We start from the raw sequence: 57,671 nt of genomic DNA, 5'->3' as shown, positions 1-57,671 counted from the left end.
TCGTGGCTCCTTTAAGCGTGATCACTGATTATCCCTAGTTTGGGGATTTTTGCTCCTAGCCCTATATATGGGGGCTAAGTAGGGTTATTCAAGGGCCAAGGAAGCTTAGAGAGCTTCGCCGATTTGCTCGATCTTTCCACCTGATGAAATCAAGTAAGCCCTGTTTTCTTTATCAGGACGAATCCGTTTGAGCTCTTTTTGGTAGTTTTGTAGTTGCTTAAGGTATTTGCCATACATCTCGCTATCTTGCTTTGGAATGCTTAGCTTGTAATCGATGATGGCCAGGTGATCGCCCATCTCTACCAAGCGATCAAGACGAAAGCTTTTACCGTCTTCGCTAGCGATATCCAATTCATTCCACGCCTGTAGCCATTCTCCGGGACTGAGATACAACTGTAGCTCCGGCGTATTGAGTACGACTTGGATATGGGTGAGAAGTTTTTTGGCTGCCGCTGGATTCACGCCAAGCCAATTCATCACTTCTTGCTCACTTGGTATAGCGGGAGACTTTTCTGACTTGCTGGATTGCGGAACCAAAAACTCCAACAGCTTATGAAAATGCACACCCTCTTCGAGGATTTCTGGATCGGGGGCTTTGTCTGCTTCGGCCTGTATGGCTTTTACGGTAGCGCCACTGACAATATCTTGTAGTTGTTGCTGATGGCTGAGTTTTGCCTCTTCCCAAGAAATCTGAAAATCTTCAATGCTGAAGTTCTCTGGAGTTTGAATATTTTTTTGTGGGGCATTTTTTTCTGTAGCTCCAGCACTGGGCATTGCCACTATAGGCTCTACAGTAGGAAGCTGTCCAAACAAAGCTCTTGCATACCAAGACTTTTGATCTAAACCTGTTGGGTTGTTGGTGCTGGACTCTTTGGCTACACCGCTAATCCAGAGACCCTGTTTGGCGCGTGTCATCGCGACATAGAGCAAGTTCCAGTTTTCATTCTGACTAATGAGCTCTTCGTCTTCCCGAATCTGGCTTCGCGGCGAAGTTAAGCTGGCCTTGGTATACATCGATAGGTGTGATGGACTACTCTCACTAGGCGACCACTCTAGAAGCACGCCAGAATGATCAGAATTACCTACCGTATGGTTGGCATCCAAAATAATCACAAAGGGTGACTCCAGTCCCTTAGCTCCATGAATGGTCATCAAGCGGACACGCTTATGCTTATCCTCTTCTGACATCTCACTGTCTTCATCGACTTCAGCTAGTTCTGTCTCGGCCTCTAGCTCTACGTCACCTTCATCAGGGGTTTCGTCATCATCACCCCGGCGCATGGCATTGATCTCATCAATAAAGCGACTCAAGCTTGGGTAACGACCGCCATCTTGATTCAGAGACAGCTCTAAGAAGGCATCTAAATTAGCAATCACCTGTGCACGTGCCAACGGTTGTGCAGTAATTGCATACTCAAAACGCAAATTACTTTCTTGATAGATCTGATCGAGTAGGTCATGCACTGGCAAGCGTTCACCTAAGACACGCCAATGCTCTAAGAAACGCGTCACCTTCTGAACCGCTGCATCTGGGCTATCTTGTAAGACATCCCACCAAGATTGATATTGGTTATTCGCCTTAGTAATGCTTAGGCTTTGCATTTGCTGATCTGTAAAACCAAAGATTGGACTTCTCAACACCTGCGCCAATGGCAAATCATGGCGCGGTGATAGCAATACTGTCAGTAATGCAATCAGATCATCAATCTCTAGAGTATTGAGTAAGCCTCCCAGCCTAGAGCTGTCATAAGCAAGCTCGGCTTCACGCAAGGCCCTCTCAAACTGCGGTAAGTATTTGCGACGCTTCACAAGCAATAAGAAATCACTTTCTCTGGCGGCGCGCCAAATTTTGCGGCCGTCTTCCTCATCCATTACTTGGCGTGTTGCCATCACTTGATGAATGAGTTTGCAGATTTCTTGACCCTCAACATAGCGCTGTGTAGCTGCCACTGTTTGATTGACATCGGTAATGGGCGCATCAAAAGCATTGCCAACACGAGGCTCTAACTCCTCTTTGACATAGGGAACTAGCGGCAATAGCGCAGCTTCACCCTCTTTTGAATACAGTTCGTTTGGTAGGCCCGCTTCTAAGGGCTTCCACAAGGTGTCCTGCTCGTTGAATTTGTAAGTAGGTGGCAACTGTGAAGGAGCAAAGGTAGCGTTCACTGCTGAGTTAATTTTGGGCGCATTGCGACGCGTTGTATCTTGATCCAGCGCGACTGCTTGCAGATGGGTTTCTAAGAACTCTCTTGCACTAGTAAATAAGCGTGGATCTGCTCTGCGGAAGCGATAAATTGATTGCTTGGGGTCACCCACAATAAAGACGCTGGGTTTACTTTCATCTTGACCATAACCCTCGAGCCACGAGCGCAAAATTTGCCACTGCAATGGATTGGTATCCTGAAACTCATCAATCAAGATGTGTTTATATTTAGCATCAAGACGTGCTTGTAAATACGCTGCATTGGCTGAATCGGCCATCAACTGACTGACGCCAATTTCTAAATCATCAAAATCGCGCACCCGCATTGCTTCTTTAGTGGCAGCAGCATGATCCATCATGCGTTCGCTCATCGCAAACCAGGCTTGATTTAATGCATAAACCTCTTTTTCAGCTTCGCAATCTAAGTACTCAATAAATGCTTGCGCCCAAGCTTGCTTATAAGCAATGTGGTCTGGCTCAAGATGAGTTTGCCCTTCACTTGTTAGATATTCTTGAACAGCAGCAAGGGCTCTGTTGGTGTTATCGCGAGGCTCACCATTGCCAGTTAAAAAGACAGCTTGTAGAGCTGGGGCGACTTCCGTCACATCACCATGACGCTGCAAACACTCAAGCGCACTGACAAGTTGGGGTAAAAATGCCGACTCTTGCTTACTACTATGTGCAAAGCAACGAATCAGGAACTCTAAATCAGCCCTTACATTGGGCGCATTCCACATCCTTAGCAGTGGATTATCGATATTGAGTCTAGGTAAAAATTGCTTGAGGTGTTCGATAGGGGTAATGCCTTTTGCCTTGCAAGCTTGCGCAAAGAAAGTCCAGGCACCACGTTGTTTCATTAGGCCGTTGTTACCCATTAAGAACTTTTGCGTATTACTTGCGCCCAACTGATTTAATAGGACGTCATAGTGCGCCTTCAGATCTGCAGGAAGATCGCCCCACCAGTCATCCAGGCACTCTTCTAGTAATCGTTTGCTGTCCTCGCGCAAACTAAAGCCTGGTTGTACCTCAGCTGAGATGGGTGCGGCGTTCAATAATCTGCCAAACCAACCATGGAAAGTATCAATCACAATCGACTGCGGGCTAGAGAGCACCTTGTTATATAAGTCCTTGGCTTGTGGCAATAATGCTGTTGCCTCATCCTTTTCCAAGCCTCGCTCCTGTAATGCATGAACAAGCTCGGCATCACTCATTTTTGAAAATTGCTCTAGCAAGCCATAGAGTCGGTCGCGCATCTCTTGTGCGGCTTTGCGGGTAAATGTCAGCGCCAGAATTTCTTGTGGTTTTGCTCCAGCAAGCAAGAGCCGAATCATGCGGGCAACCAATAGCCAAGTCTTACCGCTACCAGCACAAGCAGAAACAATGACCGATCTGCGAGGATCACAAGCGATGGCGTTATCAAACTTCTTTTTCACCACATCCCCTTTCTGCAAATACCTCTTGCCTCACAGTATTTGCATACGCCATCAGGCGCAAATGCCGCCATCTCTTTTCTGGACCATAGGTTTTGCATGTCTTGAATCAGTTGCTCAGAAAAAGCAGGCATTAAGTCTGGGACGTCTTCTACTTCCAATGATCTAGTGAGTTTCTTATCTCGTTTGATATCCACCTTGAGTGAAACCCACTGGGCTTGATTAACTTCACGACCCTGCAGATGGGCGCTTTCTGGGTCTTCATTCGCAGCACGTGCATAAATCAGCAACTGCGGATCATCTAAGAGATGTTCGGCACGTTTTTTAATCTTGGTCATTGACTGATTCTTATAATCAATCACCTCTGCTGCTTGCTTACTGTCTACATTGATATCAAAACGATCGGCGCGCCCTGCAATCCGCATGAGTCTATCTACCCCATCAGCATCGACAAAGTGCAGATCAAATCCAACTTGATGTTCTGCATTGTGATAACGCCAGCCCTCGACCTCTCTTTGCAGTTGCCAATCTACAAAGCTTGGAATTTGTTTTTGCCAATCTCGTAAAGTGCCTAGCACTCGGCCATCACCTTCAATGAGACGTTTGAACTCTTTTTCAGAGATGGCGAATAACTGCTGTTCCATCCACTGACGGCGAACTAGGGTGTTGTCTTTGATTTTTGAATCAGCTTTTTGCTCTTCAGTTTTCAGTGCCTGATAAAAATTACGTAGTAGAGCATGTAAAGACTGGCCCGCTAAAGATGCATCAAAGCCGTCTTCAAATGCTTTTGCTTCACGCAGTCCCAATAAACTGCGGACATAGTACTTATAGGGGCAGTCTCTTAACGCTTTATAAGCACTAGGGCTCATGGACAGCGGCAAAGGTAAATCGGGATCTAAGGTCGTTACCGCTCTCTCTATCGGCCTAGCCTTTCCTCCATGTAATTCTGGCTGAGAAACCACTGCCGTCCATTTTGGCAATTGTGTTTGTAAGCGCTGTATCCATGCCGATGGTCTGAGTGGCTCACCACTCTTGCTTTTACTTTGCCAAAGCAGATCAACATTCGCACAAGAGCCCAATAGTTGGGAGAAATCCCGTGCTTGCTGAATATATTGCGCAGTAATCGTCGATGCTTTGAGTAAGCGATTGAGCGTGTCCGAAAAAAACAAGGGTGGCTCTGAGAATGCCGGCAATTGCTGCTCGTCACAACCTACGACTACGACTGCATCGAATGTTCTCAGGCGTGTAGAACTCAAAGGCAAGATACTTAAAGTGGCTTGCGCATCTTTACCAGCCTCTTCATACGACGCTTCTTCCATCACGGTCTTGATCAGACTAATCCATTCAGCAAGACGCATGGCAACACGTTGGTAATCGCTAGAACTTAAATCAAAGGTATGAATCACTTCTAATAATTGCTTACCTGCAGAATCTTTTTCTAAGGCTTTAGCAATGCCGGTGTCTAGTAAGTTCTGCTGCAGGAGTGCATAAGCATTGGAGCAATTGAGACTCATCTCTTGCCAAGCGTAGTGGCGCTCTCTCACAAATTGCAGCAGTTTTAATAAAGCCTCGTTCGGTGCAGTGTCGTGGTTTACAGCGTACGCATTAGCCCGCTCGATCGCCATGTAAAAGGTTTCCCATCCAGATTTGGCTTGACTAGCAATCAAGATATCTTCTAACTGCGCGACTAGGCCAATACATACCTCTGGGGTCTTTTGGATACAAGCCGGAATATCCAAATACGGATTTTGTAAGAACTCTAATAAGACGCTCGCCGTTGGTCCTTCCTTAGGAGCGCGGATCAGCTCTAACCAGCTATTGAGCGCTGCTGCTGCCCTGGTGGTATCTAACTTCCAACCAGTTTCATCACGAATATTTAAGGCTGGGCCTAAACGCGCTAACAAGGCCCGCGCCCTTCTTGCGGCCAAACGATCTTGCGCTACTAAAGCGATATTTGTCTTGCCAGCAATCAGATGTGACTCAATCGATTTAGCTGCTGCCCAGGCCAACTCTTCAAAACGCCTTGCCGAAATCAAGTTCCAAGCTTGGTAATGCGCTGCTTCAATATTATTTTTGAGTTGTTGTACTTGTTCTGCGCTTAACTCAATGAGTTCGCCTGAAGCATTTTCTCCAGCGAGCGCTTCAGACCACAAGGCAACGGCTTGCCAATCTAATGTGACCTCTACGACTGGAGCATATTGAGCGTAATCATTTAAATACTTCCCAATCACCTCTTGATCAATCGGCTTAGGGTCGGCCGTCTGCACCCAGATAAAGGGTCTTGGTGCTGGTTGGTGTGTTTGTTGATGCGTTTGTTCCTGCGCTGCACTCAGATGGGCTGCCATCGCAAATCGCTTCCGAAATACGGCATCGCCCACGCCACTCAAATAACGCCAGAAGGTCAATAAGACTTCGGATTCTTGATCAACGACTTTGCGCGCAAGTTCTGGATAGGCTTGTGCAATGGTTTTATCCAGTAGCGCTTGCAATTGTTTAGTCCATGCTTCTGAATCAAGTGCATTAGTTTCAATTAAACGATTTAATTGATCATGCAATAGCGGAATGATGGCTTCAGACAAAATATCGCAAGCATCAATCACAGACTGCGCAAGACCCCACGCGCCCGCATCACTTTCTGCTTTGAACCACGTTTTGAGTTTGGGATGTTTACGTAGATTTACATAGACTGAGATCCAACGCTCTAAGTCGGATTGTTTTTTTGGAAACTTCCATGCGCCAGGCGCTGCTTCTAACCAGTCATTAAAACTAATCACTTGCGGTAAGAACGCGATCTTTGGATCTAGGCCTTTTGGTCTATAAAGTTCTAATGCCGCCCTTACTCCGATGAGTGGACCTGCTGTACTAAGCACCACTAAGGGGCGTTCGTTTGTTTGCACTGCACAATCCCAAATCCCTTTAGCTAACTGCTCAAGCGCGCTGGCATCAGGCGTAATCGACCATGCGTGCGGTTGCTCTTGCTTAGAAATAGTAGGGAAAGGCTGAGACATTCAGTTTGGTTTTAGGGCTTATGTTTTAAATTTGGGCAGAAAGTTTGGCTTATTGCTAATATAAGCGTTGTAGCGATATAACTAAATAAGCCTAAATAAGGAATTTTCATGAGTGCCGGCATCAAACATGTAACAGACGCCTCTTTTGAGCAGGACGTCCTCAAATCTGACAAACCTGTATTGCTCGACTTCTGGGCTGAATGGTGTGGTCCTTGCAAAATGATCGGCCCTATTCTGGAAGACCTGTCTACCGAGTACGGTGACAAGCTCCAAATCGCGAAGATGAACGTGGATGAGAACCAAGGCGTTCCCGCCCAGTTCAATATTCGCGGCATCCCTACCCTGATTTTGTTCAAGAACGGCACTGTTGCCGCTCAAAAGGTAGGCGCCCTGGCCAAGTCCCAGTTGACTGCTTTTATTGATAGTCATCTGTAAATAGTTGCAGACCACAGGCTCACAGGGTGGGCCTGTGGTTTTTCTGGGTTTTTAGCTGTTTCTAGCGCAAATTTAGTGTAGTATGGCTTTATTCAGTATTTCAACGCACTTACCAGTGCTCCGATTTCCCGCAATTTACTCCCCCTTCTTTTAGCAAATACCCAAAATTCTGTTTTTCTATCTAGTCTTGATCAAGACTAGCGATCTCCCAAAACCATATCCACAAATTCATCTTTATCTATACCCGAGAACCACATGCAATTAACTGAACTCAAAGTCCTCCACGTTTCCGCTCTGCTTGAAATGGCAGCTAGCTTGGAGATTGAAAACACGCAGCGGATGCGCAAACAAGAATTGATGTTTGCCATTTTGAAAAAGCGCGCTAAAGCCGGTGAAATGGTTTTTGGTGACGGTACTTTAGAAGTGTTGCCAGATGGCTTTGGCTTCTTACGCTCTCCTGAAGCCTCTTACATGGCTTCTCCAGACGATATCTATATCTCTCCTGCTCAGATCCGCCGCTTTAACCTGCACACTGGTGACAGCGTTGAAGGTGAAGTGCGTACACCTAAAGATGGTGAGCGTTACTTTGCATTAGTCAAAGTTGACAAGATCAACGGCTTGCCTCCTGAGGCCCTTAAGAACCGCATCATGTTTGAGAACTTGACGCCGCTTCACCCAAATCGCACGATTTTGTTAGAGCGCGATATCAAGGCAGAAGAAAACCTCACAGGTCGCATCATCGACATGATCTCCCCGATCGGCTTTGGCCAACGGGGCTTGATTGTGTCTTCACCGAAGTCCGGTAAGACAGTGATGATGCAGCACATCGCTCACGCGATTGCTGCTAATAACCCAGACGCGATCTTGATCGTTCTGCTCGTTGACGAACGTCCTGAAGAAGTGACCGAGATGCAGCGCTCCGTTCGCGGTGAAGTCGTTGCCTCTACTTTTGATGAGCCAGCAGTACGTCACGTTCAAGTAGCCGAAATGGTGATTGAAAAAGCCAAGCGCTTAGTGGAGATGGGTAAAGATGTGATCATCTTGCTTGACTCCATTACCCGCCTTGCTCGCGCATACAACACGGTTATTCCTTCATCAGGCAAGGTGTTGTCTGGTGGCGTGGATGCCAACGCATTACAACGCCCTAAACGCTTCTTTGGTGCTGCTCGTAACATCGAAGAAGGTGGCTCACTCACCATCATCGCTACTGCCTTGATTGAAACGGGTAGCCGTATGGATGACCTCATCTACGAAGAGTTCAAAGGTACCGGCAACATGGAAGTCCACCTTGAGCGTCGTTTGGCTGAGCGTCGTGTTTACCCATCAATTAACCTTAACAAGTCCGGCACACGTCGTGAAGAGTTGCTGGTTAAAGCTGAAAACCTGCAAAAAATCTGGGTTTTACGCAAGCTTTTGGCCGATATGGACGATATCGAGGCAATGAACTTCATCGTTGATAAGCTCAAATCCACCAAAAATAACGGTGAATTCTTCGACTTAATGCGTAAAGGTGGCTAAAAAGGGGCAGTTTTAGCCCTTTTTAGACTACAAAACCGCGCTTTGTTGTTGATTTCATGGCATAATTTCGCTTTTACTGATTTACCAACCTGGGAAAGTATTTAAGCCAATTTGGCTCAAACGGCTACCCGCTCATAGGACTCAAAATGAAACCTGGCATTCACCCCGAATATCGTGAAATCGTCTTTGTAGACGTTTCAAACAACTTCAGCTTCAAGACTCGCTCCACAATGAACACTAGAGAGAAAATCAAGTGGGAAGATGGCAATGAGTATCCATTGGCCAAGATCGAGACTTCATCAGAATCACACCCTTTTTACACTGGTACCCAGAAGATTATGGATACCGCTGGTCGTGTTGAGAAATTCCGTCAGAAATTCGGTACTAAAGCAGTTGCTAAGGCTGCCGGTGATGGCGTTGCTAAAACAGCTGAGAAAAAAGCTGCAGCAGCAGAAGCTAAAGCAGCAGAAAAGACTTCTAAAAAGAAGGCTTAATCTAGGCTTAGGCACAGACTTACTCATAGCAGGGATTTTGGGGTGTTAACTCCTTCCCTGCGAGATAATGAAGGCAGCGTTTGCTGCCTTTTTTATTGCCTCAGAATTTACTTGCTCCCCCTACTTAGCTAATGGTCAAACTTACCGCCGCCGCCACCAACTCAATTCCGCGCATTATTATTTTTGTGCTGACTTTAGTCTATGGTTTTGCTGGTCTCTTTTTCCGTGATCCCTGGAAGAACGAGGATGCAATTGGTTTTGGCGGTATGTGGACACTCTTTCGCGGTAACTCGCTCGATTGGATTGTTCCGCATCTAGCAGGACGCGATCTTTCTCTGGGTGCACCACTACCGTATTGGATGGGCGCGATTCTCATTGATCTATTTGGTTCTTGGATTGGCGCAGCCAATGCTGCTCGCCTCTACTCTGCGATTTGTTTCTTTGCTGCGGCCTTAGCCATTTGGTATGCGACGTATCTTTTAGGTCGCAGAAATGAAGTGCAACCGATGGCACTCGCTGTGGGTGGTCAACCCAATCGCAAAAACTATGGCATGACCTTGGCCGATGGCGCATTGCTTATCTTCTTAGCCTGCGTTGGTCTTGCGCAGCGTGCTCATGAGACTACGCCAATGATGGCGCAGTTGATGGGTATCAGCATTGTTCTCTACGGCACTGTACGGGGCTTAGATAAGCCATGGCAAGGTGGTCTTTGGACTGGTCTGGGCATTATCATCGTCGCCCTATCGAGCAACCTCACACTCAGCCTGATCGTGGTCACCTCAACCATCATTGCGGTGATTGCTAGTAATGCCAAGTTACGTTTTCGTTGGACGCTTACCAGTACAGTTTTAGGTTTAATGGGTTTTGCGATCTGGCCCATCTTGTGGCAACTAGGTCACATCACTCCTGAGTGGCGTCATATCGCTGAACAAGGCTGGCGCAATATGCCTGAGATGCGCTCAGCACCTTCTCTTGAATCGCTCTCCTTCTTGAGTGTGAACTTCTGGGCTTATGCCTGGCCTGTCTGGCCACTAGCGTTCATTTCTTTGGCTCACTGGGGTCGCGCTAAAGCTGCAGGTGCTTGGCGTGCCCCGCACCTTGCTATACCGCTGAGTTTGTTTATTGGCTGTTTCATTTATGTTCTGTTTCGCGAAGAAGCAAATGAACATGACTTGATGATTTTGATTCCGAGTTTGTCGATCATTGCCGCCTTTAGTTTGCCGATTCTCAAACGCAGTCTCATTAGTTTCATTGACTGGTTTGCGATGTTTAGCTTCACGCTGATTGCACTGGCCATCTGGATTATTTGGCTGGCCAAGGTTACCGGCTATCCCGAAGCAACCGCCGCCAATATTGCTCGGCTACTTCCTGGTTTTCAAGGTCAATTTAATTGGCTCGCTTTTATTGTGGCGATTGTGATTACGGGTTTGTGGGTGTCAGTAGTGCGCTGGAGAACCTCACGTGCTCCAAAAGAAATCTGGCGTTGCTTGATTATTTCTGCATCAGGCACTACTTTGATGTGGGTCTTGCTGATGACTTTATGGCTTCCTACAATCAACTATGCCAAGACCTATCGCCAAGTATCGGCTCGTCTCTCGCAAGTGCTCACTAAAGAATCTGGTTGCATTGACACTACCAATATTGGTCCCGCGCAATTAGCCTCCTTCTCTTACTTTACCAAGCTGACTTTGCGCGATGATTCCAGCTGCCATTGGATGTTGACTCATAATCAATCTGAGGCAAGAGCTTATGCCAGTCTCAACAATAAGAAATTAACCCTTCTCTGGGAAGATCGCCGCGCGTCTGATCGCGATGAACGACTCAGACTCTATCAAGTCAGCGCGGAGTAATGGGTGTTGCACTTTAAGTTATCGCGCCTGCGCGAAGATATTCCTGCTTTACTAAAACTCGCTGGCCCCCTTCTGGTTGGTCAATTGGCAGTCATCGCATTTGGTGTTTTAGATACAGCAATGACCGCGCGCTACTCTGCAGATGACCTTGCTGCACTGGCTATGGCTTCAGCGATTTTCATTAGCATCTATGTTGGCCTAACTGGCGTTATCTCAGCACTCGCGCCAATTGCGGGACAACTTTTTGGTGCCAAACGTTTTGATGAAATCGGTGAAGAAGTTCGCCAAGCCACTTGGCTAGCAGTAGGTCTCACAGTCTTAGGCTGTTTTGTTCTCATGAATGCCGACTACCTCCTAGCCATCTCCAGAATCAAACCGGAGATCGAGGATAAGGCCAGGTTGTATCTCAACATTTTGGCGCTTGGCTTACCAGCTAGCATGGGCATGCGCGTTCTAATGGCGCTGCACAATGCCGTCTCTCGTCCTGCAGTCATTACCGTGGTGCAATTAGTCGGCCTTGGTCTGAAATTGCCTCTCAACCTACTCTTCATTTATGGTGGCTTGGGGATTGAAGGTATGGGCGGTCCGGGGTGCGCAGTTGCTACTGTCATCATCAATTGGTTCTGGCTCATCATTACACTCGGCTTTGTGTTGATTGATCGCTTCTATAGGCCCTTCAAAATCTTTAGTCATTTCAGCAAGCCGGATTGGCATCGCATCTGGGCATTGCTCAAGCTTGGTACTCCCATTGGCTTTAGCTATCTGATTGAGGTGACTTCCTTTACGTTTATGTCTTTGTTTATTGCGCGCTTAGGCACTACTGCACTAGCAGGGCATCAGATTGTCGCCAATATGGGCACGGTCATTTACATGGTGCCACTTTCACTGTCGATCGCAACCATGACTTTGGTATCGCAATCTATTGGCGCGGACAAACAAGAGCGTGCCGAAGAAATTGGTTGGTCTTCTGTGTTCTTTACAACAGTGCTGTGCATCCTCATTGGCATTGGGGTTTGGGTCTTTAAGTTTGAACTCTTAGACTTGTACGACCCCCCCGCAGAAGTGAAAGTATTCTCCGTTCCGCTATTTTTGTTTATTGCTTTTTACCAAGTCTTCGATGCACTACAAGTGACAGCAGCATTTATTCTGCGCGCTTATCGCATCGCTTTTTGGCCAATGCTGATTTATGCTGGCTCACTCTGGGGTGTAGGCCTAGGTGGCGGTTACCTCATGGGATTTAATGTATTTGGTAATACCCCAACATTTTTGCAAGGCGCCAATGGCTTTTGGGCTGGCAATAGTTTGAGCCTTGGGTTGGCTGCTTGCTTTTTACTCTATCTGTTTAGAAGAACGGCGGCACGCTTTGAAAGAACGCATCCGCCAGTTCAAGTCTAAGAACTGATTTCAGCTTTTCTTTGCTTTACTTTACTAAGTTGTAGCTGCCATTCGGGCTTGGTGGGCGATTGCCTGAACTGGGTGCACCGTAACTAGGAACTTGATTACCTTTTGCATACATGCACTGTTGATATGCAATGTTGTATTGGGCCTGCGCTTGGTTTTCTTTTCCGGAAGCATTCATAGCACCCATTGCAGCACCACCTAATAAACCAACGCCCGCACCAGTACCGACGTTAGTATGACTGCCACCGCCAATCACTGCACCAGCAGCTGCGCCCAATGCAGCGCCAAGAGCTGCGCTAGTTGCACCTTCTTTAAGGGCGGCATTGCTAGTGTCCTTTACAGCATCAGCAGCAAACACACGACACTGTTGATCTTCTTGTTGGAATACTTCAAACGGCTTACCTTCACGTGGCATGATCGCGATGGTTGGACCAGTTGGTGCAGATACGCAAGCAACTAAAGAAGTAATTAGCGCCGCAGACAGAATTAAACGTTTCATTAGAAATCCTTTTTTACTCAATTTTTTACTTGTTATAGGCGATTAATTATTGGGTCTTTGTGGTTTTACGCCGCTCGATGGTGGAATCGCCGGTTGAGCCTGCCAGCCTGAGGAACACTCTTGTACGTATGGGAAAAATTGCCCACTTGCTTGGCAAAAATACCAAACTGCTGGTTGGGGTTGTGAAGCCAAAACCATGGGCTGTGGTGGCGCATAAGCCACTGGTGGTGCATAGACAACTGGAGGTGAATAATAGCCAGCATAGGGATAGCCGTAAGGGCCGCCGTAATAACCGCCACCATAAGCCCAATTACCGCGCCAACCTGGACCATAGTGACCACCCCAGCCCGGTCCGTATGCCGCTGGACGCCAACCACCGCCGCCATAGCCGCCACCGACAGAAACATTCCAGCCAACATGACCCGCTTGGGCAGCCGCCGGAAAAACAGCAGTTAGCCCTGTAAGCGCCAAGCCCAGCACGATGTACTTTTTAAACTGTTTCATATTTGACCCCTCTAATTGGTCAGTTCTCACTTTTCAGTCTACGCTGAGTCAGCCCTTTTGGTAAGACTGCTTGCAAGGCTTTATTAGTGAATATTCTTATCTATTTAACGCCTCAGAAAATACTAAGCTGACAAGAAAAGTACTTATTTCTTACTCGACTTTAGCTCCGGACTGATGGACGACCCTAGACCATTTACTAGTCTCAGATTGAATCAATTTAGTCAGCTCTTTGGGGCTGCCAGGGGCCGGCTCTAAGCCACCCTCTAGAAGTCTATTGCGGACTTGAGGGTTATTGAGGGTTTGACGCGTTAAGGCATTTAGCCGCTTTTGGACTGCAACGGGCAAATTAGCAGGCGCCATTAAAGAGAACCAGGAGGTCGCCTCAAAACCATGCAGACCCTGCTCTGCTAGCGTCGGAATATCTGGAGCAGCCGGAGAGCGTTTTAAGGTGGTCACACCCAAAGCCTGCACTTCACCGGCTTTAATTAGCGGCAAAGAAGAAGAAAGGTTATCAAACAGCATGGAGATTCGGCCACTGATTAAATCAGGCAAAGATTGCGCCCTCCCTTTGTATGGAATATGCCTAATCTCAACACCAGCCATCTCTTTAAATAACTCGCCAGACATGTGCAAAGAAGTACCAACCCCAGAAGAACCAAAGGTGAGTTGATTGGGTTTTGTTTTGGCCATTTCAATCAACTCATGCAAATTATTAACGCCGAGGCGTTTATTCACAATCAGCACATTGGGCGTGCTTGCCAAGAAACTAATGGGTGTGAAATCCTTAATCGGATCGTAAGACATCTTTTCATAAAGAGCCCCATTAATCGCATGAATACCCACCGTACCAATGAGTAAGGTGTAGCCATCAGGATCGCTTTTGGCTACCATCTCTGCGCCGATGTTGCCGCCAAATCCAGGGCGATTCTCGACTAAGACGGGTACACCTAAGCTCTCTTGCCAACTTTGCGCTAGGACGCGCGCCAAGACATCAGGAGCGCCACCAGGGGTGAAGGTAACAATGATGCGAATGGGCTGTGTAGGCCAAGTCAACGAATTGGGTTTTGATTGGGCATTCGCTGTGACGCTAACTAGCAAACCGATCGTCAGTAAGCTAGCGAAGAGCTTCTTCACCGCTGTGGATAAATGCAATGTTGGCAAACTTAAAATCCGAAACGCGTGCGTAACCAAATCCATCCATCGTATTTGACAGGATCATCAGCACAGGGGCCAATGCCGCACTCTAATAAAGTCGAAACTAGATTACCCAAGACCAATAGCAGGAACAGGATGACTAAGGTATTGGCAAACCAAGAGCGTGAGCGAATCTCACGATTGGGCAGCATTAACAAAATGGCTAGGCCTGCCAATAGGCCGACATAACCAACAAAAGCCCATGTATAAAAATGTAGCTCTAAGAATGTTGCGCCGTACCCCTTATCACCGGGCAATACATGCAGGAGGACTTGACGTAATGACACCATCATGCCGACCAAGCCGCCCATGATGCCCCAACCGTAATGCGCTGAGTGCGCACCAAAACGAATATTGAGAACTAGCGCAAAACCAATGATCACAAAACCCATGCGCTGCATTAAACACAGCGGGCAAGGTAATTCACCAAAGTAGAGTTGATCAACAAAAGCGTAGGATAGGACGCCAACCACTGCCAATAAGGCGAGTTGATTACCGAGTCCGGCAAGCGAAGGGAAGGATTGCTTGCTCACAGGCTGATATTGAGGTGATTGGTAGCGTGGAAATGAAACCAGTAAACCAAAATGAGCGTGGTTAGCGCCAAGAGCGCTAAGCCTGCAAAACGCCGATCAAACCAGACCAAAACGAGTCCGATAAAAGCTGTCAGAAAAGGCAGGTACATATACATACAGGAATTCTATCCTAGGATGATTAACCCTAGGCAGATACAAGAATAGACTTACTGCAGGGTATTTTTGAAGGCAGGCAACATTGGCATAGCCAAAACCTCAATGCCCTCTTCACGCAGGGCCTCTGCCTCGTCTATGGTGGTCTGACCACGAATACTGCGCTCAGGAGATTCTTTGTAATGAATCTTGCGAGCTTCCTCGGCAAAAGAATTGCCGACATCTTCAGACCGACCCATAAGGTCGCGCATGCCCTTTAAAAAGGCAGCCTGAACCTGCGCCTCCAATTGACCATGATCGCTGCCTGTAAGCGCTACAACATCACCACTTAGGCTACCAGTATTGATGTTCCCATTACTCACCGCCAATTCTGTAGAGATGGATGGCTTGATAGATTCCTTCGCAGTACCTGACTTGGCGATGTGAGGCGCTGAAGGCATCCGCGTGATTTCAGTATTGTCACAAACCGGGCAAGCGAGCATGCCCTTGTCTTGCTGAGCAAGGCAATCCTCTTCAGAGGCAAACCATCCTTCAAAGCGATGATCTAAGGGGCAAGAGAGGTTATAAACTTTCATAAGACCTATATAGGGGCAAAAACAGCAAATTCAATACCTTGATTTTAATAGGTTTATTTGGATGCCTCCGGAATCGGCTTTGCTTGCACCAAGCCACGGCGATGGCGATCCAGCCAGTAAGTCGAAATCGTCGTTTTAACGTCGGTAATTTCACCGTCCTCTACCCAAGCTAGCAACTGCTCTAAAGGGGCTGCAAAGACGTCTAAAAACTCTTCATCATCAAGATGACTTTTGCCTGGCATCAAGCCCTCTGCCAAATAGATGTCGATAAATTCTGTTGAATACGAGATCACTGGATGAATGCGGCGAATATAGCTCCATTTTGTTGCCGTGTAACCAGTCTCTTCTTCTAGCTCTCTTTTGGCGCACAGTAATGGATCTTCGCCAATCTCCAATTTACCTGCTGGTATTTCTATACAGGCCTTAGCAATGGGATAGCGATACTGACGCTCTAACAGCACCCTGCCATCATCCAAAATCGCCAATACCGCCACAGCGCCCGGATGGGTTAAATACTCGCGTACAGCTTCTCCGCCATCGGGAAGGCTCACCTTATCGCACTTCATGTTTAAAAAGATGCCACCATAGATATCTTCGCCGGAGATACGCTCTTCTCGCAGATGCGCATCACCACTAGGGAGATCTTGAAAGGATTTTTCAGTCATGTGTATTTATGCTCATATCAATTACGGGTATGGGGTCATCATACAAAACCCAGATGACATTTGTGCAAAAGCACAAAATAATAAAGGCTCCGAAGTATGCACTTGGGAGCCTTTAGTTTGGGTCTTGCCCTAATCTTTAACTGTCTTGTATTACGCGCCTAGCAAGGTACGACGCATCGCATCCAAACAAATCGTCATCAAACCAGATGGGAAGATGCCGATGACCAGAACCAAGATCGCATTTAAACCCAATAGGCCGCGAGCAAAGGTAGAGCCGGTGATTGTCAATTCATGGTCAGGCTCATCAAAGTACATGACCTTAACAATTCTCAAATAGTAGAAAGCACCAATCAATGAAGTGATCACAGCAATGATGGCTAAGAATGTATGTTCAGCATCCACCAAAGCTTCGAGTACGCCTAACTTCGCAGCAAAACCCACTGTTGGCGGAATACCAGCCAAGGAGAACATCAATACTAAGCCGATGAAGGCATACCAAGGATGTTTCTTATTTAAGCCTTTGAGGCCTTCTATGGTTTCGCAGTCATAACCCTTGCGAGAAAGCATCATCAATAAACCGAAGCTGCCCAAGGTAGTCATGACATAAGTAATGACATAGAACATGGATGCGCTAAAGGCATGATCATCAAATACTGAGAGCATACCTAACAACACAAAGCCCATCTGCGCAATCGCAGAGTAAGCCAGCATGCGTTTAATGTTGGTTTGCGCAATCGCTGTAACGTTACCCAAAATCAATGAGAGAACAGCGAGCAGAACCAACATCGGCTGCCAGTCCCCTAAGAGCGGCAAGAGTGTGTTTACGAGCAAGCGGAATAACAATGCAAAGGCCGCTAACTTTGGTGCAGCAGCAATCATCAAGGTCACCGCAGTTGGTGCACCTTGATAAACATCTGGTACCCACATGTGGAATGGGACAACGCCCAACTTAAAGGCCAAGCCAGCCACGATAAATACGAGGCCAAAAGCCATGACTAAATGGTTAATGCGTGGGTCAGCAACGGTTTTGAAGATCTCAATCAGATCTAAAGAACCAGTGACGCCGTAAAGCATCGACATGCCGTAGAGCAAGAAACCAGAAGCTAACGCACCTAAGATGAAGTACTTAATCGCTGCCTCAACACTCTTCTCACTAGTGCGGCGCATCGCTACCAAAGCATACGTAGGTAAAGCCATCAACTCTAGACCAAGATACAAGGTTAAAAGATTCGATCCAGAGATCAATACCAATTGACCTAACAAGGCGAGCAAGCTCAGAACAATAAAGTCTGGGCGGAACATGTTGTGGTCTTTTAAATACTGCTTAGAGTAGATCAAGCTCACCAATACTGCGCCGCAAGAACAGGCCTTCAGAAGATTGGAGAATGGATCAGACTGAAATAAGCCATTCATGGCTACTTGAGATACATCACCCATGCGACCCAAAAATGCGATCACCATGTATGCCAACAAGATGATCGAGAAGAAATACACAAAACCAACGCCACGCGGCGTGTGGAAGATGTCCTGCTCTACTCCAGGAGTCGCTGGCTGTCTCTCTGGAACATAAACACTAGCAACCAACAATAGGCAGGCGGCTACGAGTAAAACAAGTTCCGGCAGGATGGCGTATAGGTCGAATGCTTGCATTTGCTTTTACTCAGAGTTTGCTGACAGCAACGTGCTGTAGCAGATTAATTACAGCTGGATGAATAATGTCAGTGAATGGTTTTGGATACACACCCATACCAATCACGCAAATCGTCAATACAGCCATCATGAAATACTCGCGACCGTTGAGGTCTTGCAGCTCCTCAACATGCTTGTTATTGACTGTGCCAAAGAACACGCGCTTGACCATCCACAAGGAATAAGCGGCACCAAGAATCAATGCGGTAGCAGCCAAGATACCGATCACGAAATCATAGTCAACTGCCGCCAAAATCACCATAAACTCACCTACGAAACCGGAAGTCGCTGGTAAACCACAGTTGGCCATCGCCATCAATACGGCAAATGCTGTGAAGGCAGGCATGCGATGCACTACGCCACCGAAATCGGCAATTTGACGGGTATGCATACGGTCATAAAGCACGCCGATACAGAGGAACATGGCACCAGCCACAAAGCCGTGTGAAATCATTTGCACAATACCGCCCTCAATGCCAAGCGGACTAAACATAAAGAAGCCAAGAGTTACAAAACCCATGTGCGCCACTGATGAGTAAGCCACGAGTTTTTTCATATCCTTCTGAACGAGGGCAACAGCGCCAACATAGATCACAGCTACAAGAGATAAGAAGATTACAAATGGGCCGAGGTATTGGCTCGCATCTGGCGCAATGGGTAATGAAAACCGCAAGAAGCCATAAGCACCGAGTTTCAACATAATCGCTGCCAAGACTACTGAGCCGCCGGTTGGCGCCTCAACGTGAACGTCAGGCAACCAAGTATGCAATGGCCACATTGGCACCTTCACAGCAAACGCCATGAAGAAGGCAAAGAACAACAAAATCTGCTCAACGATATCGAGGCGGGCATTTTGCCAAGCTGCAATATCAAAGGTATTGGTTACGTTGTACAGGTACAGCATGGCAACCAAAGTTAGCAAGGAGCCAAGCAAGGTGTACAAGAAGAACTTAAATGCCGCATAGATACGGTTATGACCGCCCCACACACCGATGATGATGTACATCGGGATCAAGGTGGCTTCGAAAAATACGTAGAACAGCAATGCATCTAATGCCGCAAATACACCAATCATCAGACCCGAAAGGATCATGAATGAAGCCATGTATTGGGAAACTTTAGTAGTAATCGATTGCCAAGAAGCAATCACCACAAAAATGTTGATAAATGCCGTCAGCACAATGAACCAAACAGAAATGCCATCAATACCCAAGTGGTAGTTGATGTCATAACGCGGAATCCAGCTAATCTTCTCGACGAACTGCATGCCAGGGTTGGCAATATCAAACTGAATGATCAAAGGCAAGGTTGCGATAAAGCCAATCACAGAGCCGACCAGCGCTAACCAGCGAACACCGGCAGTCGGCTTCTCTGACCCATAAAACAAAATGATGAGTCCGAAGAAAATCGGGATCCAGATGGCGAATGAAAGAATCATAGTGGCTACTTAAGTAACAAAGGCCTAGCGAACAAAAGGCAGGTAAGCGTACAAAACCCAAGCTAACAATACCGCCAAGCCCGCAATCATCGCGAAAGCATAGTGATAGAGATAACCGGATTGCAAATGGCGAATCACACCAGCAAAACGCCCAACGACATGCGCACTGCCGTTAACTAAGAAACCATCGATAACCTTCTGGTCACCGCGATGCCACAAGACACCACCGATCCAAAGCAAGCCCTTAGCAAATACGGCTTGGTTCAAATCATCGAGATAGTATTTGTTGTCCAACAACTTCTTGATGGGTGCAAATGTTTCTGCAAACTTAGCAGGCAACTTCGGCATCCAGAGGTAACCGATGGCAGCAGTCAACACACCGAGTGCAACCAATAGCAAGACTGGTGAAGTAAATGCATGAATGGCCATCGCGATTGGGCCATGGAATTCTTCTGCAAGCTCAACCATCGCTGGGTGTTTGCTGATATCGACAAATATGGAATCGCCGAAGAACTGACCAAATAACATTGGCTCAATCGTGTAGAAGCCAATAATCACCGATGGAATTGCCAGGAGAATCAATGGCAAGGTCACTACTAATGGAGATTCGTGTGGCTTTTGACCTGGAGCTAGACCATGGTGTGCGTGGTCATCGCCCTGCTCTGCGTGGTCATGGTGATGATCGTGCGCATGAGAATCATGTCCCCAGCGGGCTTTGCCATGGAATACATAGAAGTACAGGCGGAATGAATACAAAGCTGTTACAAAGACGCTCGCCATGACTGCGAAGTAAGCAAATCCAGATCCCGCGATATGGCTTGCAGCTACCGCTTCAATAATCGAATCTTTGGAGTAAAAGCCAGAGAAGAATGGCGTGCCGATCAATGCAAGGTTGCCGAGCAACATCATCAAGCAGGTAATTGGCATGTATTTCCACAGGCCACCCATCTTGCGCATATCTTGCTCATGGTGCATTCCTAAAATGACGCTACCAGCAGCAAGGAACAGGAGTGCTTTGAAGAATGCGTGCGTCATCAAATGGAAGATGGCGACTGGATAAGCTGATACACCTAGCGCCACAGTCATGTAACCCAATTGAGACAAGGTTGAATACGCAACCACGCGCTTGATATCGTTTTGCACAATACCGAGGAAACCCATAAAGAGGGCTGTAATGGAGCCAATGATGACAATGAAACTCAAAGCAGTGTCAGACAACTCAAAGAGAGGTGACATGCGAGCTACCATGAAGATGCCGGCGGTAACCATGGTTGCAGCGTGAATCAATGCAGAAATTGGGGTTGGGCCTTCCATGGAATCTGGCAACCAGACGTGCAATGGAAACTGAGCTGATTTACCCATCGCGCCGATGAAGAGGCAGATACAGGCAACGGTCAATAAGCTCCAGCTAGTGCCCGGCAATACTTGGGCTGCCAAGGCAGTGTTCTGCGCAAAGATCGCGTCATAGTTCATCGAACCGGTGCTAGCCAATAACAAGCCAATGCCTAAGATGAAACCAAAGTCACCTACGCGGTTCACCAAGAAGGCCTTCATGTTGGCAAATACAGCTGACTGGCGTTCAAAATAGAAACCAATCAACAGGTAAGACACAACGCCTACCGCTTCCCATCCGAAGAAGAGTTGCAAGAGGTTATTACTCATCACCAACATCAACATGGCGAAGGTAAATAAGGAGATATAGGAGAAGAAACGGTTGTAACCCTCTTCACCCTTCATGTAACCAATGGTGTAGATATGAACCATCAAAGATACAAAGGTCACAACACACATCATCGTGGCTGTGAGTGGATCGATCAGGAAACCAATATCCAGATTGAGCTCACCCAACTGCATCCAGCGATACACGGTACCGTTGAAGTAGAAACCATCCATGACCTGCACGAGTACGTTGCAAGACAAAACAAAGGCGATCATCACACCCAGAATGGTCACAAACTGGCATGCGCCATGCCCGATTCGGTTACCACCAAGCTTAGTACCTAGAAGGCCGGCAATCGCAGAGCCAAGCAATGGCGCCAGTGGAATGGCACAGAGGACAGGAAGAGTTAAGGTCAATTGCATTACTAGCCTTTTAAGTGGTCAAGGTCTTCAGCATTGATGGTGTCAACCTTACGGAAGAGCACTACCAAGATTGCCAAACCAATCGCCGCTTCCGCAGCAGCCACAGTCAAAATAAAGAATACGAATACTTGACCAGCCATATCGCCCAAGTAATGGGAGAAGGCAACGAAGTTCATGTTCACCGAGAGAAGCATTAACTCGATGCACATTAAGAGCACGATGACGTTCTTACGGTTTAAGAAAATACCAATCACGCTAGTCGCAAACAAAATTGCACCAAGCACTAAGTAGTGAGCCAGGGTAATGTTCATTTCTTCTCCCCTCTAGCATCTTGCTTTGCAGCCATATCGCTATCCATCTTCACCATCCGCATGCGGTCAGCAGCAACCACATTGACCTGATAGGAGATGTCTTGTGACTTAGCATCTTTGCGATTGCGCAGCGTCAAGGCAACTGCAGCAATGATTGCTACCAAGAGGATCACACCAGCAACCTCAAAGGCATAGACATAATCAACAAAGATCAACATACCCAAAGCATGGGTATTACTATTACCAAGCTCTTCCAGCATGGGTTGCACTGGTGCTGTTGTGCCAATAAAACTACGAATCAAGACAATCGATAGCTCAAGAACAATCACTACGCCCATCAAGAAAGCGATAGGTAGGAATTTTTTGAAGTCTCTGCGTAAATGCTCAATATCGAGGTCAAGCATCATGACCACAAACAAGAAGAGCACCATCACTGCGCCTACATAAACCAGAATCAGGGCCAAACTCAAGAACTCAGCCTTGAGCAGCATCCATAAGCCAGAAGCACAGAAGAAAGCCAGAACCAAGAACAAGGCCGCATGAATTGGGTTACGCGCTGTCACCACACGCACAGCAGAAATCACCAGCAAACCGGCAAAGGCATAAAAGAAGACTGGGAAGAGGAAGGAGGTATCGAATGTCATATGAATGTTTGCTCTATTCGATTAACGATAAGGCGCATCAGCAGCGCGGTTGGCGGCAATATCTGTTTCATAGCGATCACCCACAGCCAAGAGCATTTCTTTTGTGAAATACAAATCGCCACGCTTATCACCAAAGTATTCAAAGATATTGGTCTCAACAATCGCATCTACTGGGCAAGCTTCTTCACAGAAACCACAGAAAATGCACTTGGTTAAATCGATGTCATAGCGAGTGGTACGGCGAGTACCATCATCACGCTCATCAGTCTCAATCGTGATGGCGTATGCAGGACATACTGCTTCACAGAGTTTGCAGCCAATGCAGCGCTCTTCCCCGCTCTCGTAACGGCGCAAGGCATGCAAGCCGCGAAAGCGTGGTGACAGAGGAGTCTTCTCTTCTGGATATTGAATCGTGATTTTTGGCTTAAAGAGGTAACGACCGGTAATAGACATACCGATCAAGATCTCTTTGAGCATCAAGCTATTGAGGAATTGGGAAATTTTCTTAAACATGATTGATCAACTTATTTCCAGATATTCCATGGGGATACCACCCACGCGCCGACGACAACCACCCAAAATACAGAGATGGGAATAAAGATCTTCCAACCCAAGCGCATGATTTGGTCATAGCGATAGCGTGGCAATGTGGCACGCAACCAGATCACACAAGACAAGAGGAAGAATGTCTTGCCGAACAACCAGAAGAAGCCTGGAATATCACGCAAGATTGGTAAATCAACAATCGGCAACCAGCCACCTAAGAACATCGTTGCTGATAATGCTGCGATCAAGATCATGTTGGCGTATTCAGCCAAGAAGAACATCGCAAAAGCCATTCCAGAATACTCAACCATGTGGCCAGCAACAATCTCAGACTCACCCTCCACCACGTCAAATGGATGACGGTTGGTTTCAGCTACACCAGAGATAAAGTAAATCAAGAACATTGGCAGCAATGGCAACCAGTTCCAAGAGAGGAAGTTCAAGCCCATGCTAGCGAAATAACCCTGCTCTTGCGAAGCCACAACAGTGCTGAGGTTCAAAGAGCCTGATGTGAGCAATACCGTCACTAGAGCAAAGCCCATCGCAATCTCATAAGAGATCATTTGTGATGAGGCACGCATTGCACCAAGGAATGGATATTTAGAGTTAGATGACCAACCCGCCAAAATCACGCCGTAGACACCAACCGAAGAAATCGCCATGACATACAAGAGGCCGGCATTGACATCAGCCAAAACCATCTTGGCTTGGAAAGGAATAACAGCCCAGGCTGCAAACGCAGGCATGATCACCATGACTGGAGCAATGAAATAAAGCACTTTGCTTGCTTGCGCAGGCGTGATGACCTCTTTGAGCAACAGTTTTAATGCATCAGCGATTGGCTGCAGCAAACCTAAAGGACCTACGCGGTTTGGTCCCAGACGAATGTGCATCCAGCCAATCAGCTTACGTTCCCACAGTGTGAGGTAGGCAACGCAGCCAAACATCGGTAATACGATGATGACGATTCTGACTAAAGCCCAAACGAGGGGCCACAGGGAGCCAAAAATGGCTTCGCCTTGGGTTGTAACGAGGTTCAAGAAATTATCCATCTCGTCCCTTATGCCTTGCTGACAGTTACAGGACCAAACATCGATCCTAATTTCGCACTAGCTGTAGTGCCCGCAGAAATCCGTACCGAACCAGCAGCCAAACTTGCTTCCAATGTTGCTGGTAAATCCACTGATTGAGATCCTTGAGTTACGCGCACAGCATCACCCTCTTTTAATCCCAATTCAGTAAAGAGTTTTTGACCTAAGCCAACTTGATTGCCCCGTTTAGCATCACGCGTTAAGTGCAATGCTGATGAGCGACGAACAATTTGATCGCCTGCATAGATATTCACATCTGCCAAGCGCTCTAAGCCATTTAATGGCGCCAAATTACCGTTTGCCAAAGCATTAACAGTTGCTTGGTTACTCAACTTGGTGCAGTAGTTATCACCCAGCGCATCGCCCAATACTTCTTCAGGCATGTTGTAGAGGAAGCCGTCTAAATTCAGTAGGCCGCCAAGCACACGCAATACTTTCCATGCTGGACGAGAGTCACCCAAAGGCTTGACTGCAGGCTGAATCGTTTGGATTCTGCCTTCAGCATTCACAAATGTAGAAACTGTTTCAGTGAAAGCAGTAATTGGCAGAATCACATCGGCCACTTCCAGGATATCAGCGCTCTTATAAGCGCTGAATGCGATTACAGTGTTTGCTTTAGCTAAAGCTACTCTGGCCTGTTGTGGGTTAGGTAAATCAGAGTCAGGCTCAAGATTCATCAAGATGACTGCACGACGCTCGCCAGATAGAACTGAATCCACGCCAGCACCGTTTGCACCGACCAAGCCAGCGCCGACTGCATTACCACCTACCGGCAAGAAGCCTAAGGTAGCACCAGTTTGCTCAGCAATGAACTGCGCTAATACATGTAAGTCTGTTGCATGAGGATGGGCAATCGCAGCAGAACCTAGTAATACCGCTGTTGTCGCACCAGAAATCAAGCTATCTGCAACTGATTGAGCTGCTGCAGAAATCGGCAAATTAAAAGTGCCCGCTGGAGCTGCAACCGATTTGGCTTTAGCAACTGCTAGAGCGACTTCGCTCAAAGCATTTAACCAAGCGCTTGGTGTGGCAGAAATACTTGCAGCAGTTGGGATTAACCAATCGTCGCCGCCAGCATCGATACGGTGCACCACTAAACCACGCTTAGTCGCTGTGCGTAAACGGGCTGCGATCACTGGCTGATCTTTGCGTAAGAAGCTACCAATGACCAAGGCGCGATCAAGCTCGCTTAATTTAGCCACTGTCATGCCGAGCCATGGAGCCGCGGCTGCACCCTTCACATCAGTTTGGCGTAAACGGGCTTCAACTTGGTTTGAACCCAAGCCACGAATTAATTTCTGGAGAAGGTATAGCTCTTCAGTGCTGGAGATTGGATGCGCTAAAGCAGCTACTGCTTCAGGACCGCTCTCAGCAGAAATCGTTTTGAGTGAATGTGCCACATAATCCATGGCAGATTCCCAATCTGTTTCTAACCACTGACCGCCCTGTTTCACCATTGGCGTTGTGACACGATCTGCACTATTTAAACCTTCATACGCAAAACGATCACGATCGCTAATCCAGCACTCATTGATGGCTTCGTTTTCTAAAGCAACGACACGCATCACTTTGTTTGCTTTGGTTTGAATGGTAGTGTTGCTACCCAAACTATCGTGTGGGCTGACTGAGCGCTTACGGCCCAACTCCCAAGTACGGGCTGCATAGCGGAATGGCTTGCTGGTCAATGCGCCTACTGGGCATATATCAATCATGTTTCCAGATAACTCTGAATCAATCGTTTGGCCAAGGAAGGTGGTGATTTCTGAATGCTCACCACGATTGACCATACCCAATTCCATCACGCCGGCCACTTCTTGACCAAAACGTACACAACGGGTGCAATGAATACAACGTGACATCTCTTGCATCGAGATGAGCGGTCCAACATTCTTATGAAAGACAACGCGCTTCTCTTCGTCGTAGCGAGATTCAGATTTACCGTATCCCACAGCTAAGTCTTGCAATTGGCACTCACCACCTTGATCGCAAATTGGGCAATCCAATGGGTGGTTAATGAGCAAGAACTCCATCACAGAGCGCTGCGCTTCTACCGCTTTAGCGGAATGCGTAAAGACTTTCATGCCTTGCGTTACTGGTGTTGCACAAGCAGGCAATGGTTTTGGAGCTTTCTCTACTTCAACCAAGCACATGCGGCAGTTAGCAGCAATAGACAATTTCTTGTGATAGCAGAAGTGAGGGATGTAGCTGCCGAGCTTAGCCGCGGCGTGCATCACCGTAGAACCTTGCGGAACATCTACTATCTTGCCATCTAATTCGATTTCTACCATGCTCACTTTATGAAGTCCCGTGCTCAATATCTTTTATAAAGGTTGCGCAGAATCTAAGCAGCGCTTATGTTCTACGTGATACGCAAACTCATCCATGTAATGCTTCAACATGCCACGAACTGGCATAGCAGCTGCGTCACCCAAGGCGCAAATCGTACGACCCTGAATATTTGCCGCTACATCGTTGAGTAAATCCAAGTCTTCCGGACGGCCTTGGCCATGCTCAATACGGTGAACAATGCGCCACAACCAACCCGTACCTTCACGACATGGGGTGCACTGACCGCATGACTCTTCGTGATAGAAATAAGACAAACGCTCTAAGGCGCGCACCATGCAACGGGTGTCGTTCATCACGATTACCGCACCAGAACCCAACATCGAGCCTGCTTTAGCAATGCTGTCGTAATCCATAGTCAGATCCATCATCTGCGCACCAGGAACTACTGGCGCAGAAGATCCACCAGGAATCACCGCTTTAATCGCTTTCCCATCACGCATACCGCCAGCCAACTTCAAAAGCTCGGCAAAGGGTGTGCCCAATGGAATCTCATAGTTACCTGGATACATAACGTCGCCAGATACCGAGAAAATCTTCGTGCCACCGTTATTGGGTTTACCAAGCTCTAAATACGCTTGCCCACCAATGGCCATGATGAATGGCACGGCTGCAAATGTTTCAGTGTTGTTAATCGTCGTTGGCTTGCCATACAAACCAAAGCTTGCTGGGAAAGGTGGCTTAAAGCGTGGCTGACCTTTCTTACCTTCAAGCGACTCCAATAAAGCAGTTTCTTCACCGCAGATGTATGCACCCCAACCAGGAGATGCATGCAGTTGGAAATTGAAATCACTACCCAGAATTTTGTTACCTAAATAACCAGCGGCGCGAGCCTCTTCTAAAGCCTCTTCGAAACGAGCATAGGTTTCCCAGATTTCGCCATGGATGTAGTTGTAGCCAGTGCCAATACCCATGGTGTACGCACCAATGATCATGCCTTCGATCAATGCATGCGGGTTGTAACGCATGATGTCGCGGTCTTTAAAAGTACCCGGCTCACCTTCATCGCTATTACAGACTAGATATTTATCGCCTGGAAATTGACGGGGCATAAAGCTCCACTTCAATCCCGTTGGGAAGCCCGCGCCTCCACGGCCGCGCAATGAAGAAGCCTTTAACTCGGCGATGATGGCATCGGGAGCAACTTTGTCATTGATGATGCGGCGCAGCTGTTGATAGCCACCGCGGCTTTCGTAATCTTTTAAACGCCAGTTATCGCCATTCAATCCAGCAAGGATTAAAGGTTTGATATGACGATCGTGCAAGCTGGTCATGATGCTTTCCCTTCTGCACGGCACTCATTTAAGAGTGCATCAATCTTTTCTTTGCTCATAAAGCTACACATGCGCTTGTCATTCACCAACATCACCGGTGAATCACCGCAGGCACCCATGCACTCTCCCTCTTTTAAGGTAAAAGTACCGCAGGGAGTGGTTTCATTAAAACCAATACCGAGTGTTTCTTTAAGATAAGTTGCAGCTGTTTCACCATGCGTTAACTGGCATGGCAAGTTTGTACAGATCACCAACTTGTACTTACCAATAGGCTTGGTGTTGTACATGTTGTAGAAGGTTGCCACTTCATCAACGGCAATCGCTGGCATACCTAAGATGCTAGCAACAGCTTCGATGACTTCTGGAGAAACCCAACCAATTTCAGATTGCGCAGCGATCAGAGCGGCCATCACTGCAGATTGCTTTTGCTCTGGGGGATATTTCGCGACATTGCGCGCAATGTCTGCGAGCGTTTTATCGGAAAGTTGAAGAGTTGTTGTCATTAAATAATCCTTGGCGCGCTATTAGCGGTCAATCTCCCCGAATACGATATCTTGGGTACCAATAATGGTTACAGCATCAGCCAACATGTGGCCGCGTGACATCTCATCCATTGCGGAGAGATGCACAAATCCTGGAGCACGAATCTTCATGCGGTATGGCTTATTAGCGCCATCAGAAATCAGGTAAATACCAAACTCACCTTTTGGATGCTCAACTGCTGAGTAAGCCTCACCATCTGGGACGTGCATGCCTTCAGTAAAGAGTTTGAAGTGATGAATCAACTCTTCCATATTGGTCTTCATATCCACGCGCTTCGGCGGGGCTACTTTATGGTTATCGCTCATGACAGGGCCTGGGTTAGCTTTTAACCAAGCAATACACTGTTTGATGATGTGATTGGATTGATACATCTCTTCCATACGAATCAAGTAGCGATCATATGAGTCACCGTTTACACCGACTGGAATATCAAACTCAAGTTTGTCGTAAGTTTCATATGGTTGTTTTCTGCGCAAGTCCCACTCGATACCAGAGCCACGCAACATCGGGCCAGTGAAACCAAGCTGTAAAGCACGCTCAGGAGTGACAACACCAATACCAACTAAGCGCTGCTTCCATATACGGTTATCTGTTAAGAGATTGCAGTATTCATCCACATTACCGTCAAAGCGACTTGAGAATTCTTCAATGAAATCGAGCAATGTACCGCTGCGGTTTTCATTCAAACGCTTAATAGCGGATGCACTGCGAATCTTATTCTTGCTGTACTGCGCCATTTGATCTGGCAAATCGCGATATACACCACCTGGACGATAGTAAGCAGCGTGCATACGTGCGCCAGATACCGCTTCATACATATCGAAAATATCTTCACGATCACGGAAGGCGTACAAGAAGACTGCCATCGCCCCAACGTCAAGGCCGTGACAGCCAATCCACAAAAGGTGATTGAGCAAACGTGTCAACTCATCAAACATCACACGAATGTATTGCGCACGCAAAGGTACATCAACTTGCAATAACTTTTCAATGGCTAACACATAAGCGTGCTCATTGGACATCATCGAGACGTAATCCAAGCGATCCATATAAGGAACGTTCTGAATCCAAGTACGAGTCTCTGCTAATTTTTCTGTCGCGCGATGCAATAAACCAATATGTGGGTCAGCACGCTGAATCACTTCACCATCGAGCTCGAGCACTAAGCGTAATACGCCATGGGCAGCAGGATGCTGAGGACCAAAGTTGAGGGTGTAGTTCTTAATATCTGCCATGGCTTATACCGGATCTCCGTACTGCTCTTCCCTAATGACGCGTGGCGTAATTTCGCGCGCTTCAATGGTCACAGGTTGGTATACAACACGCTTGAGTTCTGGGTCGTAAATCATTTCGACATTGCCAGAGATTGGGAAATCTTTTCTAAATGGATGACCAACAAAACCATAGTCAGTCAGGATGCGACGTAAATCGTCATGACCTTCAAACAAGATGCCATAGAGGTCAAAGGCTTCGCGCTCAAACCAATTGGCACTATTCCAAACAGGCGTCACAGAAGCAACTACGGGATAGCTATCATCAGGTGCAAACGCACGCACACGCAAACGCCAGTTGTGAGCAATCGACAATAAATGGGACACCGCAGCGAAACGTTGACCAGTCCATGCGCCATCACGGAAACCTTGGTAATCGACGCCACATAGGTCAATGAGTTGTTCAAACGCTAAAGCAGGGTCATCACGCAAGAGCAATGCAGCTTCGTAATAAGTATCAGCATTGAGCGTAACCGTGACTTCACCTAAAGCAATCTCAATAGACTGAACGCGTTTATCTAAAACACGCTCGAGGTTTGCTGCAAGTTGATTTAAGCGATCTGACATCTCAAGCCTTCCGCGCAATGGTACTGGTGCGAGCGATCTTCGATTGCAATTGAATAATGCCGTAGATCAACGCTTCTGCAGTTGGAGGGCAGCCAGGAACATAAATATCTACTGGCACAATGCGGTCGCAACCGCGCACTACTGAATACGAGTTATGGTAATAACCGCCGCCATTGGCGCAGGAGCCCATGGAGATAACCCAACGTGGCTCAGGCATCTGGTCATAGACCTTACGCAATGCTGGGGCCATCTTATTAGTCAATGTGCCAGCAACAATCATTAAGTCAGATTGACGTGGAGATGGGCGGAACACTACTCCGAAACGATCTAAGTCGTAACGGGATGCGCCAGCATGCATCATCTCAACAGCACAGCAAGCCAGACCAAAAGTCATTGGCCATAAAGATCCATTACGGGTCCAGTTAATTAACTGGTCCGCAGTAGTGGTCACAAATCCTTCTTTAAGAACGCCTTCTAATGCCATATCTATCACTCCCAGTCGAGAGCGCCCTTTTTCCAGATATATACAAATCCCACAATGAATTCCAAAAGGAAAATCACCATAGAGGCGTAACCAAACCAACCAATATCACGTAGAGCGACACCCCATGGAAATAGGAATGCAGTTTCTAGGTCAAACAGGATGAAGAGAATGGCAATTAAGTAATAGCGCACGTCGAACTTCATGCGCGCATCTTCGAAAGCTTCAAAGCCGCACTCATACGGAGAGAGTTTTTCAGCATCAGGCCGCGAAGGGGCCAAAATTTTTCCGAGGAACATGGGGACTAATCCAACCCCAATACCTACGAGGATAAAAAGCAAAACAGGAAAGTAATTAGCGAGATTCAAAATAGTCCTGTGTTAATTGTCTGAAGCGCCTTATGAATAAACCAAATTATCAATGATTCCTACAGCTCACAAATTGATCTAAAACAAATTACTACTCATTACCACTCAAATTTCTACTTTAAATACATCTTTTTGGTGCCGACGGCGAGACTCGAACTCGCACAGCCTAAGCCACCACCCCCTCAAGATGGCGTGTCTACCAATTTCACCACGTCGGCATTTTTAAAACATGTCAATTCTACTGCATTGCACAACTAAAACCCCCTAAAAATAGGGGCAAAGAATATCTAAAAACCCACTTTTTTACTTAGGAACTGCAGGTTTTGTTGGATCTTGTGTAGGAGCCACTGGAGCTGCCACTGGTGCAGCTGCAGGCGCAACTGTTCCGGACAAAACGCCAGGATTTACTTCCTTCTTATTGCCAAGCCAAGTAATACCCAAGGTGCAAATAAAGAAGACCGCCGCAAAGATGGCGGTTGTGTGGGACAAGAAATTGGCAGAGCCACTGGCGCCAAATAAGCTACCGGATGAACCTGAACCAAAAGCGGCGCCCATATCAGCACCTTTACCCTGCTGGAGCAATACCAACAAGATGACCGCTAAAGCAGAAATAACCTGCAATACGATTAATAAAGTCTTAAACCATTCCATGACTTATCTCCAAATAAAAATATTTATGCCTGACAAATGGCCAAGAAATCCTGCGGACTCAATGAAGCGCCCCCAATCAATCCACCATCAATATCAGGCATTGCAAACAATTCAACGGCATTGTCTGGCTTAACGCTACCGCCATACAAAATTCCCACATGGGAAGCCACATCTTCATCAAACTCCGCTAACTGCAAGCGAATGGCGCGATGCATATCTTGTGCAAGTTGAGCGCTAGCTACCTTGCCAGTGCCAATCGCCCAAACGGGTTCATAAGCAATCAGGCAATCTGCTAAACGGTCTTGCAAAACAGCAACCTGCTTAGCAATTTGACCGCGTACTACTTCAACCGCCCTACCGGAATTTCGCTCATCAGCAGACTCGCCAACACAAATCACCGGAGTCATCCCATGATCGAGAACCTGCAAAGCCTTTTCTGCGACCAAGCCATCTGTTTCATGGTGCATATGACGGCGCTCTGAGTGACCAACGATCACATAGGTGCAACCCACTTCTTTAAGCATCGAGGCAGAAGTCTCGCCCGTGTAAGCACCAGAAACCTGAGCTGAAACATCTTGCGCACCCAAAGTCAGAAATGCTAAAGAGCATTGATCAATTAAGGCATCGCATTGAGCTAAATAAGGCGCTGGGGGACAAACAGCAAATTTACGACCTGCAGGCATCCCTTGCTCCATACCCTTGCAAACCGCTTTGATCCAGCTCTCATTACTGGCCAGACTGCCGTTCATTTTCCAATTGCCAATGACGATAAGTGGACGCATGACTTTTTGATCTATCTCTTAAACAGTCAAAACAATCTTACCGACATGTTCTGATGATTCCATCAAAGCATGAGCAGCAGAAGCTTGATCCATTGGGAAGGTTTCATAAATCACAGGCTTTAACTTACCTGCATCGAGCAAGGGCCAAATATGTGCGTGTAATTGCTGAGCAATTTGCTTCTTAAACGACACAGGGCGTGGACGTAAGGTTGAACCGGTAATCGTTAAACGACGACGCAAAATTTGATTGGTACTCACTTCTGCTTTAGATCCGCCTTGGATTGCAATAATCACAATACGGCCATCATCAGCTAAACAATCAATCTCACGTTGCACGTAAGCGCCAGTCACCATATCGAGGATGACATTAACGCCCTTACCGTCAGTGGCTTTTTTGATTTCTTCAACAAAATCTTGAGTCTTGTAATTGATCGCTAAGTCAGCGCCCAGCTTTACACAAGCAGCGCATTTTTCGTCTGTACCAGCAGTCACAAATACCTTATGACCCATGGCTTTAGCAATCAGAATGGCTGTTACACCAATACCACTTGATCCGCCCTGTACTAATAAGGTTTCGCCTTCAGACAACTCACCGCGCATGAAGACATTGCTCCATACAGTGAAAAATGTCTCAGGTAATGCGGCAGCTTCTTGATCGGTAAATCCTTTTGGATATGGCAAGCACTGCGCAATCGGGGCTGTACACAAATCAGCATACCCACCACCTTGCACCAAAGCGCAAACCTTATCGCCAAGCTTGAGACCAAAGGCATTATCAGCATGCGACAAGTCGCCACCAATAATTTCACCAGCGACTTCAAGTCCAGGAATATCAGATGCGCCTGCAGGCACAGGATAAAAGCCCTTACGTTGCAAAACATCAGGGCGATTAATGCCGGCTGCCAATACACGAATCAATATCTCGCCAGAACCAGCAGTCGGAACCGCTGGGTCTGGACGAGTGGTGGACACCAACATCTCTGGTGCACCAAACTCTTTAATCTCAATGACACGCATAGAAAAGCTCGCCTAAAGACTTAAGCAGTTTCGCCAGCGGATGGAGCAACTTCAGGAGCAGCTTCAGCAACAGCTTCAGTTGCGCCAGCTAAGGGAGCAATCGAGCCGCCTTCTTCAGCCATTGCAGCTTTAAGTGATAAACGTAAACGACCACGTTCATCAGCAGCTAATAACTTGACGCGAACCACTTGGCCTTCTTGCAAGTAATCTTTAACTTCTTTTACACGCTCAGTTGAAATTTCTGAGATGTGCAAGAGACCGTCTTTACCAGGCAGAATGTTTACCAAAGCACCGAACTCGAGCAACTTCACTACTGGACCTTCGTAGATCTTGCCTACTTCAGCTTCAGCAGTAATGCCTTCGATACGTGCTTTTGCTTCAGCCATTCCTTCAGCGCTAGTAGAAGCGATCGTGACAGTGCCGTCATCTTTAATATCAATGCTGCAACCAGTTTCTTTAGTCAAGGCTTGAATTGTTGCGCCGCCTTTACCGATGACTTCACGAATCTTGTCTGGATGGATCTTGAAAGACACCATACGTGGAGCATGAGCTGACAATTCTGTGCGAACTGAACCCATTGCCTCTTGCATCTTGCTCAAAATGTGCAAACGACCTTCTTTAGCTTGAGCTAAAGCAACTTGCATAATTTCTTTAGTGATACCTTGAACTTTAATGTCCATTTGCAAAGCAGTAATACCGTTAGCAGTACCAGCGACTTTGAAGTCCATATCACCTAAGTGATCTTCATCACCCAAAATATCGGTCAATACAGCAAAACGATTGCCGTCAAGAATCAAGCCCATTGCAACACCAGCAACGTGCGCTTTCACTGGAACACCAGCGTCCATCATTGCCAAACAGCCGCCGCAAACAGAAGCCATGGACGAAGAACCGTTGGATTCAGTAATCTCTGAAACTACACGAATGCTATATGCAAAATCTTCTGCACTTGGCAATACTGGAATCAATGCGCGCTTAGCTAAACGACCGTGACCAATTTCACGACGCTTTGGGCTACCTACACGGCCAGTTTCGCCAGTGGCGAACGGAGGCATGTTGTAGTGGAACATGAAGCGATCACGGTACTCACCTTCGAGCGCATCAATGATCTGCTCGTCACGTGCAGTGCCTAAAGTAGCTACTACAAGAGCCTGTGTTTCACCACGGGTAAACAATGCTGAACCGTGTGTACGTGGCAATACGCCATTACGAATTTCAATCGGACGCACAGTGCGAGTATCGCGACCATCAATCCGTGGCTCGCCATTCAAAATCTGGCTACGAACAATCTTGGCTTCGATTTCAAACAAGATGTCGTTAACTGCTACTGCATCAACATCACCATCTTCTTGCAACTTAGCTACTACTGTTTTTGTAATTTCTTTGAGCTTGTCTGAACGAGCACCTTTTTGACGAATCTGATAAGCCTCGCGCAATGGGCCTTCAGCGATTGCTGTGACCTTAGCAATAAATGGCTCATCTTTAGGAGCAGCAGTCCAGTCCCAATCTGGCTTGCCAGCTTCAGCAACCAATTCGTTAATGGCGTTGATAGCAGTTTGCATTTGGTCATGACCGTAAACAACTGCGCCCAACATGATTTCTTCTGATAATTGATTGGCTTCTGACTCCACCATCAATACCGCAGCCTGTGTACCAGCAACGATCAAATCGAGTGCGCTAGTGGCTTGCTCTGTACGAGTTGGGTTCAAGAGGTATTGGCCATCTGCGTAACCAACGCGTGCGGCGCCAACTGGGCCAGCGAATGGAATGCCTGAAATAGCCAAGGCTGCTGATGCAGCGATCAAAGCAGGAATATCAGAAGGAACATCAGGGTTGATAGACAACACATGAATCACAACTTGAACTTCGTTCAAGAAACCTTCTGGGAACAATGGGCGTAATGGGCGATCGATCAAACGGGAGATCAATGTCTCACCTTCTGATGGGCGGCCTTCACGACGGAAGAAGCCACCAGGAATCTTGCCTGCGGCGTACGTTTTTTCTAGGTAATCAACAGTCAACGGGAAAAACGATTGGCCTGGCTTTGCAGACTTTGATGCAACTACTGTTCCCATTACTACTGTGTCATCAACGTTAACAATAACGGCACCACCTGATTGACGAGCAATCTCGCCTGTTTCCATGGTTACTTGATGGTTGCCCCATTGAAAACTCTTTACTGATTTTTTAAACATTGTCATTCTGATCTTCTCCAAATTGTTCACGCAAAACTCACATGAGCACTGCGCTTGTCGTGGGATAAAGCAGTGTCACGACAACACTGGAGCGATTGAAGATTACAAGGGATGCCATTCCAGGGAGGCTCTGAATCAAACTTTCAGAAACTCATTGGAATGACACAATCCCCTATACAAATAATCTTGAAGCGCCCAAAAAACATGCCATCTGCTTAAGACTGGTTCCGTTACGAAACAACCCTAAGAAAGATGGCATTGCATACCAATAAGAATTACTTGCGGAGACCTAATTTGTCGATCAATGCGCGATAGCGATCCAAATCTTTGCCCTTGAGGTAATCCAAGAGGCGACGGCGACGTGAAACCATCTTCAACAAGCCACGACGGCTGTGATGGTCTTTAGCGTTAGCCTTGAAATGGGGGGTTAATTCATTGATGCGGGCTGTTAGCAATGAAACTTGAACTTCAGGGCTACCCGTATCGTTTGCGCTGCGCGCGTTTTCTTTGACGATTTCCGCCGTTTTAATATCAGCAACTGCCATTTTTAATACTCCTTACTTGCGAACACCTGAGCTTTCACCCAATCTGTGTCGTGCGTTATTAACAAAATAAAACAAAAAAGCTTTATAAATCAAAGCCCTCGAATTGTAGCAGACAGGACCTCAAAAATAGGGAATATCGAAGCTTCTGACCTTATGTTATAAATCTAATCTATGCAGTTAAATATAAAATATCCATATAAATCAATAACTTAAAAAATGTCCTCTATTTTTCGCACCCTAGCCACCCTCCTTATTTTCAGTTTTTGCCTTAATGAGCCCGTTTCTGCCCAATTCTCTTCTATTTTTGGTCCAGATAAGACTGTTGCGCAACAACGGGAAGATATCCTCAAAAAGAATCAAGAAATCCTGGCAAACCTTTATAAGGTACAACCCAAAGCCAAAGAAGCGATTGAAAAGGCCGTGGGCTATGCGACTTTTAGCAACTTCGGCATGAAAATACTCATCGCCGGTGGCGGAACTGGCACTGGGGTTGTCATCAATAAGGATTCCAAAAAGCCCATCTACATGGATATGGCTGAAGTACAGGCTGGAATTGGATTGGGTATTAAGTCATTTCAGAATATCTTTGTATTCCAAACTCAAGCAGCGCTCAATGATTTTGTGAACTCAGGCTGGACTTTTGGCGGACAAACTACCGTCTCGGCAAAGTATGAAAATAATGGTGACGCTTACCAGGATGCAGTAACAGTTTCGCCTGGAGTATTGATGTACCAACTCACAGACTCAGGCCTTGCCGCTGAGATCACCGGCAAAGGCACCAAGTACTATAAAGATACTGACCTCAATAAATAATCTTAAGGCGTCATCTGCGCATTGAGCTTGGCCTGGCTTGGGTCATGCAGCTTATTCAAAGCGGATAAATACGCTTTTGCAGAAGCGGCAATGATGTCTGGATCAGTACCAACACCATTCACAATGCGTCCACCTTTAGCTAAACGCACAGTCACCTCGCCTTGTGACTGAGTGCCCGAAGTAATAGCATTGACTGAATACAGTAATTGCTCAACACCGCTTTTCACGGTTGCCTCAATGGCATTCAAGCTCGCATCTACCGGGCCATTACCTTCTGCTTCAGAAGAAACTTCTTTCCCGCCCACCGTAAAAGTAATCCGTGACTTTGGACGCTCACCTGTTTCAGAGTGCTGGCTCATGGAGATAAAGCGATAGTGCTCTCCCTCTTCCGCTGCAGCAGAATCTGACATGATGGCAATAATGTCTTCATCAAAGATTTCTGACTTCTGATCAGCTAAAGCCTTAAAGCGCACAAACGCATCATTCAAATCGGCTTCAGCCTCTAAGGTGATGCCCAACTCTTGCAAGCGCTGCTTGAAGGCATTGCGACCGGACAATTTTCCCAACACAATCTTATTGGTAGACCAGCCCACATCTTCTGCACGCATGATTTCATAGGTCTCACGGGCTTTTAAAATACCGTCTTGATGGATGCCTGAGGCATGGGCAAAGGCATTTGCGCCAACTACTGCTTTATTTGGCTGCACCACAAAACCAGTAATCTGAGAAACCAATTTAGATGCAGGAACAATTTGCGTAGCGTCAATGCCGCAAACCATGTCAAAGTAATCGGTGCGAGTACGTAAAGACATCACGATCTCTTCCAAAGCGGTATTACCAGCACGCTCGCCCAAGCCGTTAATGGTGCACTCGATCTGACGAGCTCCACCAATCTTGACACCAGCCAAGGAGTTGGCAACTGCCATACCTAAATCGTTATGACAATGGACGGACCACACAGCTTTATCTGAGTTTGGTACCCGAGTGCGCAAGGTCTTGATAAAGTCACCGTACAACTCTGGAATGGCGTAACCAACAGTGTCAGGAATATTGATGGTGGTAGCACCTTCGTTAATCACGCCCTCCACTACTCTGCACAAGAAATCCATTTCTGAGCGGTAGCCGTCTTCAGCCGAGAACTCAATATCACTGGCCAAGTTTCTGGCAAAGCGAATGGAACGTTTTGCTTGCTCCAAGACTTCTTCAGGAGACATACGCAATTTCACGGCCATATGCAATGGTGAGGTTGCTAAAAATGCATGAATTCGTTTTGCATTAGCGGGCTTGAGTGCATCAGCCGCACGTGTAATGTCTTTATCGTTAGCGCGCGCCAATGAACACACAATGGAATCTTTAATGGCTGCGGCAACCGCAGAGATGGCCGCAAAGTCGCCTTCGGAGCTGGCAGCAAATCCAGCTTCAATCACGTCAACCTTGAGTCGCTCTAATTGACGGGCAATTCGAACTTTTTCATCCTTGGTCATCGAGGCGCCAGGAGACTGCTCGCCATCACGCAAGGTGGTATCAAAAATGATTATTTTGTCGCTCATCACTACTCTCCGGTTCAATGCTGCTTAAATATTCTGTTGCTCAATTTTTACATCAATCTTAAAAACAAAAACCCCAGCAATTTGCTGGGGCTGGTATGTGGTGGTTAATGAATTACTGTGATCTCATCAACTCAGGCCTTACCCGCCCCAAGCTTTAGGCTTAGTGCTAGTAGAAGGAGGCCGGTTAAAGGTGAGAAATTCATAAACATGGATTAAATATAACCTAAATATTCCAAATTAGCTAAAACGACGTCCACTGAAGCGCTCCCACGCCCAAATGACGTAACCAGAGATGGAGTAGACAACAAACAAGCCAAATAGGGTCAAGGGTGGATTTGAGGAAATCAAAACAAAGGTCAAGATCATCAAGACCATCACCCCAAATGGCACGCGGTAGCGCACATCCAAGGCCTTGCCACTATAAAAACGCGCATTAGAAACCATAGTCAAGCCGGCATAGACTGCAATAAAGAAGGTAATCCACGGAATCAAAGTGTCTCGCACCGGAATCTTATTGTCATCAGCCAACCAAATAAATCCAGCCATTAATGCACCGGCAGCTGGGCTTGGCAAACCTTGGAAAAACTTTTTATCGACTACGCCCGTGTTCACATTGAAACGGGCTAAACGCAAAGCGGCACCTGCGCAGTATGTAAAGGCAGCTAACCAGCCCCACTTACCCAAATCTTTTAATGCCCACTCATAAGCCACTAAAGCAGGAGCAACACCAAAGGAAACCATATCAGCAAGCGAATCATATTGCTCACCAAAAGCACTTTGAGTATTGGTCATACGGGCAATCCGGCCATCCATGCCATCCAAAACAAGAGAAGCAAAAATGGCGATAGCAGCAACCTGGAACTGGTCGTTCATCGCATTGACGATGGCGAAGAAACCACTAAATAAAGCTGCGGTAGTAAAAGCGTTTGGCAGCAAGTAAATACCTTTGCTGCGAGGGCGAGGCTTTTCGTGTAACTCTTCTACTTCAAAATCAATGCCATCGCCCAGATCCTCTGCCCACTGATCTTCGTTACGTGGAGGACGAGTTAAGCGACTACGATCGATGCGGCCACGACGGCGAAATGTACTCAATGATGATCCCAATAAGGTTAATCAAGACCCGGTAAGCGGGCTAAAGCAGTATTTGTAGAAAATACCTTATCGCCAACACTCACCAAAGGTTCGGCTGTTAAGGGTAAATATACATCTACCCGCGAGCCAAAGCGAATGAAGCCATAGCGCTCACCTGCTTTGAGACGATCGCCGACATGGATATAACAAAGAATACGGCGGGCAATTAAACCGGCAACCTGGACCAAAGTCACAATTTGACCGTTAGCATCAATGACTACGGCATTGCGCTCGTTCTCAGTAGAGGCTTTATCTAAATCGGCATTCACAAACTTGCCTGGAAAATACTGAATTTCTTTTACCAAACCATTGACTGCGCTACGGTTGGAGTGAACATTAAATACGTTCATGAACACGCTAATCTTGAGTGCTTCACGACCTGCATATGGATCATTGGTTTTTTCAACAACCACAATACGACCATCTGCCGGGGATAACACCAAATCACGACCTAAAGCAGCAATGCGCTGCGGGTCGCGAAAAAACTGCAGAACAAACAAGAAAATAATCCACAGTGGCCATGACCATGCAATGCCACCGAGATAGTGAGCAAGCAAAGTCACAACTCCCACTAACGCTAAATACGGCCAACCTTCTTTCGCAATAATGGGGTGTGGATACATCATCTTTATTCTGAGCCTTTTTATTACTTCTTACTGCTGATTAAATGATTGCTTAGTTCTTAGTCTGGTCAACCAATTTGTTTTTAGCAATCCAAGGCATCATGGCGCGCAACTTAGCACCAACTATTTCGATGTCATGCTCTGCATTCAAACGACGACGTGAAATCAAAGTAGGTGCACCTGCTTTATTTTCCAAGATGAAGCTCTTGGCATACTCACCAGTTTGAATATCTTTCAAGCACTGACGCATTGCATTCTTAGTATCTTCAGTCACAACGCGTGGACCAGTAACGTACTCACCGTACTCAGCATTGTTAGAGATAGAGTAGTTCATGTTGGCGATACCACCTTCGTAGATCAAGTCAACAATCAACTTGAGCTCATGTAAGCACTCAAAGTAAGCCATCTCCGGAGCGTAACCTGCTTCAACCAAAGTCTCAAAACCAGCTTTGATCAATTCCACTGCGCCACCGCAAAGAACAGCCTGCTCACCGAACAAATCGGTTTCAGTTTCTTCACGGAAGTTTGTTTCGATGATGCCGGCACGACCGCCGCCGTTAGCAGTGGCGTATGACAAAGCAACATCACGAGCTGAACCAGACTTATCTTGGTAAACAGCGATCAAATGAGGAACACCACCGCCTTGTGCATAAGTACCGCGCACAGTGTGGCCTGGAGCCTTAGGAGCAATCATGATCACGTCCAAGTCAGCACGTGGCTGAACTTGACCATAGTGAACGTTAAAGCCATGAGCGAATGCAAGAGCTGCACCCTGCTTAATATTGGCGTGAACTTCTTTGTTGTACACATCAGCAATTTGCTCATCAGGCAAGAGCATCATCACAACGTCAGCATCTTTAACAGCTTCAGCAACTTCTTTAACGCTCAAGCCAGCATTAGCGGCCTTGCTCCAAGAAGCGCCATCTTTACGCAAACCGACAGTCACTTTAACGCCAGAGTCGTTCAAGTTCAGGGCATGGGCATGTCCTTGTGAACCGTAGCCAATGATGGTGACTTTTTTGCCTTTAATGAGGGACAAATCAGCGTCTTTATCGTAAAAAACTTTCATGCTCTTTCCTTGTTTTTGAAAATGTAGTTAATGCAGTAATCAGTTAAAAAATTAAACCTTCAAGATACGCTCGCCGCGCCCAATTCCAGAACCGCCCGAACGCACAGTTTCTAAAATGGAGGCACGATCAATCGAATCAATAAAGGCATCCAATTTGGTGCCATCACCAGTTAATTCAATGGTGTAACTCTTATCCGTCACATCAATGATGCGACCGCGAAAGATATCGGTAGTGCGCTTGAGCTCTTCACGCTCTTTACCCACTGCGCGAACCTTAATCATCATGAGCTCACGCTCAATATGAGGGCCCTCACTCAGATCAAACACCTTCACGACTTCAACCAAACGGTTTAAGTGTTTAGTGATTTGCTCGATGACATCATCAGAACCCATCGTGACAATCGTCATACGTGAGAGCGATGGATCTTCCGTTGGCGCAACGCTCAAAGTTTCAATGTTGTAGCCACGTGCGGAGAAAAGACCCACAACGCGGGACAAGGCACCGGGCTCGTTCTCGATGAGTACAGAAATAATATGTCGCATCAGAGATCCTCGCTACCCAAAAGCATTTCAGTAATACCCTTACCTGCTTGGACCATAGGCCAAACGTTTTCTTCTGGGTCAGTTTGGAAATCCATAAACACCGTACGATCTTTCAATCGAATCGCCTCTTTGAGTGCGCCCTCAACATCAGACTTCTTCTCAATCCGCATACCAACGTGACCATAGGCTTCAGCCAACTTCACAAAGTCTGGCAAAGAATCCATGTAAGAACTGGAATAACGCTTGTTATAGGTAAGCTCTTGCCACTGACGAACCATACCTAAGTAGCGGTTGTTCAAAGACACAATCTTTACAGGCGTGTTGTACTGCTTACAAGTCGATAGCTCTTGAATGCACATCTGAATGGAGCCTTCACCAGTAATGGCAAAAACATCCTGCTCAGGAAAGGCCTTCTTGATTCCCATGGCGTATGGCAAGCCAACACCCATGGTACCAAGACCACCAGAGTTAATCCAGCGACGTGGCTTATCAAATTTGTAGAACTGCGCGGCCCACATCTGATGTTGACCTACGTCCGAAGTAATAATGGCGTCGCCACCAGTGAGCTCATACAACTTTTGAACCACATACTGAGGCTTCACGATTTGTGATGCTTCGTCGTACTTAAGGCAATCTTTTTTGCGCCACTCATTAATCTGCTCCCACCAAGCGGCAACTTTTGCCTCATTCTTGCGTGGACCAGCAGCTTTTAGTTGCGCAGTCATTTCTTGCAATACTTCTTTCAGATTGCCAACAATCGGAACATCCACCTTCACGCGCTTAGAAATCACGGAAGGATCGATATCGATATGAATGATCTTGCGTGGATGACTTGCAAAGTGCTCGGTATTGCCGATCACGCGGTCATCAAAGCGCGCACCAATCGCAATCAACACATCACTGTGTTGCATTGCCATGTTGGCTTGGTATGTACCGTGCATCCCCAACATACCCAAGAACTGAGGGCTAGAACCAGGAAAACCGCCTAAGCCCATCAAGGTGTTGGTAACTGGGTAACCAAGTAAGTCAGCAAACTCTTTGAGTTCTGGGGCTGCATCAGCCAAGATCACACCACCACCGGTATAGATGTATGGACGCTCTGCTTCTTGCAATAAAGAAACCGCCTTGCGAATCTGCCCACTATGACCCTTCACTACTGGGTTATAGGAACGCATCTCCAAAGTTTCTGGATAAACGAATGGCGCCTTAGCCGCCGAAACGTCTTTAGGAATATCAATCAATACTGGACCAGGACGTCCTGTTTGGGCAATGTGAAAAGCCTTCTTCAATACCAAAGGCAAATCTCTTACATCCTTCACGAGGAAGTTGTGCTTTACCACTGGGCGAGTAATACCAACGGTATCTGCCTCTTGGAAAGCATCTTCACCAATCGCATAGGTTGGCACGTTACCGCTGATGATCACCATGGGGATCGAATCAGTGTAAGCAGTAGCAATACCTGTCACCGCATTGGTGACGCCAGGACCAGAGGTTACTAAGGCAACGCCAACCTTACCGGTTGCACGTGCGTAACCATCGGCCGCATGCACTGCTGCTTGCTCATGGCGAACAAGTATGTGTTCAAACTTATTCTGCTTAAAAATTTCGTCATAGATAAAGAGAACAGATCCGCCGGGGTATCCCCAAACGAATTCCACACCCTCGGCATGCAGGGCACGCACGAGCATTTCTGCACCAATGATTTCTGGGGCCGCTACGGGAGTTGGGGTTGCTGTGTCTTTGTTAGCTTTAGTAGCTAAAAATTCGGCGCTGCTTGTATTCATTTTCTTTCGTCCTTTGCAATTTTCGGCAAAAAATTGTTTGGTCTGTTCTATCCCTTGCTTATGGCCCGGGTTCGAACGGCGCTGCTACCGGAAAAAACCACTTCTTGAATGAGATTCTAGGTAGTAAGCCCTATATTCTATAGCAATCCCCTAAAATAGCTCAACACTTACAGATTGAGGTCTAATCCTTTGCATGGCGTCAGCCCAAGAACTATCCGACTTTCTCAGCAGAGTAGAACAGCGAGCTTTTAAGCAAGCGGTCTACGCCGTGCGAGATGACGATGCAGCTTTGGACATCGTGCAAGATGCCATGATCAAGTTGGCAGAGAAATATGGGGATAGGCCAGCAGCTGAATTACCCCTGGTTTTCACCAGAATCTTGCAAAATCGCATTCATGACTGGTTTAGACGGCAAAAAGTCAGAAATACTTGGGTCACCCTCTTTTCCAATATGGGAAAGAAAACGGATGAAAACGATGATTTTGACCCCCTAGAGTCACTTTCAGCCCCTGATGACAGTGAAATTCACCAAGATGGGGCTCATAAACTAGAACGCAGCCAACTGCTGCAGGCATTAGAGTCGGAAATATCAAAATTACCCGCTCGTCAACGAGAAGCCTTCCTGATGCGTTATTGGGATGAGCTAAGCATTACTGATACTGCCAAAGCCATGAGTTGTAGCGAAGGTAGCGTCAAAACGCATTGTTCTAGGGCTACTCAAGCCCTAGCTAAAGCATTGAAATTAAAAGGAATTACCCTGTGAACCGCGCTGAAGACCTCTTAAACCCGACCCAAGCTGACCAATTTGGCCAAGCTAGTGCCGCCCTGCTTAGTCAAGGCTCTCAAGCCTTGCCTGCCAGCATTAAAGATCGCCTTTACGCTGCCCGCATGAAGGCGCTTTCCGTCAGAAAAGCAGAAAAAGTTTGGATGCAAAAGCCAGTTTTGGCGATTTCCTCTGGAAACTGGTCATTTGGCTCACGCTCCACCTGGGACACCCTTGGCTGGGTTGCACCACTCGTTGTCTTGGTTTTTGGACTGATTGGCATTGCCCAGTGGCAAGAAGATTCACGCATTAACGATATTGCTGAGGTCGATGCAGCGCTCTTATCTGATGATGTTCCACCAGATGCCTATGCCGACAGCGGCTTTATGGGCTTCCTGAAGAATGGCGGCATAGCTGACTCTAGCTCTAATAGCTCAAGCTCGATCCAAAGCAAATAATTCGCCACTCACCCAGAATGGCAATGACCCTCAAGACAGCTGCTGCCAGCGCCTACACTGCGCTAGCCATTGCTGTTCTTAGCGGCAGTATTTCTGTAGCGTACGCACAAGGCCCATCATCTGGTGGCTCCGCTGCAAATGGTGGTCATAGCAAACCAACTGGCATCCCCGAGAAAAAACCGGATGGTACTTGGGAAAGTCTCAAGCCAGCGCAACAAAAAATTCTGGCGCCGCTCGAAAGCGACTGGGACTATATGCTTCCTGAGAGTCGCAAGAAGTGGGTGCAAGTCGCTAACCTCTATCCAAAGATGAACGAGCAAGATCAGGCCCGACTTCAGTCCCGAATGGTTGGTTGGTCTAGCCTGTCACAAAAAGATCGTCGCGTGGCTCGTGAAAACTATCTCTCTAGCCTGAAGTTTCCCGCTGAGAAAAAAGCAGAGGCGTGGAGTGCGTATCAAAAGTTAAGCGATGAAGAAAAGAAAAAGTTAGCCAAGGCAGAAGAAAATAAGAAGAAGCCAACCGCTGCAAGTGCGCCAACTTTGCAGCAACACCCCATTAAACAAAAACCTGCTTTGACACTAAGCGCTCCAGAAAGTCCTGCCGAGAGCACCGAGAGTACTAGCGCCCCAAGCAATCAATAAGGCTTATGACGCCTGCAGAATTGAGTGCTTTACCCTCCCCCCAATTTTGGCGTCGGGTTTCTTGCACACTCTATGAACAACTTGTTTTACTAGGCGTAGTCGCATTGACTTTCCTGGTGCCTAACTTAGCCTTAGGTATTTTGTTCGGTGTTTCATTACCAAGCTGGCTTACCTTTTTATATCTTTATGTGGTGCTGGGTCTTTACTTTGTTTGGTACTGGACTAAATCAGGTCAAACACTCGCGATGCAAACTTGGCGCATCCGTATGATCAATCAGAGTGGCTACACTTTAAGCAGACGCCAAGCCTTTTGGCGTTATGTATACGGCTCACTCTGGATTTTGCCTTGCATCTTGTTGCAGGCTCTATTACAGCTAGAGAAATGGCAGATTATTGAAATGCTCTTTACGGTCGCGCTATTTATCTGGCCACTGAGTACTTATCTAGATCGCGTCAACCCACTTGGGCGTCAAAGTTTGCCAGACCGTTTTGCTGGCTCTCGCTTAGTTGAATTACCAAAGAGCGCCGTAACACTCTCCTAGGCACTTTCTCTTAGGTGCTTTCTCGTAAGCATTCAATCGCACTGGCTCTCTGTATTTTTCGGCAAAACCGAAATCCAGCCAAACCACAAGCCAGCACTCCAAAAGCAATGCCCATACCAAGAGCTTGTGCAAAGGCGTTGAACTCAATCTCCAAAACAAAACGTCCTAATGCCCAAGCCGCTACCCCTGCGGCAAGACCTGCCAAACTCCCGGCCACCAAACCAATGATGCTTAACTCCGCCGCGGCAATGCTACCCAATACTGTTTGGGAGGCGCCCACTGCCTTTAAAAGTGCCGCACTTCTAAAGCGCTCATCTTGAGTTGCTGCGATTGCTGCCATTAATACCAAGATCGCTGCAGCAATCGTAAACGCAAATAACACACCCAAAGCCATCGATAGGCGATCCAGCACTTCCTGAATCTGCGCTAATGAGACGGCGACATCCACTACTGTCAAATTTGGATAGGCTTGGGTTAACTCAAAATCCAAATTCTGAATGTCCGGCGGCTGGTAATAAGAGGTGATCCAAGATTGCGGCAGGCCCTTGAGTAAATCTGGCGGCATGATGACAAAAAAGTTCACACGCATGGATCCCCAATCCAATTTGCGCAATGAAGTAATAGGCGCAGTTACTTTTTCACCGGCAACTTCAAAACTGAGTTGGTCACCTAGCTTGAGTTTGAGCGTTTTAGCAATTCCGGTCTCAAGGGAGATTTCTGGTTTGGAACCTTCAATCCATTGACCGTCTGTAATCCGGTTACCGGGAGGTAACTGGATTGTATAGGAGAGATTAAATTCTCGATCCACTAAGCGCCGGGCATTGTCTTCAACGTAATCATTGGGAGTGATGTTGCGGCCGTTGATATCAATTAAACGCCCACGAACCATTGGGTAAAAATCTGGCTTGGTTAATCCAGCAGCTAACAAAGTTTGAGCTATGCCCTGCTTTTGATCCTCTTGCACATTAATCATGAAACGATTGGGCGCATCCGCAGGAATATTGCCGCGCCAAGTACTTAACAAGTCTTGACGCAAGAGCAGAATCATCAAGAGCGCCATCAAAGCAATTCCTAATGCAGTAATTTGCATCACTGCAAAGCCAGAGCGGCGTGTTTGCATTGTTAAAGCAAAACGCAGGGCAAAGTTTTTTGGCGTAATGCGCCCCAACAGTTTCAGAATTCCCCAGGCTAACAGCGCAAAAACCGCTACTGCCGCACCAAAGCTTAGACCAACCCAGGCGGCCAACTTCCAATCTCGCGCGGCAATCACAATCAAAGCACTACAGGTAGCTATACCAAAGATGGCCACCCATACTGCCGCGACAGAAACACCTTCAAACTCTTTGCGCACCAAACGAATGGGGCTCACTTTGATCAAGCTAAATAAAGGCGGGCCTGCAAAACCAATCAATAAGAACCAAGCAAACAAGGCGCTCCATAACACCGGCCAAAGTGAGATTGCTGGCAGATTAGCCAAGATCAAATTACCCAATAAACCCAATAGAATGTGTTGAACGCCATAACCAATCAGGGAACCCAAGACTGCAGCTGCAATACCGATAGCCACTAGAGTCTGCACTTGTCGTTTTAGGATGTTTGCCTGACTGGCACCAAAGCATTTCAGTACGGCACACACATCGGCTTGTTTAATGACGTAACGACGCGCAGATAAAGCAATCGCTACTGCAGCAACCATTGCCGTTAACAAGGCAATCAAAGACAGGAAGCGCTCAGCCCTTTCCAGAGTTTTGCGCATAATGGGTTGCGCGTTCTCCAAAGTCTCGATGCGTAGGCCTCGAATATCCTCAGACTGAATATAGTTCTCGACCCACTTCTGATAGCTAGCCACATCTTTATCGGAACCTGCCAATAGCAAGCGATAAGTCACGCGACTACCAAAGCCAATAAGTCCCGTTGCTGGCAAATCATCTAAGGACATCATCACACGGGGTGCAAAGTTCATAAAACCCGCACCACGATCTAATTCACGCAACAGTAGCGCATCGATTGTGAAACGCTGATCACCTAAGATAATTTGATCGCCGACCTTCGCATGCAAACTATTGAGCATGGCAGGATCAACCCAAACTGTTCCTTTACTTGGGCCATTCTGTTGCTTGTTAATAATTGGAGTTTCTTTTGGCGCATCAATTTGCAACTGACCACGCAGCGGATAGCTTGAACTGACAGCCTTTAATGAGCTCAACTTACTTTGTGAGCCCACCGTAGCCATGCTTGGGAAAACGACGGTTTGGGCAATTTGAAGATTACGTGTTTGTGCCTCTACAAGAAAGCGCTCTGGTATTGGGCGATCGCCAGCAATCAATAGATCAGCCGCCAGAAGCTGACGCGCATCAAACTGAAATGCGCGTTGCATTCTATCCGCCAAAAAACTCACACTTGATAAAGCAGCTACCGATAAGGTAAGCGCCACTAGCAGCCAAGCTAACTCAGTAGATCTGAGATCCCGTCGCAGACCTCGCAAGAGGTCAGAGAGCGCTCCTATCAAACCGCCTGAACCTGGCCGCCATCCACTCGAGTGACAGTGCCGGTAATGAAAGAAGCATTTTGACTACATAAGAATGCGGCGGTATCGCCATACTCGGTTGGATCACCATAGCGCCCCATGGGAATTTGTCGCAAACTCGCTTGAACTACTGCCTCATAACTTGTACCTTCACGCCCTGCTCTTGCCTCATCTAATTGACGCAGACGATCAGTGGCGACGCGACCCGGCATGATGACGTTGACTGTAATGCCTTCAGTAGCGACTTCAGAGGCTAAGGTTTTAGACCAGGCCAGCAACGCTGCGCGCAAGGTATTGGAAATCGCCAAGTTCTTGATTGGAGCTATGGCGCCTGAAGTGGTGCTCGTGACAATACGACCCCACTTACGCTGGCGCATACCAGGCAGCACTCGATCAGTGATGCTGATGAGAGACAAAACCATGTCATTAAAACTTTTTTGCCACAGAGCAGGATCTTGACCGGCTGCAGGAGTTGGGGGTGGTCCACCAGTGTTATTAATCAGAATATCAATCGGGCCAAGTTCTTTTTCTACTTTAGAAACCAAGCCATCAATCACGGATAAGTCCGCAAGATCCCAAGAAAGGGCTAAGGCTGTACCGCCCACAGCTTCAATCATCTCAACAGATTTTTTTAAGCCCTCTGGGTTACGACCGGTTACTGCCACCTTGACGCCCTCACGTGCCAGCGACACTGCCATCGCTTGACCTAAACCACGACTAGAGGCCAACACCAATGCAACCTTACCTTTTATTCCTAAATCCATGTGATCCCCAATAATTTTGATCTATCTATTTTTATAATAAGCAAATCACTCCGATGATGAAGTGATTAATCTAACTGTAATTTCTGTTTAGCTACAACTTCTTTATAAACCGCGTACTCGGCCTTAATCTCTTTTGAGAATGCATCGGGACCATTGACGTTAATGATAGAGCCGGTCTCCTCAATGCGCTTTAATACTGTAGGGTCTGCGACGACCTTTTGAAGAGCTGCATAGTACTTATCAACAACGTCTTTAGGCATACCAGCCGGACCCAAAAGGCCATAGTAAGCCATGCGATTGACTGGTGCTAAACCGACCTCTGAAAAAGTGGGTACATTTGGCAGTTGCGCCAAACGTTTAGGGGCGGCGACCACAATCGGCACCAGCTTACCGTCTTTAATAAACGGCAAAGAGGATGGCAAGTTATCAAAAATCATGGATACCTGACCGCCAACCGTGTCAGCCAATGCTGGGCCAGCGCCACGATACGGAATATGCACAATGAATACACCAGCAAGACTTTTGAACAACTCTGTTTGCAAATGGCCAATACCGCCTGTGCCCGAACTTGAATAAGAATACTTACCAGGGTTCGCCTTCAATACCGCCATGAAGGTTTTGAAATCCTTTGCCGGAAATGAAGGATTGACTGCAATCACGTTTGGGGTTGCCGCAATATTGCTAATCGGCATGAAATCTTTAATCGGGTCATAACCAATCTTAGGATTGATTGCAGGATTGGCTGCTGTAGTGGAAACAGTGGCCATGCCAATGGTGTAACCATCTTTAGGGGCACGCATCACCTCCAAAGCGCCAACAGAACCTCCACCACCAGCTTTGTTCTCGACAATCACAGGCTGACCCAATTGGCGGCCCAAGGCATCACCCACAGCGCGTGCAATGATGTCAGTGCTGCCACCGGGCGCAAAGGGAACAATTAAACGTATTGGCTTGGTGGGAAAACTTTGTGCTGACGCAAAAACACTGAACCCCATGCCTAAGGTCAAAAGAGATAATTGCAGTGCTGATGAAACAACTGAGCGACGGGTAAGGCTTTTCATAAAATTACTGACCTAAAGGTTTTGGCAAATTGCCTGAATACTTATATAACTCCCCTTCATACTGCTTGAGGATCTCGGCTAAAGCCTGCTGCTGACCAATGGCTAAGGCACCAGGGGTATTGTCTTTGAGTGCAACACGCTGAGAGTAACGATTTGCACCAATGAGGGGACTGGTTTTGCCACCATTAGCAACAACTAGGAAAAACTCTATCGTTACAACCGCCTCAGGGCGAACGCGGTAATCCCCATAGAACTCTTCCACAGAAGCTTGCAGGGTGTAATAAGGGAAGAAGGTATTGCTTTGACCTACCGTCGTAGAGAAGATATTGGCATTGTTCAACCACTGGCGTGTGGCATTGCCGATCATCTCACTCGGAATGGTTGAATAAATGTTGTAGAAATCTTTTTCATAGCGCTGATCACCCAGTCGATAGACCATAGACTTGCCGTCAGAGGGTGGCGTAACAGAGATAGATCCAATCTTTAACCAAAAGTTAGTGCGCGGCTGATAAGGGCTGCCAGTACGCTCAGGGGCAACCATCCAGCTCGTAGGTTGAATTGCTGGTTGCTTTGGTAAAGAACATGCCACCAGAATGGCGAGCGATGCACCACAAACAACAAATTTCAGTAGAGTCGATCGATTCATCAATTGGGTTCTCATTTTTGCGCTCCATTCATGGGCGGCGTAATTCGAGGTGGCGGTTCACTCCAGATCAAACTCGCTGGCGACTGACTAGCAATTCTGGTGAGCTCATTTAATTGCTCGCTAGTTTGCTTGAGATTCTCGATGGTAATCGCAGAATCGCCCTGAATGCTGGTAATCGTCTGGCGCAAAGAGACCATGGCGCCGACCAGTTCACGCATCAGCACATTTAGCTCATCTTTATCGGTTACCTTAGCAATGCGAGCTAATAAAACATTCAAATCTTTGACAGATTGAATAATGCCGTCATTGTCTTTGCCATTACCACCCATCACTAGATTTAAATTATTCAATAGAGCATCAAATTTTTTCTGAGTGCCATCGATGTTGATCTGATTCATGCCATCAATCAACTTCTGAATACCGCCAATAATTTGGTCAGCTTGATTGGGTAAAGAGGGAATGGTTGGGTAAGCTGGCTTCCAGTCATAAGGCAACGGTGGGTAGGCATTGGCATTTGGGGTGAAATTAAATTCAATGTAATTGACGCCTGTAATGCCCTGGGACTTCACTTGTGCGCGTAAATTATTTTTAACAAACTCCTGAATAAGGTCTTCATTCACTGTTTCACCAAGGATCTGCATACGCACCACTACATATTGCTTTCTTTCTTGAAACGGAATGTCCTTCTCATAAATATCTCCAGACAAACCAATTAAAGTAACCTGGCCAATCTTGACACCCCTAAACCTTACTGAGGCTCCTGTATCCAAACCTGTCACAGATTGCTTAATATAGGTCTCAATCACAAATGATTTTTTAAAAAGCTGGCCTGATCCAAAAATGAGGACGACTGCAACAAGCACTCCAATTGCAGCAAGTACAAATAGGCCGAGACGGAAATAATTGGGATTTGAGTTATTGCTCATGCTACGTCCTTACTCATAATGCGATTAAAGAATTGATGCACTCTAGGGTCAGTACTGGTATCTCTTAATACTTTTGGATCGCCTTCGGCAATGATGCCCTTGGCACCCTTATCTAACATGATGACTTTATCGGCAATGGCATAAATACTAGCTAGCTCATGAGACACGATCACAAAGGTAATGCCCAAATTTTTCGATAAGTCCAAAATCGTGCTATCTAAATCTGCTGAGGTAATGGGATCTAGGCCGGCTGACGGTTCATCCAGAAATAAAATTTTAGGATCAAGTGCCATGGCTCGGGCAATGGCGGCACGTTTTTGCATCCCCCCACTAATCTCACTGGGCATATAGGTTTCATATGGCAGCAAGCCGACCAAATCCAATTTACAGCGCGCCAATAAATCCATCTGATCCTGAGTGAGCTCGGTGTACTCCTCCATAAAGAGTGTCACGTTCTCAAGTAAATTCATAGAACCAAATAAAGCGCCCTGCTGATACATCACACCAAAGCTTGTCATGATCTTTTGACGCTCTGCTCCTTGAGCAGCAGTAATATTTTGCCCTTCAATCAGAACATCGCCAGCTAGAGGCTGATACAAACCAAAGAGATTTTTCAGAAGGCTGGACTTACCGCAACCAGAACCGCCAAGAATCACAAAAATCTCCCCATTGTTCACAGTGAAGTTGAGATCCTTCATCAACACGTTCGAGCCATAACCTACTGTGAGATTCTGAACGTCTATGGCGTAGGTCGTATTGGTGGAGTTGTTATTGGTCATATCCATCAGAAACCTGTCTTATAGGAAATGAAGGCAAACACACCGTCAACCAATACGATCATTACGATGCTGCTAACAACAGCGCGCGTTGCAGAAATACCTACTGCAGCAGCGCCTGTGCCAGTCTGCATACCACGCAAGCAACCTACAGCGGATACCACAACGCCAAACAGCGTCGCTTTAATTAAGCCAGATGAGATGTCTTCAATATCTACAGCTGCCAACATGCCGTTATAAAAATTAATAAACGGGATACCGTAAGCCAGCATCGTAAACATCGAGGCAATGATGCTGATGATGTCGGCATATAAAGTTAAGATTGGCATCACCAAAATACCTGCAAGTACTCTTGGCACAACCAAGAAGCGAATGGGGCTCAGGCCCCCACTCACCAATGCATCGACTTCACTATTGACAGTCATGGTGCCAATCTCAGCGGCAAACGCAGCTGATGAACGGCCAGCAAGCAAAATGGCAGTAATCAAGGGACCCATTTCTCGCACAATGCCTAGTGCAGCTAGCGGGCCCACAAAAGATTCGGCGCCAAATTGCTTCATACCAATGGCCGCTTGAAACGACAAAATTACCCCGATCAAAAAGGAGACCAAACCCACAATCGGCAAAGCATTGATACCAGCTTCTACGGCAGCGTTGACAAAATCACCCCAGCGCACCTGTTTGATATTGCGAATGGACCACACTAAATCCGCTGTTAAGTGGCCAGTGAAAGTGATGAGACCACGGGCATCGTCAATCAGATTTTGTGCAGCCATGCCTGTGCTAACGATAAAACTTCTCTTAGGAATGACTGCTGGCACTGGAAATAAATTCGAGATAGGGTCAAATTCTTTTAAGAGCGGCTGGTAGCGAGCATCTAAACCGACAATCTCAAACTTTCCACCTGCTTTTTGTTGTACCTCTTCAACACCAATCAAAAAGGCAATACCTGCACCATCTAAAGAAGAAATCTGTGAGGCATCTAATACTAAGGACTGACTTGCGCCTTGTTTCAGCCAAGCATTTTGAGCAGCGCGAATTTGAGTCCATACCCCACCCAGGGAATAGACATTAATTTTGCCCATGAGGGAAATTTTGGCGTTATTGCCATCAGACTGGGACCAAACCGCGACTGGGGGCTCTGCTGAAGAAATGGGGGCTGAAATGCTCATAGGCAAACTATAAGGTATCTATGTGAAATCGACATGAAATGGTTGAAATAGAAGGCCCTGTCGATATCGAAAAAATACTATTCCAATTTGGCGCCGGAGATTCTGACAATCTCAGCCAAAGCTGGTGCCTCGGTCCGCAAATGGACCTGAAACTGGGCTGGAGATTTCGAGGTGGTGACATCCATGCCTTGTGCGGCTAAACGCTGCTTGACCCCTGGCTGAGCCATCCCCTTGGATGCAGCAACAAACATCTTGTTGGTAATAGCAGCGGGAGTGCCGGCTGGGAAATACAGTCCATATGAAAACGTTGAGTTATAGCCAGATAAGCCACTTTCTTCGGCTCCAGCAACCCCAGGAATGGCGGCAGAAGGTTTGGCGGAGGTTAAAGCAATCGCCTTTAAGTCACCACTCTTAATAAAACTCATGACTGTTGGCGGCGTAGCAAACATGAGTTGGGTATCACCAGCTATTGTTGAGACGGCTGCTGGACCGCCACCTTTAAATTGAATGGTTGTGAATTTCACATTAGCAACAGATTCAAATAAAGCGGCGGCTAAATGAGGAGTTGAACCATTGCCAGAGGAGGCGTTAAAAATTACTCCAGGATTGGCTTTGCTGAAAGCAATCAACTCTCGAAGATTTTTATAGGGCACCTTTGGATTTGCGCAAATAATCATGGAGCCGGTTGCAATATTGGTGACTGGTACAAAGTCACCCTCCTCTAGAGCCATCTTTGGATAAAGTGCCTTGATCTGCGCATGCGGACCATATAAAGAAATGGTGTAACCATCAGGCGGGGCTTTAGCCACTAAATCGGCGGCAATCGCACCTCCTGCCCCAGGTCGATTCTCGACAGTAACTGCAACGCCAATTTCACGAGAGATTTGCTCCGCAGTAACGCGGGCTACAAAATCTGCTGCGCCGCCTGGTGGATAGCCAACAATTAACTTAATGGGCCTATCTGGATAAGTATTTTGCGCATAAACAAAAGAGCTACAGCAGATCAGTGCGTAAATCAAAAAACCGGCAACTCTTCTGCTGATCAACATCATTATTTACCAGTGAACTGAGGTGTGCGTTTTTCTGCAAAAGCCTTGCGGCCCTCTTTGTAGTCTTCACTAGCAAAGCAAATCTTGACCATCTCTGTGGCCCGCTCTAAATCCTTAAGCTCTGGATCAAGCAAAGCTTGCTTAATCGCAAACTTACTCGCGGCTACAGTCAACGGCGCATTCTCAGAGATGAGTTGGGCATACTCCATGGTCAATTTTTCTAGATCAGCATCTGGGTGTACTTTGGAAACAAAGCCCATTTGTAATGCATCTCTTGCATTAAAGCGGCGGGCACTGAAGAAGATGTCAGCGGTATTAGCCGGCCCGAGAATACTCATGAAGCGTCGAATACCCTCTGGGCTGTAACCCAATCCCAATCGAGCGGCAGGCATTCTAAATTGAGCATCTTCTGAGCAAATCCGAATATCGCAGGATGCGGAGAAACCTAATCCGCCACCAAAGCAATATCCACGAATGCTTGCGATCACAGGCTTGCTACAAACTATGGGGGCTTGATACGCTGCAGTGACCGCTTGGTTGTATTGCTCCTGGGCATCTGCTGTTCCCCGAAGCTTGTCGAATTGGGAAATATCTGCGCCAGAGATAAAAGCCTTTTCACCCTCACCTGAAACCACAATCACGCGCACTTCAGCATCTGCGTCAAAGCTTTGAATGGCTGCAGGAATGGCGGACCACATATCCAAGGTCATCGCATTCATCTTTTCAGGATTAGAGATGGTGATGATGCCTACCGCACCTTTTTTTTGAGTAATGATTCTTGCCATACTGACTTTCTTATTCAATAACGTGATTATTTGTAAATACTTCAATCTCAAGATCGCTATAGCCAATTTCACGCAATACCTCTGTGGTGTGCTGACCCTTAATCGGACTGCTGGCAACCATCGTAGCGGGAGTTCTGGATAAAGCAATCGATTGATTCAATAAAGATAATTCACCCAACTCTGGATGCGTGACCTTGCCGATAGCGCCAAGATGTTGCACTTGGGGATCAGCAAAGACTTGATCAATCCCATAAATCGGCCCACAAGGTATGCCTGCTTTTAAAAGTATTTCTACCCATTGGGCACTGGTTTTCTGAATCAAGGTTTTGCTGAGTTCAGCATTTAAGCGCGCGCGGCCTTCTGATCTACCTTTACCAATTTTGAATTGCTCATCGGCCAATAAGTCATCGCGACCAATCGCTGCAGCAAACTTTTCCCAGATGCCTGGACCCGTAGCAGCAATATTGATGTAGCCATCACTAGCTTGGTATGCGGAAGTCGGCATAAAGGTGGGGTGATCATTGCCAACCTGCTTGGCCACCTCGCCACTCATGGTGTACCGAGCTGCTTGAAAATCCAATAAGGTAAGCCCTGCTTGTAATAGGTTGGATTGAACCCATTGCCCTTCACCGCTGACTTCACGCTCGAGCAATGCAGTCATCACACCCATTGCTGCTAAGAGTCCTGCAGTCACATCTGTGACTGCACTACCAACGCGCATCGGGCCTTCGCCTGGACGTCCAGTCACTGACATCAAACCGGATAGCCCTTGGGCGATTTGATCAAAGCCAGGTCGATTGACGTAAGGACCATCTTGACCAAAACCAGAAATACTCGCAAGCACTATTTTGGGATTGAGTTTTTTCAGTGACTCATAGTCAATACCCAAACGAAACTTCACATCGGGGCGATAGTTCTCAATCACCACATCGGCAGTCTGAACCAATCTATCAAAGATGGCCTTACCCTCGGCAGATTTTAGGTTGAGCGTAATGGAGCGTTTATTGCGATGGAGATTCTGAAAATCAGCCGCTTCTCGTGGTCCCGCATACTCTTCGAGGCCAGGATTTTCGATCTTAATCACATCCGCACCAAAGTCAGCCAAGTGGCGGGCACAAACAGGACCCGAACGAACTCGGGTTAAATCCAGCACCCGATAGCGGGATAAAGCCTGGGAAGCGTTGATTTTTGTCATATTGACCTCAACTATATAGGCAATTTCAAGAGCCTAAATGAGATTGAAATGACCCAAAAGGTAAGGGCCTCCGACAGGAGGCCCTTATAGTTGGTGCGGCTGGCAGGAATTGAACCCACGACCCCTTGGTTCGTAGCCCATACACCTGAGTGACACTTTATGTATATAAAACAATGACTTACATAGTTGAGACTGGACAATAGAATTGGTGTTTAGGCGCTCCTAACCCCTTGTTTATATTGGTTTGCTGTTTGCTCTATTGTCCAAATTTAGAGCCTCTTTATACAAGTCGCCTCTTTGCTATTGAGTGTTTGATTTGCTCGCAAAGAAAATAGTCTTAATCTTTAACCTTGCATCTAATTTTTTAAGCTCTGAAAAAATATGTCTGGCGGCTTTTGGATGCAAAGCAGACCATCACCCTATCTAAGTCTAATCGGCAGAGTCCGACCCAAAGCAGCCCATGCAGAGACAACAAAAAACCACCCGAAGGTGGCCATCTCATTCATCAATATTGAGATTAAGAAGCGGCGATTGCTTTGCGAGCTTTAGC

General features: G+C 46.9%; 55 protein-coding genes and 1 tRNA gene (1 of these 56 running past the window's edge). 10 read left to right on the top strand and 46 right to left on the bottom strand.

Translation table 11 applies throughout. The features are described from left to right. The 3 genes from ICN49_RS07430 to ICN49_RS07420 form a co-directional block, all read right to left on the bottom strand. Position 1, bottom strand: partial view of a tetratricopeptide repeat protein gene (locus tag ICN49_RS07430; RefSeq protein ID WP_216167138.1) — a 1-nt sliver only. The gene continues 824 nt to the left of window position 1, outside the view; only 1 of the gene's 825 nt is visible here; the start codon is cut by the window's left edge — 1 of its three bases falls inside, at position 1; its stop codon lies off the left edge, out of view. Between the two features lie 104 nt (positions 2-105). After that, positions 106-3,636 carry a UvrD-helicase domain-containing protein gene (locus tag ICN49_RS07425; RefSeq protein ID WP_369411519.1) on the bottom strand — a complete coding sequence of 1,177 codons (3,531 nt, stop codon included), beginning with the start codon at positions 3,634-3,636 and terminating at the stop codon, positions 106-108. Then, entirely contained in the window at positions 3,633-6,641 is a 3,009-nt protein-coding gene (locus ICN49_RS07420; RefSeq protein WP_216167135.1) for a PD-(D/E)XK nuclease family protein, read from the bottom strand. Before ICN49_RS07420 ends, ICN49_RS07425 begins: the two co-directional genes overlap by 4 nt. A gap of 108 nt (positions 6,642-6,749) precedes the next feature. Between ICN49_RS07420 and trxA the strand changes: the two genes are divergently transcribed. The 5 genes from trxA (at position 6,750) to ICN49_RS07395 (ending at position 12,333) form a co-directional block, all read left to right on the top strand. Further along, positions 6,750-7,076 carry a thioredoxin TrxA gene (gene trxA / locus ICN49_RS07415; protein ID WP_216167133.1) on the top strand — a complete coding sequence of 109 codons (327 nt, stop codon included), beginning with the start codon at positions 6,750-6,752 and terminating at the stop codon, positions 7,074-7,076. Positions 7,077-7,331: 255 nt separating this feature from the next. Next, positions 7,332-8,594 (top strand): transcription termination factor Rho, encoded by a 1,263-nt coding sequence (rho, locus tag ICN49_RS07410; RefSeq protein ID WP_216167132.1) that lies wholly within the window; start codon positions 7,332-7,334, stop codon positions 8,592-8,594. A 146-nt stretch (positions 8,595-8,740) separates the two neighbouring features. Continuing rightward, a complete protein-coding gene (locus ICN49_RS07405) occupies positions 8,741-9,088 on the top strand; it encodes a type B 50S ribosomal protein L31 (RefSeq protein ID WP_216167131.1) in 348 nt (115 codons plus the stop codon). Between the two features lie 131 nt (positions 9,089-9,219). After that, on the top strand, positions 9,220-10,938 hold the full coding sequence (locus tag ICN49_RS07400) for an ArnT family glycosyltransferase (protein ID WP_216167130.1): 1,719 nt from the start codon (positions 9,220-9,222) through the stop codon (positions 10,936-10,938). Positions 10,939-10,941: 3 nt separating this feature from the next. Further along, on the top strand, positions 10,942-12,333 hold the full coding sequence (locus tag ICN49_RS07395) for an MATE family efflux transporter (RefSeq protein WP_216167129.1): 1,392 nt from the start codon (positions 10,942-10,944) through the stop codon (positions 12,331-12,333). Positions 12,334-12,358: 25 nt separating this feature from the next. On the opposite strand, the gene ICN49_RS07390 is transcribed toward ICN49_RS07395, so the two are convergent. From ICN49_RS07390 to rpsO, 27 genes are all read right to left on the bottom strand, one after another. After that, entirely contained in the window at positions 12,359-12,838 is a 480-nt protein-coding gene (locus ICN49_RS07390; RefSeq protein ID WP_216167128.1) for a glycine zipper family protein, read from the bottom strand. A 42-nt stretch (positions 12,839-12,880) separates the two neighbouring features. After that, complete coding sequence (locus ICN49_RS07385; RefSeq protein WP_216167127.1) at positions 12,881-13,342, bottom strand: hypothetical protein; 462 nt, start codon at positions 13,340-13,342, stop codon at positions 12,881-12,883. A 150-nt stretch (positions 13,343-13,492) separates the two neighbouring features. After that, positions 13,493-14,476, bottom strand: coding sequence for a tripartite tricarboxylate transporter substrate binding protein (locus tag ICN49_RS07380; RefSeq protein ID WP_369411518.1), 984 nt, complete (start codon positions 14,474-14,476; stop codon positions 13,493-13,495). A 29-nt stretch (positions 14,477-14,505) separates the two neighbouring features. Beyond that, on the bottom strand, positions 14,506-15,069 hold the full coding sequence (locus tag ICN49_RS07375) for a disulfide bond formation protein B (protein ID WP_216167124.1): 564 nt from the start codon (positions 15,067-15,069) through the stop codon (positions 14,506-14,508). Beyond that, complete coding sequence (locus ICN49_RS07370; protein WP_216167122.1) at positions 15,066-15,224, bottom strand: DUF5993 family protein; 159 nt, start codon at positions 15,222-15,224, stop codon at positions 15,066-15,068. The genes ICN49_RS07375 and ICN49_RS07370 overlap by 4 nt, the downstream gene beginning before the upstream one ends. Before the next feature lie 51 nt (positions 15,225-15,275). Then, complete coding sequence (locus ICN49_RS07365; RefSeq protein ID WP_216167120.1) at positions 15,276-15,797, bottom strand: DUF1178 family protein; 522 nt, start codon at positions 15,795-15,797, stop codon at positions 15,276-15,278. A gap of 53 nt (positions 15,798-15,850) precedes the next feature. Then, positions 15,851-16,462: an NUDIX domain-containing protein gene (locus ICN49_RS07360; protein ID WP_216167119.1), complete on the bottom strand. Its 612-nt coding sequence runs from the start codon at positions 16,460-16,462 to the stop codon at positions 15,851-15,853. A 150-nt stretch (positions 16,463-16,612) separates the two neighbouring features. Then, entirely contained in the window at positions 16,613-18,112 is a 1,500-nt protein-coding gene (gene nuoN, locus ICN49_RS07355) for an NADH-quinone oxidoreductase subunit NuoN (RefSeq protein ID WP_216167117.1), read from the bottom strand. 10 nt (positions 18,113-18,122) lie between these two features. Next, complete coding sequence (locus tag ICN49_RS07350) at positions 18,123-19,589, bottom strand: NADH-quinone oxidoreductase subunit M (protein WP_216167115.1); 1,467 nt, start codon at positions 19,587-19,589, stop codon at positions 18,123-18,125. 24 nt (positions 19,590-19,613) lie between these two features. Further along, positions 19,614-21,671 carry an NADH-quinone oxidoreductase subunit L gene (gene nuoL / locus ICN49_RS07345; RefSeq protein ID WP_216167114.1) on the bottom strand — a complete coding sequence of 686 codons (2,058 nt, stop codon included), beginning with the start codon at positions 21,669-21,671 and terminating at the stop codon, positions 19,614-19,616. A gap of 2 nt (positions 21,672-21,673) precedes the next feature. Then, positions 21,674-21,982 carry an NADH-quinone oxidoreductase subunit NuoK gene (nuoK, locus tag ICN49_RS07340; RefSeq protein ID WP_216167112.1) on the bottom strand — a complete coding sequence of 103 codons (309 nt, stop codon included), beginning with the start codon at positions 21,980-21,982 and terminating at the stop codon, positions 21,674-21,676. Continuing rightward, positions 21,979-22,626, bottom strand: a complete 648-nt coding sequence (locus ICN49_RS07335; RefSeq protein ID WP_216167111.1) for an NADH-quinone oxidoreductase subunit J — start codon at positions 22,624-22,626, stop codon at positions 21,979-21,981. The genes nuoK and ICN49_RS07335 overlap by 4 nt, the downstream gene beginning before the upstream one ends. Positions 22,627-22,647: 21 nt before the next feature. Then, a complete protein-coding gene (gene nuoI, locus ICN49_RS07330) occupies positions 22,648-23,139 on the bottom strand; it encodes an NADH-quinone oxidoreductase subunit NuoI (RefSeq protein ID WP_216167109.1) in 492 nt (163 codons plus the stop codon). A gap of 11 nt (positions 23,140-23,150) precedes the next feature. Continuing rightward, entirely contained in the window at positions 23,151-24,224 is a 1,074-nt protein-coding gene (gene nuoH / locus ICN49_RS07325) for an NADH-quinone oxidoreductase subunit NuoH (RefSeq protein ID WP_216167107.1), read from the bottom strand. Between the two features lie 8 nt (positions 24,225-24,232). Beyond that, on the bottom strand, positions 24,233-26,551 hold the full coding sequence (gene nuoG / locus ICN49_RS07320; RefSeq protein WP_216167106.1) for an NADH-quinone oxidoreductase subunit NuoG: 2,319 nt from the start codon (positions 26,549-26,551) through the stop codon (positions 24,233-24,235). A 33-nt stretch (positions 26,552-26,584) separates the two neighbouring features. After that, the gene (nuoF, locus tag ICN49_RS07315) at positions 26,585-27,883 is read right to left on the bottom strand and encodes an NADH-quinone oxidoreductase subunit NuoF (RefSeq protein ID WP_216167104.1); all 1,299 of its coding nucleotides are present in this window, start codon (positions 27,881-27,883) and stop codon (positions 26,585-26,587) included. Further along, positions 27,880-28,386, bottom strand: a complete 507-nt coding sequence (nuoE, locus tag ICN49_RS07310) for an NADH-quinone oxidoreductase subunit NuoE (RefSeq protein ID WP_216167102.1) — start codon at positions 28,384-28,386, stop codon at positions 27,880-27,882. Before nuoE ends, nuoF begins: the two co-directional genes overlap by 4 nt. A gap of 21 nt (positions 28,387-28,407) precedes the next feature. Further along, the gene (locus tag ICN49_RS07305; protein ID WP_216167100.1) at positions 28,408-29,661 is read right to left on the bottom strand and encodes an NADH-quinone oxidoreductase subunit D; all 1,254 of its coding nucleotides are present in this window, start codon (positions 29,659-29,661) and stop codon (positions 28,408-28,410) included. Between the two features lie 3 nt (positions 29,662-29,664). Then, positions 29,665-30,264: an NADH-quinone oxidoreductase subunit C gene (locus ICN49_RS07300; RefSeq protein WP_216167099.1), complete on the bottom strand. Its 600-nt coding sequence runs from the start codon at positions 30,262-30,264 to the stop codon at positions 29,665-29,667. A gap of 1 nt (position 30,265) precedes the next feature. Beyond that, entirely contained in the window at positions 30,266-30,748 is a 483-nt protein-coding gene (locus tag ICN49_RS07295; protein WP_076024122.1) for a NuoB/complex I 20 kDa subunit family protein, read from the bottom strand. A gap of 5 nt (positions 30,749-30,753) precedes the next feature. Further along, positions 30,754-31,113, bottom strand: a complete 360-nt coding sequence (locus tag ICN49_RS07290; protein WP_216167097.1) for an NADH-quinone oxidoreductase subunit A — start codon at positions 31,111-31,113, stop codon at positions 30,754-30,756. A 133-nt stretch (positions 31,114-31,246) separates the two neighbouring features. After that, a tRNA-Leu gene (locus ICN49_RS07285) sits at positions 31,247-31,331 on the bottom strand. A gap of 85 nt (positions 31,332-31,416) precedes the next feature. Then, positions 31,417-31,764, bottom strand: coding sequence for a preprotein translocase subunit SecG (gene secG, locus ICN49_RS07280; RefSeq protein WP_216167095.1), 348 nt, complete (start codon positions 31,762-31,764; stop codon positions 31,417-31,419). Between the two features lie 23 nt (positions 31,765-31,787). Further along, complete coding sequence (tpiA, locus tag ICN49_RS07275) at positions 31,788-32,546, bottom strand: triose-phosphate isomerase (RefSeq protein WP_216167094.1); 759 nt, start codon at positions 32,544-32,546, stop codon at positions 31,788-31,790. A gap of 18 nt (positions 32,547-32,564) precedes the next feature. After that, entirely contained in the window at positions 32,565-33,563 is a 999-nt protein-coding gene (locus tag ICN49_RS07270; protein ID WP_216167092.1) for an NAD(P)H-quinone oxidoreductase, read from the bottom strand. Positions 33,564-33,583: 20 nt separating this feature from the next. Continuing rightward, positions 33,584-35,764 carry a polyribonucleotide nucleotidyltransferase gene (gene pnp, locus ICN49_RS07265; RefSeq protein WP_216167091.1) on the bottom strand — a complete coding sequence of 727 codons (2,181 nt, stop codon included), beginning with the start codon at positions 35,762-35,764 and terminating at the stop codon, positions 33,584-33,586. A 269-nt stretch (positions 35,765-36,033) separates the two neighbouring features. After that, positions 36,034-36,303, bottom strand: a complete 270-nt coding sequence (rpsO, locus tag ICN49_RS07260; RefSeq protein ID WP_068948469.1) for a 30S ribosomal protein S15 — start codon at positions 36,301-36,303, stop codon at positions 36,034-36,036. Positions 36,304-36,519: 216 nt separating this feature from the next. Here rpsO and ICN49_RS07255 point away from each other — a divergent pair, with 216 nt between their 5' ends. Then, positions 36,520-37,116 (top strand): lipid-binding SYLF domain-containing protein, encoded by a 597-nt coding sequence (locus ICN49_RS07255; RefSeq protein WP_216167089.1) that lies wholly within the window; start codon positions 36,520-36,522, stop codon positions 37,114-37,116. A gap of 2 nt (positions 37,117-37,118) precedes the next feature. On the opposite strand, the gene ICN49_RS07250 is transcribed toward ICN49_RS07255, so the two are convergent. The 6 genes from ICN49_RS07250 to ICN49_RS07225 form a co-directional block, all read right to left on the bottom strand. After that, positions 37,119-38,666, bottom strand: coding sequence for a 2-isopropylmalate synthase (locus ICN49_RS07250; RefSeq protein ID WP_216167088.1), 1,548 nt, complete (start codon positions 38,664-38,666; stop codon positions 37,119-37,121). A 237-nt stretch (positions 38,667-38,903) separates the two neighbouring features. Further along, on the bottom strand, positions 38,904-39,758 hold the full coding sequence (pssA, locus tag ICN49_RS07245) for a CDP-diacylglycerol--serine O-phosphatidyltransferase (RefSeq protein WP_216167086.1): 855 nt from the start codon (positions 39,756-39,758) through the stop codon (positions 38,904-38,906). Between the two features lie 17 nt (positions 39,759-39,775). Continuing rightward, a complete protein-coding gene (locus tag ICN49_RS07240) occupies positions 39,776-40,423 on the bottom strand; it encodes a phosphatidylserine decarboxylase (protein WP_216167079.1) in 648 nt (215 codons plus the stop codon). A gap of 49 nt (positions 40,424-40,472) precedes the next feature. Beyond that, positions 40,473-41,489 (bottom strand): ketol-acid reductoisomerase, encoded by a 1,017-nt coding sequence (ilvC, locus tag ICN49_RS07235; protein ID WP_216167078.1) that lies wholly within the window; start codon positions 41,487-41,489, stop codon positions 40,473-40,475. A gap of 51 nt (positions 41,490-41,540) precedes the next feature. Continuing rightward, a complete protein-coding gene (gene ilvN / locus ICN49_RS07230; protein ID WP_216167076.1) occupies positions 41,541-42,032 on the bottom strand; it encodes an acetolactate synthase small subunit in 492 nt (163 codons plus the stop codon). Further along, positions 42,032-43,816, bottom strand: coding sequence for an acetolactate synthase 3 catalytic subunit (locus ICN49_RS07225; RefSeq protein ID WP_216167074.1), 1,785 nt, complete (start codon positions 43,814-43,816; stop codon positions 42,032-42,034). Before ICN49_RS07225 ends, ilvN begins: the two co-directional genes overlap by 1 nt. Positions 43,817-44,009: 193 nt before the next feature. On the opposite strand from ICN49_RS07225, the gene ICN49_RS07220 reads away from it, so the two are divergent. Genes ICN49_RS07220 through ICN49_RS07205 form a run of 4 tightly spaced genes read left to right on the top strand, consistent with a single transcriptional unit; the run spans position 44,010 to position 46,220 of the window. Further along, complete coding sequence (locus ICN49_RS07220) at positions 44,010-44,579, top strand: RNA polymerase sigma factor (RefSeq protein ID WP_216167073.1); 570 nt, start codon at positions 44,010-44,012, stop codon at positions 44,577-44,579. After that, complete coding sequence (locus ICN49_RS07215) at positions 44,576-45,037, top strand: DUF3619 family protein (protein WP_216167071.1); 462 nt, start codon at positions 44,576-44,578, stop codon at positions 45,035-45,037. Before ICN49_RS07220 ends, ICN49_RS07215 begins: the two co-directional genes overlap by 4 nt. Positions 45,038-45,060: 23 nt before the next feature. Further along, complete coding sequence (locus ICN49_RS07210) at positions 45,061-45,678, top strand: DUF3106 domain-containing protein (RefSeq protein WP_255535453.1); 618 nt, start codon at positions 45,061-45,063, stop codon at positions 45,676-45,678. Positions 45,679-45,683: 5 nt separating this feature from the next. Further along, complete coding sequence (locus ICN49_RS07205; protein ID WP_216167068.1) at positions 45,684-46,220, top strand: RDD family protein; 537 nt, start codon at positions 45,684-45,686, stop codon at positions 46,218-46,220. 10 nt (positions 46,221-46,230) lie between these two features. Here the strand turns inward: ICN49_RS07205 and ICN49_RS07200 are convergent, their stop codons facing one another. From ICN49_RS07200 to ICN49_RS07155, 10 genes are all read right to left on the bottom strand, one after another. After that, a complete protein-coding gene (locus ICN49_RS07200; protein WP_255535452.1) occupies positions 46,231-48,597 on the bottom strand; it encodes an ABC transporter permease in 2,367 nt (788 codons plus the stop codon). Between the two features lie 128 nt (positions 48,598-48,725). After that, positions 48,726-49,511: an SDR family oxidoreductase gene (locus tag ICN49_RS07195; protein ID WP_216167064.1), complete on the bottom strand. Its 786-nt coding sequence runs from the start codon at positions 49,509-49,511 to the stop codon at positions 48,726-48,728. A 65-nt stretch (positions 49,512-49,576) separates the two neighbouring features. After that, positions 49,577-50,506: a tripartite tricarboxylate transporter substrate binding protein BugE gene (locus ICN49_RS07190; protein WP_255535457.1), complete on the bottom strand. Its 930-nt coding sequence runs from the start codon at positions 50,504-50,506 to the stop codon at positions 49,577-49,579. A 70-nt stretch (positions 50,507-50,576) separates the two neighbouring features. Then, positions 50,577-51,218 (bottom strand): PqiC family protein, encoded by a 642-nt coding sequence (locus ICN49_RS07185; protein ID WP_216167061.1) that lies wholly within the window; start codon positions 51,216-51,218, stop codon positions 50,577-50,579. 11 nt (positions 51,219-51,229) lie between these two features. Then, positions 51,230-52,144, bottom strand: coding sequence for an MlaD family protein (locus ICN49_RS07180; RefSeq protein ID WP_216167059.1), 915 nt, complete (start codon positions 52,142-52,144; stop codon positions 51,230-51,232). Continuing rightward, a complete protein-coding gene (locus ICN49_RS07175) occupies positions 52,141-52,929 on the bottom strand; it encodes an ABC transporter ATP-binding protein (RefSeq protein WP_255535449.1) in 789 nt (262 codons plus the stop codon). Before ICN49_RS07175 ends, ICN49_RS07180 begins: the two co-directional genes overlap by 4 nt. After that, positions 52,929-54,092 carry an ABC transporter permease gene (locus tag ICN49_RS07170; RefSeq protein WP_216167057.1) on the bottom strand — a complete coding sequence of 388 codons (1,164 nt, stop codon included), beginning with the start codon at positions 54,090-54,092 and terminating at the stop codon, positions 52,929-52,931. Before ICN49_RS07170 ends, ICN49_RS07175 begins: the two co-directional genes overlap by 1 nt. Before the next feature lie 77 nt (positions 54,093-54,169). Then, entirely contained in the window at positions 54,170-55,141 is a 972-nt protein-coding gene (locus ICN49_RS07165; RefSeq protein ID WP_216167055.1) for a Bug family tripartite tricarboxylate transporter substrate binding protein, read from the bottom strand. Positions 55,142-55,143: 2 nt separating this feature from the next. Further along, positions 55,144-55,926 (bottom strand): enoyl-CoA hydratase, encoded by a 783-nt coding sequence (locus tag ICN49_RS07160; protein WP_216167053.1) that lies wholly within the window; start codon positions 55,924-55,926, stop codon positions 55,144-55,146. A gap of 10 nt (positions 55,927-55,936) precedes the next feature. Further along, complete coding sequence (locus tag ICN49_RS07155; protein WP_216167051.1) at positions 55,937-57,121, bottom strand: CaiB/BaiF CoA transferase family protein; 1,185 nt, start codon at positions 57,119-57,121, stop codon at positions 55,937-55,939. Positions 57,122-57,671 lie beyond the last annotated feature (550 nt).

The sequence above is a fragment of the Polynucleobacter finlandensis genome (genome assembly GCF_018881755.1).
Classification (GTDB): Bacteria; Pseudomonadota; Gammaproteobacteria; order Burkholderiales; family Burkholderiaceae; genus Polynucleobacter; species Polynucleobacter finlandensis.
The sequence above is the reverse complement of the archived record's forward strand: the minus strand, read 5'-3'. Positions and strand labels throughout refer to the sequence as shown.

Bases quoted from the DNA above. Each gene is read 5' to 3' on its own strand.
- ICN49_RS07420 (WP_216167135.1), bottom strand. From the start codon at position 6,641: ATGTCTCAGCCTTTCCCTACTATTTCTAAGCAAGAGCAACCGCACGCA.
- trxA (WP_216167133.1), top strand. From the start codon at position 6,750: ATGAGTGCCGGCATCAAACATGTAACAGACGCCTCTTTTGAGCAGGAC.
- rho (WP_216167132.1), top strand. From the start codon at position 7,332: ATGCAATTAACTGAACTCAAAGTCCTCCACGTTTCCGCTCTGCTTGAA.
- ICN49_RS07405 (WP_216167131.1), top strand. From the start codon at position 8,741: ATGAAACCTGGCATTCACCCCGAATATCGTGAAATCGTCTTTGTAGAC.
- ICN49_RS07400 (WP_216167130.1), top strand. From the start codon at position 9,220: ATGGTCAAACTTACCGCCGCCGCCACCAACTCAATTCCGCGCATTATT.
- ICN49_RS07390 (WP_216167128.1), bottom strand. From the start codon at position 12,838: ATGAAACGTTTAATTCTGTCTGCGGCGCTAATTACTTCTTTAGTTGCT.
- ICN49_RS07385 (WP_216167127.1), bottom strand. From the start codon at position 13,342: ATGAAACAGTTTAAAAAGTACATCGTGCTGGGCTTGGCGCTTACAGGG.
- ICN49_RS07370 (WP_216167122.1), bottom strand. From the start codon at position 15,224: ATGTATATGTACCTGCCTTTTCTGACAGCTTTTATCGGACTCGTTTTG.
- ICN49_RS07365 (WP_216167120.1), bottom strand. From the start codon at position 15,797: ATGAAAGTTTATAACCTCTCTTGCCCCTTAGATCATCGCTTTGAAGGA.
- ICN49_RS07360 (WP_216167119.1), bottom strand. From the start codon at position 16,462: ATGACTGAAAAATCCTTTCAAGATCTCCCTAGTGGTGATGCGCATCTG.
- nuoN (WP_216167117.1), bottom strand. From the start codon at position 18,112: ATGCAAGCATTCGACCTATACGCCATCCTGCCGGAACTTGTTTTACTC.
- ICN49_RS07350 (WP_216167115.1), bottom strand. From the start codon at position 19,589: ATGATTCTTTCATTCGCCATCTGGATCCCGATTTTCTTCGGACTCATC.
- nuoL (WP_216167114.1), bottom strand. From the start codon at position 21,671: ATGCAATTGACCTTAACTCTTCCTGTCCTCTGTGCCATTCCACTGGCG.
- nuoK (WP_216167112.1), bottom strand. From the start codon at position 21,982: ATGAACATTACCCTGGCTCACTACTTAGTGCTTGGTGCAATTTTGTTT.
- ICN49_RS07335 (WP_216167111.1), bottom strand. From the start codon at position 22,626: ATGACATTCGATACCTCCTTCCTCTTCCCAGTCTTCTTTTATGCCTTT.
- nuoI (WP_216167109.1), bottom strand. From the start codon at position 23,139: ATGTTTAAGAAAATTTCCCAATTCCTCAATAGCTTGATGCTCAAAGAG.
- nuoH (WP_216167107.1), bottom strand. From the start codon at position 24,224: ATGGATAATTTCTTGAACCTCGTTACAACCCAAGGCGAAGCCATTTTT.
- nuoG (WP_216167106.1), bottom strand. From the start codon at position 26,551: ATGGTAGAAATCGAATTAGATGGCAAGATAGTAGATGTTCCGCAAGGT.
- nuoF (WP_216167104.1), bottom strand. From the start codon at position 27,883: ATGACCAGCTTGCACGATCGTCATATCAAACCTTTAATCCTTGCTGGA.
- nuoE (WP_216167102.1), bottom strand. From the start codon at position 28,386: ATGACAACAACTCTTCAACTTTCCGATAAAACGCTCGCAGACATTGCG.
- ICN49_RS07305 (WP_216167100.1), bottom strand. From the start codon at position 29,661: ATGGCAGATATTAAGAACTACACCCTCAACTTTGGTCCTCAGCATCCT.
- ICN49_RS07300 (WP_216167099.1), bottom strand. From the start codon at position 30,264: ATGTCAGATCGCTTAAATCAACTTGCAGCAAACCTCGAGCGTGTTTTA.
- ICN49_RS07295 (WP_076024122.1), bottom strand. From the start codon at position 30,748: ATGGCATTAGAAGGCGTTCTTAAAGAAGGATTTGTGACCACTACTGCG.
- secG (WP_216167095.1), bottom strand. From the start codon at position 31,764: ATGGAATGGTTTAAGACTTTATTAATCGTATTGCAGGTTATTTCTGCT.
- tpiA (WP_216167094.1), bottom strand. From the start codon at position 32,546: ATGCGTCCACTTATCGTCATTGGCAATTGGAAAATGAACGGCAGTCTG.
- ICN49_RS07270 (WP_216167092.1), bottom strand. From the start codon at position 33,563: ATGCGTGTCATTGAGATTAAAGAGTTTGGTGCACCAGAGATGTTGGTG.
- pnp (WP_216167091.1), bottom strand. From the start codon at position 35,764: ATGACAATGTTTAAAAAATCAGTAAAGAGTTTTCAATGGGGCAACCAT.
- rpsO (WP_068948469.1), bottom strand. From the start codon at position 36,303: ATGGCAGTTGCTGATATTAAAACGGCGGAAATCGTCAAAGAAAACGCG.
- ICN49_RS07255 (WP_216167089.1), top strand. From the start codon at position 36,520: ATGTCCTCTATTTTTCGCACCCTAGCCACCCTCCTTATTTTCAGTTTT.
- ICN49_RS07250 (WP_216167088.1), bottom strand. From the start codon at position 38,666: ATGAGCGACAAAATAATCATTTTTGATACCACCTTGCGTGATGGCGAG.
- ICN49_RS07240 (WP_216167079.1), bottom strand. From the start codon at position 40,423: ATGATGTATCCACACCCCATTATTGCGAAAGAAGGTTGGCCGTATTTA.
- ilvC (WP_216167078.1), bottom strand. From the start codon at position 41,489: ATGAAAGTTTTTTACGATAAAGACGCTGATTTGTCCCTCATTAAAGGC.
- ilvN (WP_216167076.1), bottom strand. From the start codon at position 42,032: ATGCGACATATTATTTCTGTACTCATCGAGAACGAGCCCGGTGCCTTG.
- ICN49_RS07225 (WP_216167074.1), bottom strand. From the start codon at position 43,816: ATGAATACAAGCAGCGCCGAATTTTTAGCTACTAAAGCTAACAAAGAC.
- ICN49_RS07220 (WP_216167073.1), top strand. From the start codon at position 44,010: ATGGCGTCAGCCCAAGAACTATCCGACTTTCTCAGCAGAGTAGAACAG.
- ICN49_RS07210 (WP_255535453.1), top strand. From the start codon at position 45,061: ATGACCCTCAAGACAGCTGCTGCCAGCGCCTACACTGCGCTAGCCATT.
- ICN49_RS07205 (WP_216167068.1), top strand. From the start codon at position 45,684: ATGACGCCTGCAGAATTGAGTGCTTTACCCTCCCCCCAATTTTGGCGT.
- ICN49_RS07200 (WP_255535452.1), bottom strand. From the start codon at position 48,597: ATGCAACGCGCATTTCAGTTTGATGCGCGTCAGCTTCTGGCGGCTGAT.
- ICN49_RS07195 (WP_216167064.1), bottom strand. From the start codon at position 49,511: ATGGATTTAGGAATAAAAGGTAAGGTTGCATTGGTGTTGGCCTCTAGT.
- ICN49_RS07190 (WP_255535457.1), bottom strand. From the start codon at position 50,506: ATGGGGTTCAGTGTTTTTGCGTCAGCACAAAGTTTTCCCACCAAGCCA.
- ICN49_RS07185 (WP_216167061.1), bottom strand. From the start codon at position 51,218: ATGAATCGATCGACTCTACTGAAATTTGTTGTTTGTGGTGCATCGCTC.
- ICN49_RS07180 (WP_216167059.1), bottom strand. From the start codon at position 52,144: ATGAGCAATAACTCAAATCCCAATTATTTCCGTCTCGGCCTATTTGTA.
- ICN49_RS07175 (WP_255535449.1), bottom strand. From the start codon at position 52,929: ATGGATATGACCAATAACAACTCCACCAATACGACCTACGCCATAGAC.
- ICN49_RS07170 (WP_216167057.1), bottom strand. From the start codon at position 54,092: ATGAGCATTTCAGCCCCCATTTCTTCAGCAGAGCCCCCAGTCGCGGTT.
- ICN49_RS07165 (WP_216167055.1), bottom strand. From the start codon at position 55,141: ATGTTGATCAGCAGAAGAGTTGCCGGTTTTTTGATTTACGCACTGATC.
- ICN49_RS07160 (WP_216167053.1), bottom strand. From the start codon at position 55,926: ATGGCAAGAATCATTACTCAAAAAAAAGGTGCGGTAGGCATCATCACC.
- ICN49_RS07155 (WP_216167051.1), bottom strand. From the start codon at position 57,121: ATGACAAAAATCAACGCTTCCCAGGCTTTATCCCGCTATCGGGTGCTG.